This window comes from Paracoccus marinaquae, assembly GCF_018860165.1.
In the GTDB taxonomy this organism is placed as follows: Bacteria; Pseudomonadota; Alphaproteobacteria; order Rhodobacterales; family Rhodobacteraceae; genus Paracoccus; species Paracoccus marinaquae.
This window is the reverse complement of sequence record NZ_JAHKNG010000003.1, coordinates 1-55,730: the sequence shown is the minus strand read 5'-3', so window position 1 is coordinate 55,730 and position 55,730 is coordinate 1. Positions and strand designations below refer to the sequence as shown.

Sequence of the window (55,730 nt, the reverse complement as noted above, 5' to 3'; positions counted from 1 at the left end):
CTTCATGCCCGAGGGGCATGAGATCACCCTGGGCGAGATGGCGCCCGAGCTGAAGAACAGCCTGAGCCATCGGGCACGCGCGGTGGCGCAGATGATCGGTGGTATTTTTGCGTAGGATATCAACAGGTTCTCCCTTCGAAGCCAGCTTGGGATACAGCCGTGCGGTGGTCAAGGGCGACTGGTGCTTTCTGTCGGGCGTGACCGGCTATGACTACGCCTCGATGACCATTCCGGAGGACGCGGCAGAGCAGGCGCGGAACTGTTTCAGGACCATCTTCGCAGTGCTGGAGGAGGCCGGCTTTGCGGCCGCGGATATCGTGCGGGTGCAATATACGCTGATCGATGCCGGGCTGGTCGATGCGGTGGCGCCGGTTCTGGGCGAGGTCCTGGGCGAGATCCGGCCGGCGGCGACGATGGTCATCGCCGGGCTGATCCGGCCCGAGATGAAGATCGAGATCGAAGTTACGGCGATGCGGGAATGAGCGTCTCCGGCGCGGCACAGGATGTGCACAGCCTGTACACAGGCCGTACACCGCCCGGCGACGAGGACTGGCGCGCCGGCGGGTTCGGCCTTTATGTCCACTGGCCGTTCTGCGCGGCCAAATGCCCCTATTGCGACTTCAACAGCCATGTCACGGCCGGGATCGACCAGCGCCGCTGGGCGGCCGCCCTGGCCGCGGAAATCGCACGGCTGGCCGTCGAACTGCCGGGGCGGAACCTCGGCAGCATCTTTCTGGGCGGTGGCACCCCGTCGCTGATGGCGCCCGAGACCGTCGATGCGGTCCTCCGCGCGGCGCGGGCGGGCTGGGGCTTTGCCAATGATATCGAGATCACGCTGGAGGCCAATCCGACCAGCGTCGAAAGCGGCCGCTTTCGCGCCTATGCCGAAGCCGGGGTGAACCGGCTGTCAATGGGCATCCAGGCCCTGAACGACACCGATCTGCGGCGGCTGGGCCGGCTGCATTCCGTGGCCGAGGCCCGCGCCGCCTTCGGGATTGCGCGCGACCATTTCGGCCGGGTCAGCTTTGACCTGATCTATGCCCGTCAGGGCCAGACGGCCGAGGCCTGGCGGGCCGAATTGCGCGAGGCGCTGGCCATGGCGGTCGATCATCTGTCGCTGTATCAGCTTACCATCGAGCCGGGCACCGCCTTCGGGGCGCGGGCAAGTGCCGGCAAGTTGCGCGATCTGCCGGGTGACGATCTGGCCGCCGACATGTATCTGGAGACGCAGGAGATCTGCGCCGGGGCGGGAATGTCGGCTTACGAGGTATCAAATCACGCCGGCCCTAGCATGGAAAGCCGGCATAACCTGGTCTATTGGCGGCAGGGCGACTGGGCCGCTGTCGGCCCGGGCGCGCATGGCCGGATCACCCTGCCCCATGACCGCATGGCGACCGAGGCCCACCGGGCGCCCGATGCCTGGCTGGATGCCGTCGAACGCGACGGCACCGGCGAATCGCTGCGTGCGCCGCTGCCCCGGGACGAACAGGCGATGGAATATCTGCTGATGTCGATGCGGCTGTCCGAGGGGCTGGATCTGGCCCGCTATGCCCGGATTGCGGGTGAGCCGCTGGACGACCGGATCATCGGCGGGCTTGAGGATCTGGGCATGGTGCGGCGCGATGCGGGACGGCTGATGGCGACCCCCGCCGGGCGACCGGTTCTGAACGCCATTCTGCGCGAGCTGGCAGCCTGAGATGCGCAACCTGTGGTTCCTGATCGGCGCAATCTTCCTTGGCCTCGGGGTCATCGGCATCGCCTTTCCGGTGATGCCGACCGTGCCCTTCCTGCTGGTCGCCGCCTGGGCCTTTGCCCGCAGCTCGCCCCGGCTGCGGCAGAAGATCCTGGATCATCCGACCTATGGCCCGCCGGTCCGGGCCTGGCAGGAGCGCGGCGCGATCAGTCCGCTGGCGAAACTGTGGGCGGTGGTGGCCATGGCCTTCGGGGTCGTCCTGACCCTGTGGCTGGGCCTGCCGCATTGGCTGGTGATCGCGCAGGCCGCGGTCTGCGCCGTGATCGGCCTGTTCATCGTCACGCGACCGGCGGCCTGAGTACCTATATATTGATGTTGTAGCCTAGGTTACCACAAGATCAGCGATGGCCGCCCAGAAGCTGGCACAGGGCATCCAGCTGGTCGAGATCGCGATAGCTGATCGTCAGAGTGCCGCCATCCATGCCCGAATGGGCGATCGACACCCCCATCTTCAGATGCGCCGACAGATCCGATTCGAGCGCGCGGGTATCGGCATCCTTTTCCGCCCTGCGCGGCGCCGGCTTCGCGCGCGGCGCATCGGGCTGGGACAGCTTGCGGACCAGATCCTCGGTCTCGCGCACCGACAGCCCCTTCTCGATCACCTTGCGGGCCAGCTGGGCGGCGTCGGGCGCCGTGATCAGTGCCCTGGCATGGCCGGCCGACAGCTTGCCGTCCTTGACCAGATCCTGAACCTGATCGGGCAGGTTCAGCAGCCGCAGCAGGTTGGCGATATGACTGCGACTTTTGTTCAGCGCCTCGGCCAGCTTTTCCTGCGTATGCCCGAAACGATCCATCAATTGCCGGAACGAAGCCGCCTCTTCGATCGCATTCAGATCGGCCCGCTGGATATTCTCGATGATGGCGACTTCCAGCACCTCGGTGTCGCTGAGGTCGCGGATGATGACCGGCATCTCGTGCAGCTGGGCCATCTGCGCCGCGCGCCAGCGGCGTTCACCGGCGACGATCTGGTAGAGCCCTTGGTCGCGCGGATGCGGGCGCACGATCAGCGGTTGCAGGACGCCGCGCGCGCGCAGCGAATCGGCCAGTTCCTGCAGCGCCTCGGGGTCAAAGCTGCGGCGCGGCTGATCCGGGTTGGCGGTCAGCTGCTCGATCGGGATCATGGTGCGGTCGCGCAGGGGCGCGGTCGGCGCCGGGGTGGCGAGGTCCATGTCGGCCATCAGGGCCGACAGGCCGCGGCCCAACCCGCGCTTGGCAAGCTTGCTGTCAGACATCTCAGGCCTCCTCCGGAACGAGCTTGAGCCGCGCCACGAATTCCGACGCGAATTGACGATAGGCGGCGCTGCCCTTGGACAGCGGGTCGTAGTTCAGCACCGGCTGGCCATGCGAGGGCGCCTCGGACACCCGGACATTTCGCGGGATGACCGTGGGATAGACCAGATCGCCAAGGGTCGCGCGGGCATCGGCCTCGACCTGCTGCGACAGGTTGTTGCGATAGTCCGACATGGTCAGCAGGATGCCGTTGATCCTCAGATCCGGATTTGCGGTCTGGCGGACCTGCTTGACCGTGGTCAGCAGCTGCGAAAGGCCCTCGAGGGCGTAGAACTCGGCCTGGAGCGGGACCAGAACGCTGTCGGCGGCGACCATGGCGTTGACCGTCAAGAGGCCAAGCGCCGGCGGGCAGTCGATCAGGACGATGCTTCCCTTGGGCGCCGCCTGCAGCTTGCGCCGCAGCAGCCGCGTGCGGTCCTGGGCCTGCGACAGTTCGACATCGGCAGAGGACAGGTCGGGCGTTGCCGGGACGATGCGCAGATTCTCGATCCTGGTGGCGATGGCGCAGTCCTGCAGGGATTCCGGGCCGGCGAGAAGGTCGTAGACGGTCCTTTCGCGCAGTTCCGGATCGATGCCGAGGCCGGTCGAGGCATTGCCCTGCGGATCGAGGTCGATCAGCACGGTCGGATGGCCCAGATCGGCGATCGCGGCGCCAAGGTTGATCGCGGTGGTGGTCTTGCCAACCCCGCCCTTCTGGTTGGCGATGGCCACGATATTGTGGTCAGACATGCGAAACCTCGCTTATCTTGAGAATTGCGGCGCCGGGCTGCGTGATGCTGTCATGGCTTTCGAGTGCAAAGCGCCATGCCTGTCGAGCCTCATCAAGCTCGGTCTGCCACCGCTCGCCCTTCATCAGCCACGCCTGCCCGTCGTCTGCCAAGTGTTTTCCCAGATATGGCATAAGGCGGGCAAGCGGGGCAAGCGCCCGGGCCGAAATATAGGCAGCTTTCAGCGGATCGGCGGCTTCGATGCGGGACGACAGCACCGATGATCGCGGAAGATCCAGTTCCCGGATCGCGCTGCGCAAAAAAGCGGCCTTGCGCTGATCGCTTTCGACCATCAGAAACCGGGTCGGGCGATCGGCAAAGGCGATGGCCAGAATCAGCCCGGGCAGGCCGCCGCCACTGCCCAGATCGACCCACAGCCCGTCATCCGGGGTGACATGGCGGGCAATCTGCAGGCAATCCTCGATATGGCGCTGGCGGAGATCCGGCAGGGTCGAGGGCGCCACCAGATTGATGCGCGGGTTCCAGCGCCGGATCAGCGCCTCATAGAGCTGCAGCCGCTGCTCTGTTTCACGTGAAACATTGAAGCTCATGCGCGGCTGCGGCGCCCCGCGCGCGCCATGGCCACAAGCAGCGTCAGCGCCGCCGGGGTCATGCCCTCAATTTTAGCGGCGGCCGCCAGCGTCGCAGGGCGTGCGGCCGTCAGTTTCGCGCGCAACTCGGCCGAGAGGCCAGAAATCCGCGCATAGTCGAGGTCCTGCGGCAGATCGATCGCCTCATCCGCGCGCAGGATCTCGGCGTCGCGGGCCTGCCGGTCGGCATATTGGTGATAAAGCGCGTCATTCCGCAGTTGCTGCAGCGTCTCGGGACGCAGATCCAGCAGATCCGGCACCAGGCCGGCAAGCCTGTCCGCGCAGATGTCCGTGCCACCCAGCAACGTGAAGATCGAGCGCTGCTGCCCGTCCAGTCGGGTATGAATGCCGGCGCGCTGAAGCTCGGTTGGCGAAAAGCGCAGCGATTCGGTCATCTTCCGCGCCGCCATGTACCGATCCTGCCGCCGGGCGAAGTGCTGACGACGCTCATCGCCCGCGCAGCCCAGCCGGAGCGCAAGCGGAGTCAGGCGCTGATCCGCATTGTCCGCGCGCAGGGTCAGGCGGAATTCGGCCCGTGACGTGAACATCCGGTAGGGCTCACTGACGCCGCGCGTGGTGAGATCGTCGATCATCACCCCGATATAGCTGTCGGTGCGGCTGAAGGTGATCTGATCACGGCCCTGCGCGGCAAGGGCGGCATTCAGTCCCGCCACGAGGCCCTGTGCGCCCGCCTCTTCATAGCCGGTCGTGCCATTGATCTGGCCCGCAAGATACAGCCCCTGCGCATCCCGCAACCGCAAGCTGTTGTCCAGGGCGCGCGGGTCAACATAGTCATATTCCACCGCATAGCCCGGCTGCGTGATGATCGCCTCTTCCAGCCCGCCGATCGAGCGGACGTAGTCCTGTTGGATATCGGCCGGAAGCGATGTCGAGATGCCGTTGGGATAGACGGTGTGATCGTCCAGCCCCTCGGGTTCCAGAAAGATCTGGTGCGAGCTCTTGTCGGCAAAGCGGACCACCTTGTCCTCGATCGAAGGGCAATAGCGGGGACCCCGCCCCGAAATCTGCCCGCCATACATGGCCGAGCGCGACAGGTTCTCGCGGATGATCCGGTGCGTGGCTTCATTGGTATGGGTGATGCCGCAGGCGATCTGCGCGACCGTGGGCGCCGTGCTGAGATAGGAGAACATCACCGGAGCATCGTCCCCCGGCTGCATCTCAAGGCGCGACCAGTCGATGCTGCGCCCATCCAGTCGCGGCGGCGTTCCGGTCTTCAGCCGGCCAAGGGGCAGATCCAGCCGGCGCAGCGAATCGGCAAGGCCGTTCGACGCCCGGTCACCCCAACGGCCGGCTTCGCGGCGGGTATCGCCGATATGGATGACGCCGTTCAGGAAGGTGCCGGTGGTCAGAACGACCGCGCCGGCCGAAAACGATGTGCCGTCGGCAAGCACAATGCCGTCGATCCACCGACCCTCGCCGGTCAGGGCCGACACCTCGCCATAGACCAGCGTCAGGTTCGGTTGAGACGAGAGTCGGTCAAAGGCGGCGGCGCGATAGAGCGCGCGGTCCATCTGCCCGCGCGGCCCCTGAACCGCCGGTCCCTTGCGGCGGTTCAGCAGCCGGAACTGAATGCCGGCCTGATCTGCCAGCCTGCCCATGACGCCGTCCATGGCGTCGATCTCTCGCACCAGATGGCCCTTCCCCAAGCCGCCGATGGCCGGATTGCACGAGAGCGTGCCCAGATCCTCGGGGCGCATGGTGACAAGGGCGGTGCTGACCCCCATCCGCGCAGCGGCGGCGGCGGCCTCGATCCCGGCATGCCCGCCGCCGATGACGATGACGTCATAATGTTTCACGTGAAACACTCCTCATTTTCCGATGCAGAAGGAGGTGAAGATGACATCCAGATACTCTTCCGCACCGATTCGGCCAACCAGCCGGTCCAGCGACGCGGCGGCCTGACGTATCATTTCGGCAACAAGTTCGGGGGGCAGATCAGACACTCCCGCCAGAGCATCGCGCGCATCGCGCAGGGCTGCCGCCTGCCGCTCGTGGCTGACGATCCCCGCCCCGGCGACACACAGGGCAAGCCGGTCATGAAGCTCTGCAAGAAGACCCTCGATCCCCTCGCCCGAAAGCGCCGACACAGCGAGCCCATCCCCCTGCGCGATCAGGTCCGACTTGCTGCGCACCAGGATATCACCATCGCGCCACAGCGCGGAATCGACATGCCCTTCAGGAGAGATATGAAGCCGCAGGTCGGCCGCTTCCGCGCGTTCGCGCGCGCGCCGGACACCCAGGCCTTCGACATGGTCCTCCGTTGCCCGCAGACCTGCGGTGTCCAGCAACGTCACCGCCAGCCCCCGCAGATCGAGACGCAGTTCGATCACATCCCTCGTCGTCCCGGCGATATCCGAAACCAGCGCCACCTCGCGCCGTGCAATCCGGTTGATCAGGCTTGACTTTCCGGCATTCGGCGCACCGATCACCGCCACCTCGAAACCGGTCCGAAGCCGCTCGGCGGCCCGGAAACCGGATATTTCCTGTTCCAGATCCGTGGTCAGGCGCCGCAGAAGGTCGAAGACCTCATCGGGAACCTCGTCCGGCACCTCCTCATCGGCAAAATCGACGCTGGCCTCGACCAGCGCCCCGGCCCGGATCAGCATCTCACGCCAACCGTCTGCCTTGCGGCCCAGTTCACCGCCGGCGGCGCGCAGGGCAAGCCGGCGCTGCGCGTCGGTCTCGGCCTCCAGAAGATCGCCCAGACCCTCGACCTCGGCCAGATCCATCCGGCCGTTCAGAAAGGCGCGGCGGGTGAACTCTCCGGCCTCGGCAGGTCGCGCGCCCAAGGCCGCCAGCGCCGATCCCACCCGGCGCGCGACCACCGGCGCCCCGTGAAGATGCAGTTCGGCCACCTCTTCGCCGGTGAAGCTTGAACCTGCCTCGAACCACAGTACAAGCGCCTGGTCCAGTTCTTCCCGCCCGTCGCGAAGGGTTCGGAAATAGGCATGGCGCGGCTGCGGCAAGTCCCCCGCCAACCGTTCCGCCGCCCGGCGTGATCCCGGTCCGCTGAGACGAATGACCGAAACGCCACCCCGACCGCTCGGGGTGGCTTCGGCAAAGACAAGATCCATAACTGCCCCGTCAGGCGTTCATCGAATCGAAGAATTCCGAATTCGTCTTGGTCTGCTTCAGCTTCGAGATCAGGAATTCGATTGCATCCGTCGTGCCCATCGGGTTCAGGATACGGCGCAGCAGATAGGTCTTCTGCAGGTCCTTCGCATCGACCAGCAGTTCTTCCTTCCGGGTGCCCGATTTCAGGATATCCATGGCCGGGAAGACCCGCTTGTCGGCCACCTTGCGATCCAGGACGATCTCGCTGTTGCCAGTGCCCTTGAACTCTTCAAAGATGACCTCGTCCATCCGCGAGCCAGTATCGATCAGCGCCGTGGCGATGATGGTCAGACTGCCGCCTTCCTCGATATTCCGCGCCGCGCCGAAAAACCGCTTGGGCCGCTGCAGCGCATTCGCATCGACACCACCGGTCAGGACCTTGCCCGAGCTGGGCACCACGGTATTGAACGCCCTACCAAGTCTTGTGATAGAATCCAAAAGTATCACAACATCTCGTTTATGCTCGACCAGCCGCTTGGCCTTCTCGATCACCATCTCGCTGACCGCGACATGCCGGCTGGCCGGTTCGTCGAAGGTCGAGGAAATCACCTCGCCGCGGACGCTGCGCTGCATGTCCGTGACCTCTTCCGGCCGCTCGTCGATAAGCAGAACGATCAGATAGCATTCGGGATGGTTCTTCTCGATCGAATGGGCGATGTTCTGCAGCAGCACCGTCTTGCCGGTCCGCGGCGGCGCCACGATCAGCGAGCGCTGCCCCTTGCCGACCGGTGCGACCAGATCGATGATCCGGGCGCTGCGGTCCTTGATGGTCGGATCCTCGATCTCCATCTTCAGCCGCTCATTCGGATAAAGCGGGGTCAGGTTGTCGAAGGCGACCTTGTGGCGGGCCTTTTCCGGTTCCTCGAAATTGATCCGCTCGACCCGGGTCAGCGCGAAATACCGCTCGTTCTCGCCCGGCGCGCGGATCACGCCCTCGACCGTGTCACCGGTGCGCAGGCTGTGCTGCCGGATCATGTCGGGGCTGACATAGATATCGTCTGGACCCGGCAGATAGTTCGCCTCGGTCGACCGCAGGAAGCCAAAGCCGTCCTGCACGACCTCGAGGACACCCTCGCCGCCGATATCCCAGCCTTCCTCGGCATGTTCCTTCAGGATCGAGAACATCATCTCGCCCTTGCGCATGGTCGAGGCGTTCTCGATCTCCCATTCCTCGGCCATCGACAGCAGATCGGCCGGGCTCTTGAGCTTCAGATCGGACAGGTTGAGACGTTCTTCATTCATGGATTGTCACCAATGCACCACGTCGCCTGCATGGCTTTCTGTGGATGTTGTCTTTCGGGGATTCCCGCACCGGACGGCCGGGGTTGACCAGCCAGATAAGGACGAACCGCCCGCGAGTCAATCTTTGGCTTCAATACTTGACGATCACCGACAGAACGATGCCGATCATCAGAAGGGTCGGAACCTCGTTCATCAGCCGATAGTGTCGTCCACCGCGCGAGGTACCCGCCGAAAGCCCGCGCCGCTCGGTCGCGCACCAGCCGTGAAACCAGGTCATGCCCAGCACACAGAGAGCCTTTACCCAGGGCCAGAGCATCGACCAGTCCACGACGCCCGGGGTCAGAACCAGGCCGATCCCGCTCAGCCAGGTCGCGATCATCGCCGGCCGCATGATCAGCCGAAGCAGCTTGTCCTCCATGATGACAAGGCTGGCGGCAGGTTCCTGGTCGGTCTTGCCCCGTTCGGCGTGATAGACGAACAGGCGTGGCAGATAGAACAGGCCGGCCATCCACGACATCACCGCCATCACATGGAAGGCCTTCACATAGAGATAGATCGTCGCCAGCAGATCGGTCATCGCATCCTCGTTACGGACTTCAATTAAATAAAAAGAAAAGAAAAAGGAATGATGTTGCAGTAGGGCCTGTGGACATCGGGATCGCGTCGGTTGTCACCCGGAAATCCCCAACGGGGCGGGTTGTGGGCAAAATGGCGGATATCCGCCAAATAAGCCATAACATTGTTTGTTTTCAACAAACTGAATTGTGGATATCTCTGTGGAGAGATGGTGGCTGACCGAACTGTCCACAGATTCCCGGATCCGAGGCGAGGTCTTGTCCCTTTGTGGATGGCCGACCGACGTTCCCGTTTTGTCCAACCCGGAATTCTGACCCTTCCCGGTCATGCCCGTTCTGACCACAGGTGATCCCACGCACTTCCCACCGAATTATCCACAGCTTCTTCCGCGAGGGCCTTTTTTCCCGCCGGCTGCCGGCCTAGTCTGACGCACCGGAAGCCAGCCAAGACCATTTCCATGACCGACGACATGCCCATCGCCCCGAAACACGCGCCGCTTGCCGGGGTCATTGGCATGCCCATCGCCCATTCCCGGTCCCCGCGCCTGCACGGCCACTGGCTGCGGCGCTATGGGCTTGCCGGCCACTATATCCCGATGCCGGTGATGCCGGAGCACCTGGCCGAGGTGCTGCGGGTCCTGCCGCGGGCCGGTTTCGTCGGCATCAATGTCACCATCCCGCACAAGGAGGCGGTTCTGGCGCTGGCCGATACCGTGACCGACCGCGCGGCGCTGATCGGGGCGGCGAACACGCTGATCTTTCGCCCGGACGGCAAGATTCATGCGGACAATACCGATGGCTACGGCTTCATCGCCAATCTTCGGCAGCAGGCGCCGGACTGGCAGCCGGATGCCGGGCCGGCGGTGCTGATCGGCGCGGGTGGCGCAGCCCGGGCGGTCGTGGCCTCGCTTCTCGACAGCGGGGTGAAGGAGTTGCGCATCACCAACCGCACCCGCCTGCGATCCGAGCAGATCAGGGCCGAATTCGGCGCAAGACTGGTCGTCTATGACTGGGCGCAGGCGGGCAACATGCTGGACGGGGCGTCAACGGTCGTGAACGCGACCTCGCTGGGGATGGAGGGCAAGCCGCCGCTGCGGGTGCCGCTGGACGCGCTGTCGCCCGAGGCTCTGGTCACCGATCTGGTCTATACGCCGCTGATGACCCCGCTTCTGACCGAGGCCCGGGCGCGGGGCTGCCGCGTTGTCGACGGGTTGGGCATGCTGCTGCATCAGGCCGCCCCCGGCTTCGAGCGCTGGTTCGGCCAGCGCCCCGAAGTTGACGACGAAACCCGCCGGATCGTGCTGGGATGAGCTATCTTCTTGGCCTGACCGGAAGCATCGGCATGGGAAAATCGACCACCTCGCAGATGTTCCGCGATCTGGGTCATCCGGTCTGGGATGCCGACGAGGCGGTGCATCGTCTCTATGCCGCGGGCGGTGCGGCGGTCGATCCGGTCGCGCACGCCTTCCCCGGGGCCTTGCAGGACGGCGCCATCGATCGCGCTGCCCTGAAGACCGCCCTTGCCGCCGATCCGGCCGCCCTGGGCCGGCTGGAAGCCATCGTGCATCCGCTGGTGGCTGCTGATCGGGTGGATTTCATCCGGCGGCACCGGCAACGGCCGCTGGTCGTGCTGGATATCCCGCTGCTGTTCGAGGGCGGCGGTGAACGGCATCTGGACGGGGTGGCGGTCGTCTCGACCGATGCGGCAACGCAGCGCGCCCGCGTCATGGCCCGGCCGGGCATGACCGAAGAGACCCTGCAGATGATCCTGTCGCGGCAGATGCCCGATGCCGAAAAGCGCGCCCGCGCCGACTGGATCATTCCGACCGACACGCTGGAAGGCGCGCGGCAGGCCGTCGAGGGGATCGTCAGGGAGATTGCCGAAGATGCGTGAGATCGTTCTGGACACCGAAACCACCGGCTTTGACGCCGAGAAGGACGACCGCATCGTCGAGATCGGCGCGTTGGAACTGGTCAATCATCTGCCGACGGGGCGGACCTTCCATGTCTATATCAACCCCGAACGGCCGATGCCGCAGGAGGCGTTCGAGGTGCATGGCCTTGGCGATGACTTCCTGCGCGACAAGCCGAAATTCGCCGAAATCGTGCAGCAATTCATGGATTTCATCGCGGATGACGCACGGCTGGTGATCCATAATGCCAGCTTCGACATGAAGTTCCTGAATGCCGAACTGAAACGGACCGGACGCCCGCATCTGCCCTGGTCGCGCGCGCTGGACACGCTGGCGCTGGCGCGCGGCAAGTTTCCCGGCGCGCCGGTATCGCTGGATGCGCTCTGCCGCCGCTTTGGCGTCGACAATTCCGGCCGCGAACTGCACGGCGCCCTGCTCGATTCCGAGCTTCTGGCCGAGGTCTATCTGGAACTGATCGGCGGCCGCCAGCCCGATCTGGTTCTTGATCAGCCCGGCCGCTCGGCGGGCGGCGGCGCGGGCGGTCAGGCCGGGCCACGCGCGACCCGCCCGGCACCATTGCCGCCGCGCCTGACCGAAGCCGAGGCGCAGGCCCATGCCGAATTCGTGGCAAGGCTGGGCGCCGAGGCGATCTGGGCGCGTTACGGCCAGTGACGTAAGCGGGCTTGCGCCCCGGCGGCGCGCGGCACATGCTGCGGGCGAAGGTGAACGGGGGCGCATGCTGGGACTGTTCCGCGAATTCCTGAGTTTCTGGGCCGCGATTTTCGAGCGGATGGACAAGATACACATGGGCCTGATCGCCGCCGGCGTGGCCTTCTACGCCATGTTTGCGGTCTTTCCCGGCCTTGCCGCGATCATCGCCCTGTGGAGCCTGTGGTTCGATCCCGATGCGATCATGGCCTATGTGCATGTGGCGAACGAGTTTCTGCCCGAGGGCGCGGCCGAGATCGTCGATTCCCAGATCCGATCGCTGACGGCGGGGGGCCGCACCTCGATCGGATGGACCTCGTTTCTGTCCTTCATGGTCGCGACCATATCCGCCCGCGCCGGCGTCAACGCCCTGGTGCGCGGGCTGAACGCGGCTTACGGGGTGCGCTCGCATTCGACGGTCTTCGCCTTCATCCTGGCCTATGGGCTGACACTGGCCATCGTCGGCATCTCGCTGGCCGGGCTGGCCACCATCGTCATCGTTCCGCTGGTCCTGAACCTCATGGTCATCGCGCCGGTCAGGGCCTGGCTGGTCACGGCCCTGCCCTGGGGCGCGATGTTCGTTCTGGTGATCCTCGGGATCGGCATCCTCTATCGCTATGGTCCCAACGTGAAGACGCCGCGCACCCCGATCTTCACCTGGGGCGCGTTCTTCGCCACGGTCCTCTGGGGCGCTGCTTCCGTGGGCTTTTCCGCCTATCTGGGCAGTTTCAACAGCTATAACCGCATCTATGGCTCGATCGGCACCGTCGTCGCGCTGCTGATGTGGTTCTATCTCGCCGGCTTCTCGGTCATGCTGGGCGCGCTGATGAATGTCGAACTGGCCCGCCGCCGCCGGGTCCGCGCCGCGCGGGCGGCGCGGCAGGCGATCCGGGCATGACGGGCGGGTTCCTCGGCGCTCAGGCCTCCATGCCCTCGGTCGAGGCGAAGAACATTGCCTGGCTGACGGCGGAACGCACCTGTTCCTCGCCGTAAGGCTTGGAGATCAGGAAGGCCGGCTCGGGCCGGTCGCCGGTCAGCAGGCGTTCGGGGAAGGCGGTGATGAAGATCACCGGAATATCGCCCAGATCGGACAGCAACTCGTTCACCGCGTCGATCCCGGACGAGCCATCGGCCAGCCGGATATCGGCCAGGATCAGATCGGGCCGCTGCTGCCCGGCAAGGTCCAGCGCCTGCGCATGGGTCCGGGCGATCCCGGTCACCTGATGGTCCATCGCCTGCACGATCCCCTTTAGGTCCATGGCGATGATCACCTCGTCCTCGATGATCAGGATCCTGCCGCGCAGCGACTGGCCCATCTCGTCCAGCGCCACCCGCACCAGATCCCGGGCTGAGGCCGGTTCGATCTGCATGACCTCGGCGATCTGGTCATGGCGCAGCCCTTCGATCGTGTGCAGCAGCAGCGCCTCGCGCGAATTCGGGGTCAGGCGCCGCAGAAGGTCCTGTGCCCGCCGCTCGCGCGGGGCCTCGCCCGGCTCGACCGGCTGACCGGAACTCTGCCAGATCGCGTGAAAGGCGCGGAACAGCCCGATGCGGGCGTTCCCGGCCCCCTCCATCACCGAACGGTCGCAGAGGATCGCCTCTAGCGTCGCGGCGGCATAGTTGTCTCCGGCGCGCTGGCTTCCGGTCAGCGCCCGGGCATAGCGGCGCAGATAGGGAAGTTCGCGCCCGATCGATTCGGACAGGTCGGCAGATGCCATTGTCGGTTCCTCGGTTTTCCCAGTCACAGGGGAACTTTCCTTCGGCCGGAAAGGTTGCATGGCAGGCGCGAGGTTCGGTCGGGATTGGCGGGAAGATGATTTCGAAGCAGGATGACAGCCGCCGGAATGCGGTGGAAAGGCAGATCGATGAGAATCTGCGGCGGGTGTATGAACAGGATGTCACCGAGCAGATTCCCGAGCGCTTTCTCGAACTGCTGAAACAACTGCGCGAGAAGGAATGACACAAAACCCTTGCCGGAAGGCGCTAGGCTAGCTTCATGACCAGAACCCCGACGACAGATCCGCGTGACCAGCTTGTCGATCATCTGCCGGCGCTGCGCGCCTTTGCCCTGTCGCTGACCCGCGAGGGGGCCTCGGCCGACGATCTGGTTCAGGACACCATCGTCAAGGCCTGGACCAACATGGACAAGTTCCAGCCCGGGACGAACCTGCGGGCCTGGCTGTTCACGATCCTGCGCAACACCTTCTATTCGGCCCGCCGCAAGACCCGCCGCGAGGTCAGCGACAGCGACGGCATCCATGCCGGGCGTCAGGCCACCCGGCCCGAACATGACGGCCGGCTGGCGCTGCGCGATTTCCGGGTGGCCTTCCGGCAGTTGCCGGATGAACAGCGCGAGGCGCTGATCCTGGTCGGCGCCTCGGGCTTTTCCTACGAGGAAGCCGCCGAGATGACCGGGGTTGCCGTCGGCACCGTGAAATCGCGCGCCAATCGCGGCCGGCGCCGGCTGGCCGAGTTGCTGCAACTGGAAAGCGCGGACGAGTTGGACATGACCGACAGCGCGACATTGGCGGTCATGGCCTCGCCGCATACGATCGCGCGCTAGGCGGCGGGTTTCGTGCTTCGGCGGCTGCGCGACAGGCTGGATTTCACCCGGCGCCTGGGCTTTCGCCTGGGTGCGTTGCTGTCGGTCGCGATCCTGCCGATCGGGCTGATCTCGCTGGTTCAGAACCTGCATCTGTCGCGCGAGGCCGAGCGCAGCGCCGAGATCGCCCTGCTGGGCCGCACCGCCTCGGCTGCCGCCGGCGAACGCGCCCTGCTGCTGAGCGCGCTGGGATCCGCCGACGCGCTGGGGCCGACGGTGCTGGAAACGCTCGACCGGCCCAGGGTCTGCGCCGATCTGATGCGCAATTTCATCGAACGCAGCGCCACCTATACCCATGCCGGCTTCGTGCCCATGGATGGTCTCAGCCAGTGCTCGTCCGGTGCGGATGAGGGCCGGGGCACCGACATGCGGCATACGCCCGCCTATCGGGACTTCATCGCCAATCCGGCGATGCTGTTTACTCGGCTGGATCGCGGCGTGGTCGGCACGAGGCCGGTCGTTCAGGTCATGCTGCCGCTTTACCGCGACCGCGAATTGCTGGGCTATGTCGCCGTCTCGCTGACCCGCGAGTTGCTGCGCTCGACCCATGCCGTCCAGTTCGGCACCGAAGGCGCCCGCATCGTCACCTTCAACAATCGCGGCGAGATCCTGACCACGGACAGCACCGACGAGGATGCCGCCCCGGATATCCTGCCGGCCGGAACCACGCTGCTCAGCCTGCTGTCGCGCAACGAGACCACCTTCCGGGCGCGTGCGAACAGCGGCGAGATGCGGGTCTTTACCGTCGTCCCGGTGGTGCCGGGGCTGGTCTATGCGCTGGGCAGCTGGAGCCCGCAGATCGCCGGCGTCAACCTGCTGCAACTGTCGCGGTTCGGGGCGGTGCTGTTTCCCGCAGCACTTTGGCTGGTATCGCTGGCCGTGGCCTATTTCGCGGTGTTCCGGCTGGTCCTGCGCCATATCACGGTTCTGCGTGGGCAGATGCGCCGTTTCGCCATCGGCAACCGCAGCGAGCCGCCGCCGGTGCTGACCGATGCGCCGACCGAGATCCTCGATGTCAGCCAGACCTTCCACAACATGGCCCGGATCCTGATCCGCGACGAGGAGGCGATGGAAGCGGCGGTGAACGAAAAGACGGTGCTGCTGAAGGAGGTCCATCACCGGGTGAAGAACAATCTTCAGCTGATCGCCTCGATCATCAACATGCAGGTGCGGATGATCGACGATCCCGATGCCAGGCGGGTGCTGCGCTCGGTCCAGGACCGGGTCGCGGCGCTGGCGACGATCTATCGCAATCTCTATCAGGCCGAGCATCTGGACGCGGTCGAGGCCGACCGGCTGATCGGCGATATCATCAACCAGATGGTGAACGCCTCGGTCGGTCCGAGCAGCGATCTTCGGGTCGAGACGCAGATCGAGCCGATGATCCTGCTGCCCGATCAGGCGGTGCCGCTGTCACTGCTGGCGACCGAAGCCTTTACCAATGCGCTGAAATATGCGGGCGCCCCATCCGGCAGCCGGCCCTGGGTGCGCGTCTCGCTGACCTCGCCCGCGCCCGGTCAGGGTGCGCTCGAGATCGCCAATTCTGTCGGAGACACGGCCCCCCATCACGAGGGCACGGGCCTTGGCGGTCAGTTGACCGAGGCCTTCTCGACCCAGCTGGAGGGCCGGGCCGACAGCGGGATCGAGGACGGCGCCTTCGTTCTGCGGCTGCGGTTCCGCATCCAGCCCGCCAGCCTGATGGCCGATGCTGCGGCGCGCAATGTCGTGCTGACCTCGGCCGCGCGCGGTGGTGCCAGCGACTGAGATGGTGCTTGCGCCGCCGCCCCTGCGGCTTATCTTGACGCCATGCAGCATCAGCCAATCCATGACATTGAGACCGGCAAGGGCCTGATCGCCTGCCCTCGTTGTGATGCGTTGCATGTCGAGGAGGATCTGAAGGGCGGCGAAACCGCAAGCTGCGTCCGCTGCGGCTCGGTTCTGGCCAAGCCGCGCGGCGGTGCCTTCACCCAGCTGATCGCGCTCAGCTTCACCTCGGTCGTGCTGCTGATGGGCGCGGTCTTCTTTCCGTTCCTCGAAATCTCGCGGCTGAGCTTTGGCAACCAGACCTCGCTGTTCGGCGTCGCGCTGGCCTTCGCCGAGGGCATGCTGCTGCCGCTGGTGGTGGCGGTGCTGCTGGTGATCGTCGGCCTGCCGGTGCTGCGGGCCTTTCTGCTGGTCTATACGCTGGTCCCGCTGGTCAAGGGCCGCCCGCCCCATCGCCATGCCCCGGCGGCCTTTCGCTGGTACGAAATCCTGGGACCGTGGTCGATGGCCGAGATTTTCCTGATCGGCACATCGGTCGCGCTGGTCAAGATCGTGGGCATGGTGACGGTGCATCTGGGGCCGGCCTTCTGGGCCTTCGGGGCGCTGATCCTGGTCAACCTCGCCTCGCGCAGCTTCATGTGCCACACGACGATCTGGGATGCGATGGAGGATGCCGGCCTGCCGACGGATACGCACCGCATGATCGGGGCGCCCGAGGCATGAGCGAGCATTCCCATGGCGGCCCCGTCCTGACCGCGCATCGTGCCGGCCTGATGGGCTGTCGTCGCTGCGGCCGCGTCTGGCCGAAGGGGCAAAGGCAATGCGCCCGCTGCGGCTCGCGGCTGGTGCAGCCCGACCGCAGCGGATTGCAGGCGGTCTGGGCGTGGTGGCTTGCCGGCCTGATCGCCTATATTCCCGCGAACCTCATGCCGATGATGCGGACCCAGGCCTTCGGCGGGCTGAAGGGCAGCAGCGAATCGACGATTGTCGGTGGTGTGCTGGAACTGATCCATTACGGCAGCTACGACATCGCCGCCGTGGTGTTCTTCGCCTCGGTGGTCGTTCCCGTCGCCAAGTTCATCTCGATCGCCTGGCTGGCCATCGTCGCCGGCAGGCCCGCCACCGTCGAGCAGGCGCATACGCGGCTGAAGATCTACGAGGTGGTCGAATTCATCGGTCGCTGGTCGATGATCGACGTGTTCGTGGTGGCGATCCTGTCGGCACTGGTGCAACTGGGCTTCGTCGTCTCGATCCATCCCGGCCCGGCGGCGGCGGCTTTCGCGATCTCGGTTGCCTTCACCATGCTTTCTGCGCAAAGTTTCGATCCGAGGCTGATCTGGCGTGGCTTGCCGCTGCGAAGCCGGACCGAGGACTGACGAGCAGGGTAACAGACGAACAATGACCGAGACGCCGCCGCCGCTGAAACCGGCAAGCCCCGCGCGCAAGACGGCCGCCCGCGCCGCTCTGGCCGGGATAAGCCTGATCTGGCTGGTTCCCATCGTTGCCCTGGTGGTGACGCTGGCGATCGCGTGGAACACCTATTCCGGGCGCGGCAAGCTGATCGAGATCGAATTCGCCGACGCGACCGGGATCACCCCGGGCGAGACCAAGCTGCGCTTTCGCGACATCACCGTCGGACAGGCGGAATCGGCGCGCTTCACCTCGGATCTGTCGAGGGTCGTGGTCGAGGTCCGCGTCGATCAGAGCGTGGCCCAGTATATCGACGATCAGGCCGCCTTCTGGATCGTGCGGCCGCAGGTCTCGGCGCAGGGTGTGACCCGGCTGGACACGGTACTGACCGGCTCGTTCATCGAGGGCTTCTGGGACGACCAGATCGGCGCGCCGCAGACCGAATTCGTCGGCCTCGACCGTCCACCGCTGGTCAGCGAGGATACCAAGGGAACCCGGTTCCAGCTGTCCTTCGAGAAGGGCGGTGGGTTGCAGGAAGGCGCCCCGGTGCTGTTCCGGGGCATCCAGGTCGGCCGGATGGAGAATCTGCGGCTGTCCGAAAGCGGCGATTCCGTGGTTGCCGATGCCTTTGTCGAGGCGCCGCATGACCAGCGCCTGACCAGCGCCACGGTCTTCTGGGACATTTCGGGCTTTTCGCTGTCCTTGGGCGCGCGCGGCGTTTCGTTCAACGTGAACTCGCTGGCCTCGCTGCTGCAGGGCGGGGTGGCGTTCGACACGCTGGTCAGCGGCGGCAGGCCGATCGAGCGCGGGCAGGTCTTTGCCGTCCAGCCGAACGAGGATACCGCCCGCAACAGCCTGTTCACCAGCGATCAGGCCGGACAGTTGCGCCTGACCATGCTGGTCGCCGACAGCGTGCGTGGTCTGGAAAAGGGCGCCGATGTCCAGTTTCAGGGCCTCAGCGTCGGCAAGGTGACCGATCTGGCCGTCTGGCTTGACGAGGACAACGAAAGCTCGGAGATCCTGCAGGAGGTGACGATCGCGCTGTCGCCGACCCGGCTGGGCCTTGCGTCCGATGCCACGCCCGAACAGGCATTGGCATTTCTGGTCGAGGCGGTGAACAGCGGATTGCGCGCGCGCGTTGCCAGCGCGGGCTTTCTTGGCAGTTCGCTGATCGTCGAGCTGGTCAGCATCGACGATGCCCCCGAGGCGCAGATCGACCTAGCCGCCACCCCCTATCCGATCATTCCGGCGATCGATGGCGATCTTTCGGATGTCAGCCAGACCGCCGAGAGCTTTCTTGACCGGATCGGCAACCTGCCCATCGAAGAGGCGCTGCAATCCGCCACCGACATGATGAACAGCATCACCGCGCTGACCAGTTCGCAGGAAACCCGGGCCATCCCCGAAAGCCTGCGCGGCACCATCGACGAGGCACGGACCGCCATGGCCGACCTGAGCCAGTTGATGCAGAAATTCCGCGAGGCGGATGCGGCCGGCAACGCCGGGACGGCGCTGGCATCGGCCAGCGAACTGGCCGGCAAGCTGAACGAGGTCGCGGACCGGCTGCCGGGCATCTTCGAGGCGCTGGAGACCACCTCGGCCTCGGTCGAGCAGGTCGATTTTGCCGCCATCGGCACGCAGGCCGAGGGGATTCTGGCCGATCTGCGCGCCATGCTGGGCAGCGAGGATGCCGAACAACTGCCGCGCAACCTGTCCGAGACGCTGAAGGCGGCCTCGGGCCTGTTGAACGATCTGCGCGACGGCAATGCCGCGGGCAGTCTGAACCGGGCGCTGGATTCGGCCAGCGTCGCCGCCGACGAGATCGCCAGATCCGTGCAGCAACTGCCCGATCTGCTCCAGCGGCTGCAGGCGACTGCGACCCGCGCCGATGCGGTCCTTGCCGCCTATGGCTCGCGCTCGGCCTTCAATGACGAAGCCATCAATGTGCTGCGCGAGATGCGCCGGGCGACCGCCTCCTTCGGCTCGCTGGCGCGGATGATCGAACGTAACCCGCGCGCCTTCATTCTGGGACGGTAAGATGATGACGATCCGTGTTCCTGCCGCAGTGATCCTTGGCGCACTGACGCTGGCGGCCTGCTCGAACCCCGAAAAGACCGGGCGGTTCCTGATCGACCCGCCGGCGGTCGCGGCGCGGGTGCCGGACCGGCTGGGAACCGTGGAACTGCGGGACGTGTCGCTGCCGGAATATGCCGCGGATCAGGAGGTGATGTGGCAAACGGCGGACGGGGCAGTGCGGTCGACCCCAGACAATCTCTGGGCCGATGGTCCGCAGCGGGCCTTCACGCTGGCCCTCGCCCGGGCGATCTCCGAGGTTTCGGGCGCGACGGTGATCGGTGAGCCCTGGCCCCTGGCCGAGCCGCCGCAGCGGGTGCTGGAAGTGCGGGTCGAAAAGGCGCTGGCCCAGGCCGACGGGACCTATCGGCTGACCGGGCGCTATTTCGTCGCGGACGAAGGCAGCGGCGGCGCCAACCACGCCCGCAGCTTCGACATTTCGGTGCCGCTGGCCAGCGACCAGCCCTCGGCCATCGCCGCGGCGCTGTCACAGGCGATCGCGCAGCTGGCGCAGCAGATCGCCACCCTGTCCGGGCCTGGCCGGGCCATCACGACCCGGCGTTCCGCGGTCAGCGACCCTTTCGCGCTGGATCCGATGTTCTGACGCCGTGACGCGCCCGTTCATCTGACCCGGCGCCAGAAGGTCCGGTGGTCAGTTGCCCCGCGGGACTCCGCAGGGATTGGCCGGACGGACCAGACCATGACCGAAGACCTCGTCCGGTCCCGCCTTGCCCAGATCGCGGGCCGAGCGGTGCAGGCGGTCGCGCAGTTCCGACGGGCTCAGATCGGGCTCGGCCTGCAGCAGCAGTGCCGCGGCCGCGGTCACGAAGGGCGCGGCGAAGGAGGTGCCGGTCTTGGTCCGGCCGCCGCTGATCGAGGCCGCCGTCCAGACCTCGACCCCGGGTGCCGCAAGATCGATATGGGTGCCCCGCCCGGCGCGGCGATAGACGCGCGATTGCCGGTCGACCGCGGTGACCGCGATGACCTGCGGATAGGCTGCCGGAAACGCGGGCTTCGCGGCCGGGCCGCCATTGCCCGCCGCCGCGACCATGACGATGCCGCGGCCGTTCAGGCGGCGGATCTGTTGCGCCAGCGCCTGATTATGCGGCCCGGCCAGCGACAGGTTGATGATGTCGACGCCCTGCCCGGCAAGATAGTCCAGCGCCTCGATCAGGGCGAAGGCATCGGCCCTTTCGTCGCCACCGCGCTTGTAGAACGCATCCACCGCGATCAGTTCGGCCTCGGGCATCAGGCCCGGCGTGCGGCTGTCCGCCTTGCCGACCAGCAGCGCGGCAACCGCCGTGCCATGCAGCAGATCCGAGCTTGCCACCCCCTTGTCCGGCGCGATGCGGTGAACCTTGACCCGGGCATCCTTCAGCACCGCGTGGTCCGCGTTCAGCCCGGTATCGACCATGCCGAGACGCGGTGCCGCGCCGCAGCCCGAGGTATTGCCGGGCCAGGCGATCATCTGCCGTGCCGGACAGAACCCGCCCGTACAGGCCTCAGCATTTCCGGGGCGATAGTAATGGTTGAAATCCGCGCCGCCGGGGGCACCAAGGCCGCGCACAAGATCGCGTGCCGCCGGCAATGTCATGTCGCGCGGCTTGCGTATCCGCAGGATCGCGCCGCCCGTGGTCAGCGCGCGCTGGCCGAGGATCTGGAACCCCTCGGCCAGAAGGAAGGCGCGATCCTCGGGCGACAGGCCGCGTGCGATGATCTCGTCCGGGGCGCGCTGCGGCAGGGGTGCGGCTTGTCGCCGGGGCGGGGCGCGCCGATCATCATCATCATCATCATCATCATCATCATCATCGTCGTCGCCGTCGTCATGATCGTCGGCCCATGCCGCCGATCCGGTCCCGATCCGCGCATCCGGGCGGAAATCTGCCGACAGGACCGCCAGCATGACGGCCAGAAACAGAAGAATGCGGTGTGGCATGGTGACCTCGGCTCCGGGGGTTTCTGGACATTCTACGTCAGACAACCTCTATTATTCCGCGCCGAGGTCAATTCTGCAGGTTCGGAGGTGTCATGGATGCGGCGTTCAGCGAGGCGCTTATCGCGCTGCTGCCGAATCTGCGCCGGTTCGCCCTGTCGCTGACGCGGCGGCCGGATCAGGCCGACGATCTGGTGCAGATCACGGTCGAGCGTGCCATCGCCGGGGCCGGCAGCTATGACCCGGACCAGCGGTTCGAGCCATGGCTGTTCCGCATCATGCGCAATGCCTTCATCGACCAGACCCGCCGCCGCAAGACGGCCGGAACGCAGGTCGATATTCACGAGATGCCCGAAGCCCTGCCCACCGATCCCGGGCCGGGGCTCGAGGCCCGGCTGATGCTGGATTCGGTCAGGGTCGCGATGGCGGAACTGCCCGAGGGCCAGCGCGAGATCCTGCACCTCGTCTGCGTCGAGGAGATGAGCTATGCCGAAACCGCCCGGGTGCTGGAGATCCCGGTCGGAACGGTCATGAGCCGCCTGTCGCGGGCAAGGCTCGCGCTTTCAGAAAAATTGGGAATAGAATGACAGACGGCGCGTAGTCCGGAGATGAACAGGGCAGCGGGGATGGGCCCATGCAGATCGATGACGAAACCCTGATGGCACTTGCCGATGGCGAACTTGACCCGGCGCGGGCGGACGAGTTGCGCCGGCTGGTCGCGCGGGATCCCGCGCTGCAGGCCCGGCTCCATCGTTTCGAGGAAACCCGCCGCCTGCTTGCCGGGCTGCGCCTGGCACCCGAGGGCGAGGATCCGCTGGCCGCGATGATCCGCGGGGCGGTCACGCCCGAGGCGCCCGCCCTGCCCCCGCCGGCCAATCTCAACCGGCCGCCCTGGGTCGCGCTTGCGGCCTCGCTTGCGGTGGCGGTCCTGGGCCTTGGCTGGTGGCAATGGTCGGGCCGTGCCCCGGACGGGTTTGCGCCGGCGGAACTGGCCGCACTGGACGGCCTGCCCTCGGGTGAGGTCCGACGGCTCGAGTCGGGGGAAGAACTGGCGATGATCGCCTCGTTCCGCGACGGGGATGGCGCGCTCTGCCGCGAATACGAGACATCGGGCGGTGACCTGGTGCGGGTTGTCCTTGCCTGCCGCGATGACGGCGCGTGGCAGCAGCGCTTTGCCGCCGTGACCAAGGCGGATGGCGGCGAATACCGGCCGGCATCGGGGGAAGGGTCCATTGACGAGGCGCTGGCGGCGATCGGCGCCCAGGGGCCCCTGTCCCTTGAGGAAGAGGAAGCCGTGCTTCGGAAATAGCCCCGCGCGGGCGAAGATACTGTCCTTCACGTCCAAACCCTTGCGCAGCACGACCAGCCGGTCGGGCTGCGCTTTGCCATTGGCTGCCCGCCGCAGGAACCGGCAAGAAAATTTGGTCGTCGTCGAATTTTTTCAGGACCGGGCGGAATAGATGCGCGCCGTCATGCGTAAGCCATGCAGACGACGCAAGAAGGAACACTGAAACGACGCTGACCGCCCCGATCATGCAGCGGGGCCCCGGACAGGCACTCGGCTTCCGAGGCATGTCGGTCGGCTTGCATCTGGCGGGAAGACCTGTGTCTGGCCCGCACCGGATTCCGCTTCGGCCTTACCGGCAGCCGGAGCGTGGCGGACGGCATCGCCGTCACGGGACCATGCCGGCGAAACAGACCTGACGGAGAAAGACAATGGCCAATATCTATGGCAACGACGACGACAACCGCCTGAACGGCACCCAGTTCATCGACAAGATCTGGGGCCGCTCGGGCGACGATATCATCCGCAGCTATGGCGGCAACGACACCGTGGACGGCGGCGAGGGCAACGACCGCATCTATGCCGGTCCGGGCAACAACCTCGTCTTCGGCGGCTCGGGCAACGACTTCATCGAAACCCTGGGCGGCCATGACCGGATCCGCGCCGGCGAGGGCAACGATGTCGTCCGGGCGGGGCATGGCAATAACGACATCATCCTGGGCTCGGGCAACGACCACTCGATCAGCGGCGCAGGCCGCGACCGGATCGACGCCGGGGATGGCAACGATGTCGTGTATGCGGGGGGCGCCAACGACGTGATCCTGGGCGGCGAGGGCGACGACCGCATGTTCGGTCAGGCCGGCCACGACCGGCTGGTCGGCGGCGAGGGCAACGACACCCTGAACGGCGGCGCGGGTGCCGACACGATGACCGGCGGCGAGGGCGCGGATGTGTTCGTCTTCAATGGCGGCGTCGATCGGATCACCGATTTCGACCAGGATGACGATGTGATCAACTTGTCGCACTATGCGCGTTTCGATAGCTGGGCGGATGTCCGTGGCGCCGCCCGCCAGTCGGGCAGCGATGTGGTCATCCATGCCGGCAACGACCGGCTGGTGATCGAGGACACGCGACTGGGCCAGCTGGATGCCGACGATTTCAACTGGTAACGAACGGCCGTGACACCAAACGGGGCCCCGCCTGCTGCGGGGCCCCGATACTGTTGTCCCTCTATGCGGTCACGTCAAGTTCGGTCATCATGCCGGTTTCGAGATGCCCCATATGGTGGCAATGCAGCATCCAGGGTGCGACCTCGCCCGCGTCGAAGGCGATGGTGACCATGCTCATCGACGGCACATGAACGGTGTCGCGCAGGGCGCCGGCGATCCGCTCCATTCCCAGACCCACCACCTGGAACACATGTCCGTGCAGATGCATCGGATGCGCCATCATCGACATGTTGTGGAGGGTCATTTCGACCCGCTCGCCACTGCGGACTTGGATCGGCAGCTGATCCCCCCAGACCCGGCCATCGATCGTCCAGACATAGGGCGACATCGACCCGCCAAGCATCACCTGATGCAGCCGGTCCGCCCTGCGTTCGGGCAGCGGAGTTGCTGCCCGCAGCGCCGCCTCCTGCGACAGATCGGCCGAGAAGGCCGGATGCTCGGTTTCGGACATACCCGGGATGCGCGGCACCGATGCGCCCGGTGGGGCCAGGATGATGCCGGTCCGCTCGCGCGCACCCTCGCGCAGCGCCAGCACCGGCAGCGCGCTGCCGTCTGCCGGCATGTCGATCTCGATATCCAGCCGCTGGCCCGGGGCAAAGCCGAAGCGGGTGCCGGCAAGGGGCTGGCACGGGTCGCCGTCCACGGCCACAAGCCGCCCGCGCTGGCCGCCCAGATCGATCAGGTAGGCGGTCATGGCCGAGCCGTTGATGGCGCGCAGCAGCACACGGCCATTGCGCTCGACCGTCACGACCTCAGGATCGTCGAGGGTGCGGTCATTGGCCAGATAGGCGTCGAAATCGAAATCGTTCAGATCCATCGCCATGGCGCCCATGCCGCCCATAGGCTGCATGCCGCCTGCCCCGGCCATGGCGCCGTGGTCCATTCCGGCCATGGCATCGCCGCCGCCGCTCATGGCGGCATGCTCCTCGCCGCCGATCGTTTCTGTCAGCACCTCCTCGGGCGTCTTGAACGAGAAATCGTGCAGGAACAGAACCACTTCCTGCCGGTCGGCGGCAAGATCGGCCTCGCTGCGCACGATCAGCGGTGCGGCCAGAAGCCCGACCTCCTGCACCGGGATGTGGCTGTGCATCCAGAACGTGCCCGGCCGGGTGGCGAAATCATAGCTTCGGGTTTCGCCCGGGGTCAGCATCGGGTTGGTGTTGGGCACCCCGTCCTGTGAATTGGGCGGGATCTGGCCGTGCCAGTGGATGATGGTGTCGCGGTCCAGCGCATTGGTCAGATCGACCTGCATGCGCTGCCCCGGATCAAGCGTCAGCCCGTTGCCGCCCCGGGCATTGACCAGCCCCATGATCGTGGCGGCGCGGCCCTGCACCTCGATCGTGCGGGTCGTGGCGCTGAGCGTGAGGGCCGGGGACTGGGCGCGGACGCGGGCGGGAAGCATCAGCGAGGCGGATGCGGCGGCAGAGGCGGCCAGAAAGCCGCGGCGAGAGAAAGTCATCATCTGTTCACTCCGGAAGGTCAGGTCTGAGGACGGTGTCCCGCGTCAGGCGGGACGGGGCTCAGACCTGGGCCCGCGGAGGGCGACGCGCCGGCAATCCGGCGCGCGAGGGCGGATCAAGCAGATTGCCCGGGCGCGGCAGCCGCGCCGGGCGCAGACCCGTGCCCGCGACGATGGCGGGCGTCTGCACGACCGGCGGATCGATGCAATGCATCTTGCATAAGGTGAGGTCGAGCCTGTCCGGAGCCGCCAGACCGGACTTGGCGGGCATCATGTCCGAGGGGCCGGCATGCCCGGCCATTGCCATCGCCATCACCGTCTGCATGGCGGGGTCGTCGTCGCCGCGGTGTCCGGTCATCTGCGGCCAGAGCGAGGCGAGCAGTGCCAGAACCAGAACGACTGGCAGGGCCGCCCTGAGGATCAGCGCACTGCCGCCGGGGCGCGGATGCCGGGGCCGCGGGGTCACACGGCCACCCTTCCGGCGCGGCCGGCGCCGATGACAGCAGGTGTGATCCGGGGTCGGCGGAAATGCAATGCGGGGACCGTTTGTTCGATTCGCGGCGGATGATACCGATCTGTGGTCCGGGGTGGCCAGCGGCAACCGTGCCCGGTTCACATTCTCTTGCAGCGTCGGGCGGCGGCACCGAGGGCCGCGCCCGGCAATCGCCGGTGCGACCACCCTGCCCTTGTCAGCCCATCACGCGCCCCAACGCGGCGTCGATGGCGCCGATGATCCGGTCGATATCCTCGGCCGTGGCGATCAGCGCCGGCGACAGATACAGCGTGTTGTTCTGTCCCGGCATCGAGCGGTTGGTGGCGCCGATGATGACGCCCTGCGCCAGACAGTCCGCGACGATCGCCTGCACCCGCTTTTCGTCCAGCGGCTCCTTGCTGGTGCGATCCGCGACCAGTTCCGCCCCGCAGAACAGCCCCTTGCCGCGCACATCGCCAATCACCGCGTGCTTCTCCATCAGGCCGCGGAGGCCCGCCATGCAACGCTCGCCCATCAGCCGGGTGTTTTCCAGCAGGCCCTCGTCCTCGATGATGCGCATGTTCTCCAGCGCGGCGACCGGGCCGGCGGTGCAGCCGCCGAAGGTCGAGATATCGCGGAAATAGCTCATGCCGTCCTCGGGCGCGTCCTTGAACATCTCGAAGACGCGCTCGGTGGTGACGGTGCAGGAAATCGCCGCATAGCCCGAGGCCACGCCCTTGGCCATGGTGACGAAATCCGGCTCGATCCCGTATTGCTGATAGCCGAACCAGGTGCCGGTGCGCCCCAGACCGCAGACCACCTCGTCGATATGCAAGAGGATGTTATATTTTCGGCAGATCTCCTGCACGCGCGGCCAATACCCCTCGGGGGGCGTGATGACGCCGCCGCCGGCGGTCACCGGCTCCAGCACGATGGCGCCCACCGTGTCGGGGCCTTCGCGCAGGATCACCTCTTCGATGGCATCGGCGGCGCGCTGGCCATAATTCTCGACATCCCATTGCTTGCGGTATTCAAGGCAATGCGGCACGCGGACGAAACCGTCGGGATAGGGGCCGTATTGCATCGCCCGCTGATCCTGGCCCGAGGATGCCAGCGTGCCAAGGGTGGTGCCGTGATAATCGCGGTCACGATAGAGGATCTTCCACTTGCGGCCGCCGTGATGGCGCGCGGCGATCTGGCGGACCATCTTGTAGGCCTTCTCGTTCGCCTCGGACCCGGAATTCGAGTAATAGACCCGGCTCATCCCCGGCATCTTCTCGATCAGCCGCTGCGCGAAGACCGCGCCCGGAACGGTGCCGGCCGCGCCGGCATAGTAGTTCAGCCGCACCAGCTGGTCGCGCACGGCATCGGCGATGCTTTCGCGCCCGTAGCCGACATTCACCGTCCAGACCCCGCCCGAGACGGCGTCAAGGTATTCCTTGCCGGTGGCGTCCCACAGCCGCATGCCCTTGCCCTCGACGAAGACCCGCGGATCCACGGTCTCGTATTGCTTGTGCTGGCTCAGATGGTGCCAGACATGCTCACGGTCGGCGGCGACCACCCTTGAGATATCGTTCTGCGTCAGATCAAGCGTCATGCTGGCCTCCTTCGGTCGTCGCGGGTTTGCTGTGCCCGTCGGGCGGGCGGGTTTGCATCGATCTTAGGCCGCCCGAAATCCCGGGCAAGGGCCGAATGCGAAACCCGCGCTTCGCGCGCGAAAATGGGCATATCCGGGCGTGTTCAGCGCGGGAAAGGGTCACTCAGGCGCAACAGAACCGTGTCATGGAAGGGGTCAGACGGCTGAATTGCTGGATTCAACGGCGGGTCCTGCTCATACTGCCGGCAATCAAGAATGACAGGGCAGGAAGGATGAACAGATATCTGCGGGCGGGATTGCTTCTGTCCACGGCCCTTGGCTTTGCTGGCATGGCGCTGGGGCAGTCTTCATCGCCCTTCTCGGGCTGGTTTGGCAGTCGCGAGACCGAAGGCCCGGTTGCGCTGGACCTGCGCGTCACCGGCGATGAGGACGATCTTGAGCGCATGGTCCGCAATACCTCGCAGGTCGTGGCGGCGCTGGCCGAAGGGCGGGTGACCGGACAGGACATCCTTGCCGCAGCCCGCGCAGATTATGCGCGCATCCTTGGCGCGCTTTACGATCAGGGACATTATTCGGCGCTGATCTACATCACGCTGGACGGGGTCGAGGCGGCCGAGATCGCCCCCCTTGATGCACCGGCGACGGTTGCCAGGGTTGTGATCGCGGTCGATCCGGGGCCGACGTTCCAGTTTTCGCGCGCGGCCATCGGTCCGCTGGCGCCCGACAGCGAGATGCCGCGCGAATACGCGGTCGGAGAGACCGCCGGCACCGGGACCATCAAGGCCGCGGCCGTCGCGGCCGTCGAAGGCTGGCGCGATGCCAGCCATGCCAAGGCCGATGTCAGCGGGCAGGAAATCGTCGCCGATCACAATCAGAACAGCGTCGACAGCCAGATCGTGCTTGCCCCCGGCCCGGCGGTGACCTTCGGCAAGCTGAACATGACGGGTTACGAGCGGATGAAGCCGCGCCGGCTGCACAAGATCGCGGGCCTGCCCGAGGGCGAGCCTTTCGATCCCGAAGAGATCGAGGATGTGCGCAAGCGCCTGCGCCGCAGCGGCGTGTTCTCGGCCATCACGCTGGAAGAGGCCGACCAGCTTGGGCCGGACAACAGCATGGATGTCAACCTGACCGTGGTCGAGCAGAAGCAGCGCAGCATCGGCGGCGGCTTCGAGCTGTCGAACAATGACGGCCTGACCATCTCGGCCTACTGGATGCATCGCAACCTCTTGGGCGGCGGCGAAAGGCTGCGGATCGAGGGCGAGGCCACCGATATCGGCTCGGACACCAGCGACCGCGACGAGGAACTGACCTTCCGCCTTGATCGCCCGGCGACGATCACCGCGGATACCACCGCCTATCTCGAGGCCAAGCTGGGCAGGCTGCGCGAGGAGGATTACGATTCCGACAGCGCCAGCCTTGCCCTCGGCTTCAATCACATCGTCGGGGACGAGCTGACCGTCGATATCGCGATGCAGTATCAGGTCTCGCGCGTCAACGATCAGGACGAGTACACGGATTTCCGCGTTCTGGCCTTCCCGGCCGAGGTCACCTGGGACAAGCGCGACGAGCCGACGGATGCCAAGCGGGGCTTCTATCTGCAAGGGGAAGCCATGCCCTACAAGGGCTTCAACGGCACCGATTCCGGCACAAGGCTGCTGGGCGAGGGGCGCGCCTATTATTCCCTGGGCGAGGAGGACAGGTTCACCCTGGCGGGCCGGGCGCGTCTGGGAACCATCCTCGGCGCCGAAATCCAGAACACTCCGCGCGAATACCTGTTCTATTCGGGTGGCGGCGGCAGCGTGCGCGGCCAAGCCTATCAGTCGCTTGGCGTCAATGCGATCATGGGGCGCGACGGTCCCATCGAGACCGGCGGCATGAGTCTGGTGAATGCCAGCGCCGAATTGCGTTACCAGCTGCGCGAGAAGATCGGCGTGGTGGCATTCGCGGATTACGGCAGGGTCTGGGCCGGCGACGCCTGGTCGGGCAGCGATGGCTGGCAGGCAGGCGCAGGGGCAGGGGTCAGGTACAAGACCCCGATCGGGCCGCTGCGCTTCGACATTGCGGCGCCGGTGGGTGGCGGTGCCACCGATGACGGTATTCAGGTCTATCTGGGACTGGGGCAGGCATTCTGATGCGCAAGACATGGCTGATCCTCGCCGCGATCCTGTTTCCGCTCATCGTTCTGGCGCAAAGCGCGGCCGAACTGTCCGAGGAGGTCGAGGATGATCGCGGCTTTCTGACCCGGCTCTTGGAGCGCAACCTTTCCGGCGATGGCCGTCAGGTCAGCATTCAGGGCTTCGACGGCGCGCTGTCCTCGCGCGCGACCTTCCGCCAGATCACCATAGCCGATGCCGACGGCACCTGGCTGACGCTGGAGGATGGCGCCATCCAGTGGCATCGCGCGGCGCTGCTGCGCGGGCGCGTCGATATCGATGAACTGTCGGCGGCGCGCGTCCTTCTTCCCCGTCTGTCGGGCGGCGGCGAAGACGCACCAAAGGCGGAAGCCACCGAATTCGCGCTGCCGGATCTGCCGGTCTCGCTGGAGATCGAGAAGATCGATGTGCAGCGGGTCGAGATCGGCGAGCCGGTGATCGGCATGGCCGCCGCGATCTCGATGCAGGGCAGCATGAGCCTTGCCGATGGCGAGGGTGCGGCGCAGCTGACCATCGACCGTCTCGACGGACCCCGCGGAGAGTTTGTTCTGGACGCGGGCTATTCAAATGAAACCAAGGCGTTGCGGATCAACCTCGGCCTTGACGAGGCCGCCGATGGCCTGCTGGTCAATATGGTCGATCTCTATGGCCGGCCTTCGGTCAACGCCCAGATCAGCGGCGAGGGCGTGATCACCGAGTTCACCGCCGATATCCGGCTGGCGACCGACGGCCAGCCCCGCGTGACCGGTCAGGTCGGCGCCAATGGGGCGCCGGGGCCGGACGGCTCGGCGGGGACGGCCTTCCGGGTCGATCTTGGCGGCGATGTCGCGGCGCTGCTGCCGCCCGAGAACCGCGCCTTTTTCGGCACGGAAACCCGGCTGGCGGCCAATGGCTGGCGCGGCGAGGACGGACGGCTGGACATTCCCGAACTGGACCTTGACACCGAGGCGCTGTCGGTGACCGGGGCGCTGGCGCTGAACGCGCAGAACGCCCCGGAAAGCGCCGAGTTGCGGATCGCACTGGGCCGCGATGCCGGCGCGACACAGCTTCCGGTCACCTTGCCCTTCGGCGCGGGCAGCACCACCGTCGAGGCCGGCCTGCTGGATCTGCAATATGATGCGGCGCAGGGGCAGGGCTGGACGCTGACCGGGCGCATCGGCCAACTGGATCAGGGCGATCTGCTGATCGGTGCGCTGACGCTGGACGGCGCGGGCGAGGTGGTGCTGAATGGCAGCGCGCTGTCCACGGTGACCGGCGGGATCGATTTCGGCGGCCGGCAACTGGCTTTCGACGATCCGGGCGTGGCGCAGGCCGTGGGCGAGGAGGTCACGGGCCGGGCGCAGTTCCAGTTCTCGCCCGGTCAGGCCGTCGAGATCTCGGACCTGACGGTGAACGGCGCCGATTACGGCCTGTCGGGCTATTTCCTTGTCACCGGCCTGTCGGGCGGTTTCCTCGTCTCGGCCGATATCGACGCGCAATATCAGGATCTGGCCCGCGTCTCGACTTTGGCGGGGCGTCCGGTCTCGGGTCGCGCGGACGCGGCGATGACCGGCTATTACCGTGTCCTCAATCGCAGCTTCGATCTTGATGCGCAGATACGCGGCACCGATATCTCGCTGGATCAGGACCAGCTTGACCGGATGCTGAGCGGCGAGTCCCGCATCGCGCTGCGGGCGCGGCGCGACGAAACCGGCATCGAGCTGGAAGAACTGACGGTGAATGCGCAGGGCCTGACGGCTGAGGCGCAGGGCTATCTGAACAGCCTGTCCAGCGATGTGACCGCGCAGATCTCGATGCCGTCGCTGCAGGCGGCGGACCCGGATTTCTCGGGCGGGCTTGAGGCCGAGGCCAAGCTGAGCGGCGCCACGGGTCAGCGCCGCCTGTCGGTCAGCGGCGAGGCCAGCGATCTGCGGATCGGCATCGAGGCGCTGGACGGCGCCTTGCAGGGGCGCACCAGTCTGGCGCTGGTCGCGGGCGAGGCGGAGGGCGGCTATCAGGTCGAGACCTTCCAGTTGTCGAACCCGCAATTGCGGGCCGAGGCCGAGGGCAGCTTCGCCCCGGGGGCGCTGGACGCGGTGGCGGATTTCGAGATCACCGACCTGAGCGCGCTGAAGGCGGGCTGGTCGGGCGATCTCGCGGCCCGGGCCAGACTCAGCGAGGAGGACGGCACCCGCTTCATCGATCTGGACGGCACCGGCCAGGATCTGAGCCTGGGCCAGCAGAATGTCGATGGCGCCCTGACCGGCAGCACCACGCTGAAGGTTCTGGCCGAGGAAAAGGGCGGCGTGGTGACGCTGCGCGATGTCCGGCTGGTGAATGAACAGATCAGCGCGACGGCCGCCGGTGTCTATGGCGAGGGCGTCACCGATGTGACGGCACAGATCGATGCGCGGTCGCTGGCATCGCTGGGCGCTGGCTGGCGCGGATCCCTGGATATCGACGGCAGCTTCCGCGAGGCCGGTGACGGCGTGCGCCGCCTGGATCTGACGGGAACCGGGCATGACCTTGCCTTCGGGCAGGCCCAGGTCGATGGCGCGCTGGCCGGCGAAACCCGGCTGGCCGTGTCGGGGACCGAACGCGAGGGCGTGTTCCAGATCGAACAGGCGCAGGTCGAGAATGCGCGCCTGAACGCGGCGGCCACCGGCAGGGTCGGCGGCGGGCAGACCGATCTCAGCGCCCGTCTGAACGCGGGCGACCTGCGCTTTCTGGGCAATGGCATCAGCGGTTCGCTGACCAGCGATGCCCGGGTGACCGAGGAAGGCAGCCGTCGCCGGATCACCGCGACCGGCAGCGCCAGCGGCCTGTCGCTGGGACAGCCCCGCGTCGATCCGCTGTTGCGGGGCCAGACCAGCTTTGACATTGCCGCGACGCAATCGCCTGACGGAATATCCCTGCAACGTCTTGATCTGCGCAACCCGCAGCTTCAGGTCGATGCCAGCGGCGACAGCGCGGCGGGGTTGAACGTGGATGCCCGGCTTGTCGATCTGGCCCTGATCCAGCCGCAGCTGCCGGGCCCGGTAGAGGTCCGCGGCACCATCCGTGAAAGCGGGTCCAGCATCATCGTCGATCTGGGTGCGACCGCGCCGGGCACGACCGATGTCCGGATTTCCGGCTCGGCGGCACGGGATTTTTCCACGACCGACCTGTCGATCACCGGCACCAGCAATGCCTCGCTGGCCAATGGGTTCATCCGCACCCGCAATATCGAGGGGCCGCTGCGTCTGGATCTGCGCCTCTCCGGGGCTCCGTCGCTGCAGGCGCTTGGCGGTAGCCTGGTCCTCGAGGGCGGGGAACTGGCCGAGCCCGGGCTGGGGTTGCGACTGGAACAGATGAACGTGACGGCCGGGTTCCAGAACGGCCGGATCGCGATCGACGGCGCCGCCAATGTCGGGGCGGGCGGGCGCATCCTGATCGTCGGGCCGGTCGATCTGGGCGCCGGCAGTGCCGATCTGGACGTGCAACTGGACGGTGTCGTGGCGCGCGACCCGAACCTTTATCAGACGGTCATCAATGCCGATGTGCGTTTCTCGGGCAGCTTTGCGGATGGTCCGCTGATCGCCGGCCGCGTCGATCTGGGTGAGACCGAACTTCGCATCCCCTCGACCGGGCTGGGCGGTGCCAAGGCGATTCCCGACATCAAGCATGTCGGGGATACCCGCCCGGTGCGCGCGACCCGCGCCAAGGCGGGGCTTGAGGAATATCTCAGCGCCGCCTCGCGCGATGCCGGCATGGCCGGGCCGGCGGCAACCCCGCCCGCCAATCCGCCACGGCTGGATCTGGTCATCAACGCCCCAAACCAGGTGTTCATCCGCGGCCGCGGCGTCGATGCCGAGATGGGCGGCAGCCTGCAGGTTCGCGGCACGACCCGGGATGCCGTCCCGATCGGCCATCTGCAGCTGATCCGGGGCCGGGTCGATCTGCTGGGCAAGCGGTTCGAACTGTCCGAGGGTCTGGTCGAACTGCAGGGCAGCATGATCCCGGTGATCCGCCTCGTGGCGGCGACCTCGCAGGATGGCATCACCACGCGGATCATCGTCGATGGCGAGGCGCGCGATCCCGATATCAGCTTTGAATCCTCGCCGGAACTGCCCGAGGAAGAGGTTCTGTCGCAGCTTCTGTTCGGACGCGGCCTCGACAATATCAGCCCGCTTCAGGCGGCGCAGCTGGCCAATGCCCTGGCCGTTCTGGCCGGTCGTGGCGGCGAAGGCATCGTGAGCCGGCTGCGAAATCAGGTCGGGCTGGACGATCTGGACCTGCAGACGGACGATGAGGGAAATGTCGAGGTGCGGGCCGGGAAATACCTGACCGACAACATCTATACCGACATTTCGGTCGGCGACAGCGGCAAGACCGAACTGAACCTGAACCTCGATATCTCGGAAACGCTGCGGGCGCGGGGATCGGTCGACAGCGAAGGGGAAAGCACGCTGGGGATCTATTTCGAGCGCGACTACTGAGCCTGCCCACAGGCAGGCGCGGCCCTGTCGGCGGTGTCGGTCATTTCGCGCCGACGGCGCCGGCGAGGTCGATGCGGTCGGCGTCGGCGGGTTCCGCATCCTTCGTCAACTGGCCCAGTTCCGACGCCCGGAACCGCAGCATCTGCCGACCACCGGCAAGGCCGGTCACGCTCCAGCCCAGAAGCTGGCCTGACGGACCCGCCATGACGCCGTTGTCGCCCCGGCCCTCGTGTTTTTCGGTCAGCCTCGCGCGCAGCGCCGCAAGGCCCGGGCCGGCCTCGACGCGATCCTCCCAGGCTGCCAGGGCGTCGGCAAGCGTCTCGCCCTCGTCGCCCCACAACTGGCCGTAGGAGCGGTTTCGGACCAGCAGCTTGCCGTTCGGGGCAAAGACGACAAGCGCGTCCTCGATCCCGTCGAGGACATGCGAGCCCAGCAGCAGGTCGGCCCGGAACTTGCGGGTCAACGAAATCTCCGAGGTGATGTCCTCGAAGAGGAAGGCCACCGCGCCGTCGGGATGGGGCCGGCCGGTGACGCGGTAGGTCTGGCCGCCGGGCAGGGACCAGGTCTCGACGTGATGTCCGGTCGCGGCGGCGCTTTCCAGATTGTTCATCTGCTGGCGCCAGCTGCGGAAGTCCTTCGGCTCGGGCACCATCCGCAATTCGCGCAGCTTGTCCAGCAGGTCGAACAGCGTCGGCCGCGCGGTCAGAAAGCCCGTTGGCAGGCCGGTCAGGTCGATCAGAGCCGGGTTGAACAGTTGCAGGTTGCGCTGCCGGTCGAAGATCGCCAGCCCGATCGGCAGGTCGGCGAATGTCTTGGTCAGTGTCTGCACGAATTCGCGCAGGCTGCGTTCGGCGCGCACGGCGGCATCGGCAGGGACGGCGAACATCATCTCCTGGTCGCCCATGCCGTGGCTGTGGCAGTCGTACCACGAGATGACGCCCTGGCTGTCCAGCCGCGCCCGCCGGGTCGTCGTGCCCGCGCCGGGCACGGGCTTGGGCGAATCCAGCAGCCGGGGCAGGGGCCAGCCCAGCGGGCCGTCCGACAGCGCCTCGGCGCGGCGCAGATAGGCGGCGTTGGCCCAGGTCACGCGGTCCTCGGCATCCTGCCGCCAGACCAGCATCGGGGTCTGGTCCAGCGCCCGGCGCAGCAGGTCCAGTTCATCCTCCATCGCCTGTTGCGACATCGAATCGACGACAAGCCCGGCCTGTTCGGCCTCGGGATCGGTGATGGTGAGGCGCAGGATGCCGCCGCCCAGATCCTCGGCCAGCAGGCGCAGCGTGGCGCTGCCGGTTCCCTGATTGCCCAGCAGTTCGATCCGGCCCAGCCGGGATATCTGATCCAGCCGGGCCGGCGCGTCATGGAAGCGCGGTCCGATCCACTGCAGCAGCCGGTCCCATTCGTCCGTGGGCGCCGGGATCCGTCCCAGCAGCGTTCGTGCGGGCTGGGTGGCGTCGACAAGCCTGCGATCCCGAAACAGGAACACCATCGGCTGCAGCCGCGGCTCCAGCAGGTCGCCGCGCCCCGGGCGCGCGGAACCCGTCGGCCGGCGATCAAGCAGGCGCAGCACCGCCACGGCCAGCAGCACCGATACCGTTCCGGCCAGAACGGACAACACAGCGACTTCCACACCCTCGAACGCCACAGGTTTCTGCCTCCAGAATTTTGCCCGATCCTAGGGCGGAAGACCTTAACGACAGGTTAAGGTTTCAGGTTTCCTGATGCGGATTGCTGCCAAGTGCGGCGCGCCCGTCCGCGGCGATGCGATCCAGAGGCCAGCGCACGGTGACGATCGCCCCCGGCCCGCCATTGGTGAAGGAAAGACGCGCGCCCGAGCGTTCGAGCAGCGTCTTGGCGATGAAGAGGCCCAGTCCCATGCCCTCGTAACCCTCGCGCTGGGCGCCGCCCTTGCGCCCGGTCAGATAAGGGTCGCCGATACGCGCCAGCAGGGCGGCGGGATAGCCGGGTCCGTCATCGCGGATTGTCACGATCAGCTGGCCCGCGGTCCTGCGGCCCTCGATCACCACGCGAGAATGGGCGAAATCGACGGCATTCTGGATCAGGTTGCGCAGCGCGTGGATGACGCCCGGATCGCGGCGGATGCTGGGCCCTTCGGCCAGGATCTCGACCTGCGGGCCGCGATCGGCATGGGGGCTGGCCGCATCCTCAAGCACGGCGTGCAAGGGGGCCGCGCGCAGGTGCAGGTCATCCTTGCCGGCCCGACCCATGCTGCGCAGGATCGTGGCGCAGCGATCCGCCGACTGGCGCAGGCTGACGGCATCCTCGCGCAGGTCGGGCCGGTCGGCCAGTTCGTCCGCGAGTTCGGCGGCGATCAGCTTGATGGTGGCAAGCGGCGTGCCCATCTCATGCGCCGCTGCGGCGATGACCCCGCCCAGATGCTGCAGGCGCTGTTCGCGCGCCAGCGCCATCTGGGTGGCGAACAGCGCGTTCGAGGTTGCGGCCAGTTCGGCGGTCACGCGATGGGCATAGCCGGCAAAGAAGGCGACACCGATCACCAGCGCCAGCCAGTGCCCGCGCGCCAGGACCGGGGCCAGCCGCAGCAGGTTGCCCTGCGAATCGTAAAGCGGAACCGCCAGCAGCCCCGCAAACGAGATCATTGCCACCGTAACCAGCCCCAGCATCACCGTCTGCCGCGCATTCAGCGCCGTTGCGGCGACGGTCACGGGCGCCAGGATCAGCAGGGCGAAGGGATTGGAAAGGCCGCCGGTCAGCGCGACCAGCGCCGAGATCTGGATCAGGTCGAAGGTCAGCTGGCCCACGGCGCCGCGCGGCGAGGTGCGCCGGCGCGGGTTCAGATACAGCCAGACGTTCATCGCCAGCGCCGCGGCGATCAGCAGCAGGACCGGCCCCTTGGCAAAGCCGATCCCCATCGTCCAGGCGACGATCACGGTTGCCATCTGGCCGCCGATGGCGATCCAGCGCAGTTGCACCAGGGTCCGCGTCCGGATCGGCTCGGCCTGCGGTGCCTCGGCGAGGATGAAATGCGGGGCCTGCCCGTTCTGCGTGTTCATCCATGCCCCCCGGGCTGCGACATCGCATGACTTGATACCCGCGACCGGATCGGCGATCAATGTGCGCGCTTTCCAGCGAAAGGACGTGCCGTGACCAATCATAAACTGCTGATCGTCGGAACCGTTGCCGCGCTTGCGATCCTTGTTGCCGGCGGGGCCTACCTGTCGGGCAGATCGGAGGCCGACCGTTTCGCGCAATGCCGGACCGGCAATGTCGCGGGCGGGATGGAGGCCTTCGGTACCGATTTCACGCTGACCCGGCAGGACGGTGCCCGCGTGACCGCCGCCGAGGTGTTCACACGGCCGTCGCTGCTCTATTTCGGTTACACCTTCTGCCCGGATGTCTGTCCGATGGACACCGCCCGCAACGCCGAGGCGCAGGCGCTTCTGGCCGGGCAGGGCAGCGAGGTCCAGCTGGTCTTCGTCACCGTGGATCCGCGCCGTGACACGCCCGAGGTCCTGACGACCTTTGGCGAACAGTTCTCCGAGGATATTGTCGGCCTGACCGGCAGCGACGAGGAGATTGCCGCCGTCAACAAGGGCTGGCGGAACTATTACAAGGCCAATGACGCCGAGGACGATCAGTATTATCTGGTCGATCACATGACCAACACCTTTCTGGTGATGGCCGGAGGCGCCACCGCCGAGTTCTTCCCGCGCGACACGCCGGCAGAGGACATGGCGCGAAAGGTCGGCTGCTTCCTCGATGCCGCAAGCTGACCGCTTGGGATTGCGCCGATTGTATTGGCGCTGCAACATGGTTAGACCCTCGGCAACAAAGGGCGAGCCATGGACGAGATACGAGAGCAGATCGGACCGGACGCATCCCTGCTGCTGGTGGATGACGACGAGACATTTGTCGCCCGGCTGGCACGGGCGATGGAAAAGCGCGGCTTCCAGCTGCGCACGGCGCTCAGCGTCGCCGAGGCCAAGCGGCTGATCGCCGAACAGGCGCCCGCCTATGCGGTGATCGACCTGCGGCTGGAGGACGGCAACGGGCTGGACGTGGTCGAGACGCTGCGCGAGGCCCGTGAGGACGCCAAGATCATCGTCCTGACCGGCTATGGCGCGATCGCCACCGCCGTCGCGGCGGTGAAGATGGGCGCCACCGATTATCTGGCCAAGCCCGCCGATGCAAATGACGTGACGTCAGCCTTGCTTGCCGGTGGCGAATTATTGCCGCCGCCGCCGGAAAACCCGATGTCGGCCGATCGCGTCCGCTGGGAACATATTCAGCGCGTTTACGAACAATGCGACCGAAATGTCAGCGAAACCGCGCGCCGTCTGCATATGCATCGCCGGACGCTTCAGCGAATACTGGCCAAACGCGGTCCAAAATAGAGTTCGCTTAATCTGGTTGAAACTTTCTGCGGTTGATATAATATTGTTATATCAATGCAGACGGATTCAAAACCAATGAACATCGATTTTGATAAGATGACGCTTAAGGAAATGCGGGATCTGCGCGCCAGGTTGGAACGCGCGATCAACTCCTATGAGGACCGCAAGCGTCGCGAGGCGTTGGCCGCCATCGAGGAGGCTGCGCGTGAACATGGCTTCAATCTGGCCGAACTTACGGGCGGCAAACCTCGTCGGGCCGGGACCGTTCCGCCCAAATATGCCAATCCCGAGGATCCGACGATGACCTGGACGGGGCGCGGGCGCAAACCGCGCTGGGTTCAGGAAAGCCTCGAAAGTGGCAGGCAGATGGAAGATCTGCTGATCTGAGACGGCCGGCCAGAAAGGCCGGCTCGAATCGTCTGTCGAGTAATTTCAAGTTTAGTAATTTTTTTTATCGATCAGACGGATCAATGCCTGGAACCGATCCAGATATCTTTCACGGACCTCTGCGGGCGGGCACAAGGTTATTCCGACCGCAGATAAAATATGCTCGTTTTGTACGGGAAACAGGCGTCTCGCTTCGGTTTCGGTAAAACCGGCGATCTGAACCGCCTCCAGCCTTGCCGAAATCCGGTCGGCCTGCTTGATTTTCCGCTTGATCTGAATTGGCAGGGCGGCGGGCAGGCCGAAACGGCGGTGGATTGCCGCCGTCAGTCTTTCGTCCATGGCGCCATATTCCCGCCCCAGGGCCGCCTTGACCGGCGAGATCATGTCGCCGATCACATATTCCGGTGCGTCATGCAGCAGGGCCGCCAGCCGCCAGCGCTGTTCCACCGTCGGGTTCAGGCGCGCGAAGATGTCTTCGACCAGCAGTGAATGTTCGGCCACCGAATAGGGCCAGTCGCCATGCGTCTGGCCGTTCCAGCGCGCGACGAAGGCCAGACCGTGGGCGATATCCTCGATCTCGATGTCGAAGGGGGTCGGGTCCAGCAGATCCAGACGCCGGCCCGACAGCATCCGCTGCCAGGCTCGCTGCGGCCGGGGTGGCATGGATCAGGACAGCCGCTGATCCGCGGGCGCGCCGGCCTGCGCCTGGGCGCGACGGGCCAGTTCCTGCCGATAGAGCGCGACGAAATCGACCGGATCCATGTTGAAGGGCGGGAAGCCGCCGTCGCGGGTCAGGTCCGAGATGATGCGGCGCACGAAGGGGAACAGCATCCGCGGACATTCGATCATCAGGAACGGGTGCAGCTGCTCGTCCGGCACGCCCTCGATATGGAAGACCCCGCCATAGTCCAGCTCGGCCAGGAACATGGTCTGTCCGTCGGCCTTGTTGGTCGAGGTGATGCGGTATTTCGAGATCACCTCATATTGATGCTCGGTGCCGCGCTTGCGGGCGTCCAGACTGACCTGCACGGTCATCTCGGGCTGGACCTCGCCCTGCGGCGCGCCCTTGGTCGCCACGGCGTTCTCGAAGGACAGGTCACGGATATACTGCGCCAGGATCTGCATCCGCACCTGCGGCTGCGCGGCGGCTTCGCCGTTCGGGGTGGTTTCGTCGGCCATTCTCTCTACCTCGCAAGTACGGACTTGCGGGTGCTTCTAGCAGCCGGTGGGCGCGGCCTCAATGCCGCGTCCAGCCCGATCCGCCACGCGGGCGCGGCCCGTCATCGGAAAGATCCGCCGGCAGGTCGGGCGGCGTCCGCGGGCGCGTGGCATAGCCGTCGTCCTCGACCACGTAATCGCCATCGATCACGCCCTCGCCATAGGGCGGCCGGTGCGCTTCGCGGTGCATCGTGGCCCCGCCCATCTGCACTTGCGTCACCTGAACCCGGCTGGCCAGATAGCGCATGACCGCATCACGGACCGGCGGCACAAGCAGCAGCAGCCCCAGTGTGTCGGTGAAGAAACCCGGTGTCAGCAGCAGCATCCCGGCGATCAGGATCATCACCCCATGCGCCAGCGGCCGCGTCGGGTCGCGCATCTCGTTGAAGCTGCCCTGAACCTCGCGCCAGGCATGCGCGCCCTGGCTGCGCATCAGCGATGTGCCAAGCATCGCGGTCAGCAGGACGATGGCCAGCGTCGGCCACAGGCCGATCAGTCCTCCGACCTGGATGAACAGCGCGATCTCGATCAACGGCACGGCCACGAACAGCACTACAAGCCACATGCGAATTCCCCTTCCTGCCGGTGCCCTAGCTGGACTTGCACCGGTCCGCTCCCTACATAGGGACCAGAACGCGTGATACCAACAGATCTGTCGCAAACCGAGGCTGACCAGATGTCCAACCCGCTGATCCAGTTGCTAGTGCTGGCCGCAATCGCGATCTTCCTGATCCTGCGGCTGCGCAACGTGCTGGGAACGCGCGACGGGTTCGAACAACCCAAGATAGACGCGCCCGAGCCGCAGCGCCGCCGCTTCGAGGTGATCGAGGGCACGGCCGACGAGGTCGATCAGGACATCGCCGATCTGGTCGAGCCGGGCAGCCCCGCGGCCTCTGCGCTGGCGGCGATGAAGCGGGTCGAGCCGTCCTTCGGCGTTCACGATTTCCTGACCGGGGCCAAGGCCGCCTATGAGATGATCCTGATGGCCTTCGAGCGGGGCGATCTGTCCGAGGTACGCCCCTTCCTTGCCGAACCCGTGGCCGAGGCGTTCCAGTCGGTGATCGATGCCCGCGCCGCGCAGGGCCAGACGGTCGAGGCGCAATTCCTGGGCACCCGGGAAACCTCGCTTGCCGGGGCCGAGTTCGATGCCCAGACCGGCATGGCCGAGATCTCGGTCCGTTTCGTGGGTGAATTGATCGCCGCCACGCGGGATGTGCAGGGCAATGTCGTGGAGGGCGATCCCAAATCCTCGCGCAAGCAGCGCGATGTCTGGACCTTCGCCCGGCGCATGGGTGAAAACGATCCCAACTGGCAACTGGTCGCGACCGGCTGATGGCCCGGCGCCGCCGGGGACTGACGGCCGAGGAGCGCGATCTGTGGTCCCGCATCGCCCGCAGCGCCACGCCGCTGGTGCCCGGGAGGGCGTTGCCGGTGGCCGATTCCCCGCCTGAACCGTCACCCGCGCCGAATCGGCCGTCTTTCGCTGCGGCTCCGCCTCCGCCGGTGCCGCGCTTTCGCATCGGCCAGTCGGCGGCGCTGCCGGCGGGTGGCTATCATCCGGCGCCCAGTCCCGCGGAGCGTCTGGCGAACGGCCCGTTGCGCATGGATCAGAAGACCCATCGCCGGATGTCCCAGGGCAAGCTGCGGCCCGAAGCCCGGCTGGACCTGCATGGGATGACGCTGGCCGAGGCGCAGCCCGAACTGACGCGCTTTATCCTGTCCTGCCATGCGAACGACCGCCGGCTGGTTCTGGTGATCACCGGCAAGGGCAGGGGGGATCATGGCCCGCTGCCCACCCGTCCCGGCGCGCTGCGCCATCAGGTGCCGCACTGGCTGCACGGCGCGCCGCTGGCGCAGGTGGTCCAGCAGGTCACCTCCGCGCATGACCGGCACGGCGGCGAGGGCGCCTATTACGTCTATCTGCGGCGTCCGCGGAGCTTCGCCCCGGGCGATTGAGGGCCGTAGGGCGATTTTTCCCCGAATAATCCGCGATCTGACCGATTCTGGCGCAGAATTCACGCAACCATGCCATCGCGATTCACGCTCCATTCACGGCGGGGGTGCAAAACAGTTCCATCAGCGGCGGGTGAGCAAGCGTGACCTTGACCATCCGCGGCCAAGAGAGGGGATGTCGACCATGTGTGCCCAGTCAGTATCAAGTATCGACAGTATGATTGCCGCTTTTCGGAATCTGGGAACCGTGCCGGGGGGTGAAGAGAATGAGCCGGCCGGTAACCTTCTGCAAAGCCTGGGAACGACATCACCGGGACGGCCGGATCCGGAGGTTCCTCTAGCCGGATCCGACCATCCCACCTGGGCGGCCTTCCGCCGGCTGGAACGCGAGAACCGGCTGCTGGTGGGTCACGCTGAAATGCTGGCACGCGCTCTTGGCGCCTGCCCGAACTGTTGGGGCACGATCCTCGATTGCGAAGATTGCGGCGGTGTTGGCAGACCCGGCGCCTTCGCACCGGATCGTGCGCGTTTCGATCTCTTCGTCCTTCCGGTCATTGCCCGTGTGATGGGTAACGAAGTAACAGCCGGAGACGTCGGGAACCGGCCTGCCTAAAAGCCAGGCCGGGGCCACTCTGCGGGCTCTTCCGTTCAAGAGTTCCTCCCTGCTCAGTCCTGCTCGCGGGTGGCATGGCGGACAGCCCAAAGGCTGTCCGCCATTTCTCTTGTTCGAGTGGGCGGCCGGTGCCGGCCGAGAGGTCAGGTGGGCACGTTCCAGGGGCGCAGGTCCGCCTCCATCCAGGTGCCATGGGCGGCGTTCGGAAAGACGATCCAGTCCTCGCCGAAACGCCCGGCATGATCCTCGGTCAGGCGGTGCTGGTCCTCCAGCGTGACGCCTGCGAAGGCACCGTGGAAATCATGCAGCGTGTCGCCCAGTTGCAGGACGATGCGATGATTGCGTTCGATGGCCGCGCGGCGTTCGGCCTTGGGCGGGCCGAACAACTGCACGTGATCGGCGCTGACCTGCGGCAGGCCGAGGCGGGAAAGCGTGGCGATGGTGGCCAGCTTGTTCTCGTTGAAGCGGTCCGAGACATAGAAGATCGTCACCCCCAGCCGGTCGGCCAGCGCGAAGAAATCGGCCGCGCCCGGGATCAGATGCGGATCGCCCTCGCGTTCCCACAGCTTCCACGTCTCGACATTGTCGCGCCTGCCCTGAACCATCGCATGGGCCATGACGGCACTGTTGTCGAGGATCGTCTCGTCGATATCGGACACCACCGCCAGCCCGGCGCCCGATCCGCCATTGGCGGCTACCGCATCGCGCAGCCGCAGCGTCGCCAGCGCATAGGATTGCCGTTGCAGCGCCCGCACCTCGGCCGAGCGCTGCTGATATCGGATGGCCACCGCATGTTCATGCGGGTGGCGCTTGACGGGCTTGGTCATCGGCGTCCCTTCCTTTGCGGCGCGGACGCTAGGCCCGCCGCCGGGAAAGGTCAAACCGCCCCTACCATTCCTCGATGACGGTTTCGGCGTCCCAGGCGGTCAACTGGGCCTCGGACCATGTGCCATAGCCGGCATTGGGAAAGACGATCCATTCGGCGCCCCATTTCGCGGCCTCCTGATCGACCGTCGCCTTCTGCTCGTCCAGCGGGGTCTTGCGGAAGCGCCCGTCGAAATCATGCAGCGTATCGCCCAGCAGCAGCACGATCTGGTGGTCCTGCGAGACGATATCGCGCCGCTCGACCTTGGGCGGCCCCAACAGCAGCACCGACTCGGCGCTGACCTGCGGCAGGCCAAGCTCGGTCAGGGTCGCCAGCGTATGCTCTTTCTGCTCATCCGCGCGGTCCGAGATATAGCGGATCGTGACACCCAGCCCGTTCGCATGATCCAGGAACTCCTTGGCGCCGGGGATCAGGGTCGGGTTGCCGTCGCGCTCCCACGGCAGCCAGGTGTCCCAGGCGTCATAGGTGTGGCAGTTCGCCAGGTCGCGGGCCAGCAGCGCGGAATTGTCGATCACCGTCTCATCCAGATCGGTCACGACGGCCAGTTTCGACGGATCTGCCGCGCCCTGAACCGCCGCGTCCAGCCGCATGGTGGCGATGTTGTAGGCCTGGCGCTGCAATGCCCGTACTTCGGCCGATTGCTGCTGGAACCGAAGACCCATGGCGAATTCGGTGACCGGGCAGTCGGTCGCGGATGCCGTCTCCTGCGCGGCCAGCGGGCCGGCCAGCAGCAGGGCTGCGGCACAGGCGCCCAGAGCGGCGATCGGTCTTGTCTTGGTCATGGTCATCCCTCCGGTTTGGCCCGGCTCCCTGACCGGGCCGGAAGGACAACGATAGGCAGCAGCCGCCACCCCGGCAATAGTCAGGCCGCGGCCGTCGCCGGCGGAAGGCGCGAGGGGGCCTCGCGCACGGGCAGGTGGATCAGCGCGCTGAAGGCGCCGACACCGACGCCGACCCACCAGACCAGCGTGTAATCGCCATAGATGTCATACATGGTTCCGCCCAGCCAGACGCCGAGGAAAGAGCCCAGCTGATGGCTGAGGAAGACAAAGCCGTAAAGCGTGCCCATGTAGCGCAGCCCGTAGATATAGGCCACCAGACCCGAGGTCAGCGGCACGGTCGCAAGCCACAGCCCGCCCATCACCAGCGAGAAGACGATGACGCTGGTCGGCGTGATCGGCATCAGGATGAAGGCCGCCGAGGCGATGGTGCGCAGGGTATAGATCCCGGCCAGCAGGTATTTGCGGCTATAGCGCTGGCCCAGCCAGCCCGCGAAGATCGCGCCCGCGATATTGGCCAGCCCGATCAGGCTGATCGCCGCCGCGCCCAGTGCCGAGGTGGTGGCGATGCCGATGCTGGACAATGTGCCCATGGGCGAGATCGGGCCGCACATCTCGGTCACCATCGCCGGGAAATGCGCGGTGATGAAGGCCAGCTGGTAGCCGCAGGAGAAGAAACCCGCGAAGATCATCAAATACGAGGGGTCGCGGAAGGCGCGCTTCAGCACGCTGCCGAGGCTTTCCTCCAGTTCCGAGCGGGTGGCCGGCTTGCCGTCCCCCAGCATCGGCAGGAAGAACAGGCAGGTCAGCACGATCGCGCCGAAGATCATGAACACCGCCTGCCAACTGTAGAAGGCCAGCAGGATCTCGGCCAGCGGCGCGCCGAAGACCTGCCCGGCCGACCCGGCGGCGGTGGCGATGCCAAGGGCGAGGCTGCGGTTCTGGTCGCTGGCGGCGCGGCCGACCACGGCGAGGATGACCCCGAAGCCGGTGCCGGCGATGCCGAAGCCGACCATCACCTCCAGAAGCTGCACGGCCGCCGGGCTGGTCGCGAAGGCGGTCAGGACCAGGCCGGCCGAATACAGGATTGCCCCCAGAATGATGGCCCAGCGGTCGCCCCAGCGTTCCGCGAAGGCCCCGAAGATCGGCTGGCCGATGCCCCAGGCAAGGTTCTGGATGGCGATGGCCAGCGAGAATTCGGCCCGCGGCCAGCCGAATTCCTCGCCGATGGGGATCTGGAACACCCCGAAGCTGGCGCGCAGGGCGAAGTTGATCAACAGGATCAGCGATCCGCCGATCAGGACGGGTGTGAACAGCCGGGCATGAGTCGTCATGGGAAACCTGCGACAGGATATCGCAGATTCGGATGCGGCCTTACGCCCGGAAGGTCAAGCGCGCTTTGGTGATATGATTCATCATCGGTATTGATGAATGCCGCGGATTGGCGGTCGGAAACCGATCAGTTGCGCCGCGCGAGTTCGGCCCCGATCGAGAATTTCGAGGCCGGAATCGCGCCGCCCTTGCGCATTTCGCCCAGAATGACCGTGGTCTTCTGGCCGCTGTCATCGGTGATGACCCATTGCCGCAACTCGGTCGGGCTGGTGAAGACCATCCGGATATTGCCGTATTCGGGATGTGCCGGATCCTGCGCCGTCACCACGGTCGAATTCTTCGATTCGGCATGGCCGGTGACCATGTTGGCGCGCCCGAGGTTCACATTGGCGTCGAGGATGATCGACAGCGGCGTCTTCGACAGCGGGTATTGCTGCGGCTCGCCCGAGGATTTCGGATCGAACACCGCCACCGTGCCGGCCGAGGCCAGCACCAGCGTATTGTCGTTGTTGTATTCAAAGCGCACGCGCCCCGGGCGCTGGATGAAGACCGTCCCGGTCGAGATCGTGCCGTCCGGGTTCACCTGGGTGAACTCGGATGTCGCGGTCTTCAGGCTGTTGAGATAGCGCGAGATCTCGTTCAGCGGGATCTTCTCGGCCAGGGCCGGAACGACCAGGGCGAGGATGAGGGCGGGTGCGAGGGCGAGTGATCTGATGTTCATGGCGCCGATCTTATCCTTTTCCGTGCCGGGTGCACATCACGTCTGGCGGATGGCACGGGGCGCGAACGCTCGCGCTATCGTGACGGTTCCCGCGGCGTGCCGCAATCTGCCCCGAAGGCAGGGTCCCGCCTGTCGCAGGGCCGTCACGGAAGATCAACCCGGACGACACGCACCCGTCATTTGGCCGGATTACCCCTGAATGCGCATCCCGCCAACAGGAGCCAGACGCATGAGCCTCATCCGCCCCCGCACGACCCGCCGCAAGCTGCTGATGACGGGGCTTGTCTCGACCTCGATCCTTGCCATGCCCTCGATCAGCCGCGCGCAAAGCCGCCCGGTCTTCAGCCACGGGGTGCAGTCGGGCGATATCTCGGCCCAGGGCGGCATGGTCTGGACCCGTGCCGACCGCCCGGCCCGGATCGCGCTGGAGGTTGCCACCACCGAAGGCTTCGACAATGCCCGCCATGTCGCCACCCTGAACGCGCTGCCCGACAGCGATTTCGCCGTGAAGGCGCTGGTGGATGGATTTGCGCCCGACCAGACCGTGTTCTACCGCATGACCGCCGCCGATCTGAGCGATCTCAACGCCGTCAGTGAGCCGGTGATCGGCCGATTCCGCACCGCCCCGACCGAACGCCGCGACATCCGCTTTGTCTGGTCGGGCGACACCGCCGGCCAGGGCTGGGGCATCGACGACGAGGGCATGCGTACCTATGCCACCATGGCGCTGCACGAGCCTGACTTCTTCATCCATTCCGGCGATACCATCTATGCCGACGGCCCGATGACCGACGAGGTTCAGATCGAGGGCGGGGTCTGGAAGAACGCGACCCTGACCGACGAGGTCCGCAAGGTCGCCGAGACGCTGGACGAATTCCGCGGTCGCTGGAAATACAACCAGATGGATACCCATGTGCAGGCGCTGTCGGCGATCTGCCCGACGCTGTTCCAGTGGGATGACCACGAGGTTGTCAACAACTGGTCGCCCGGCAAGGATCTGACCGGCGACGATCGCTATTCCGAGAAATCGGTGGCGCTGCTGCAGGCCCGCGCCGCCCGCGCCTTCCACGAGATGACGCCGATCAGCTTTACCCCGTCCGAGCCGGGCCGCGTCTATCGCAAGGTCGCCTATGGCCCGCTGCTGGATATCTTCTTCCTCGACCTGCGCAGCTATCGCGGTGCCAATTCGACCGGCATGGAGGATGAGGTCACGATCACTTCGCAGATTCTGGGCAAGGCGCAACTGGACTGGCTGAAGGCGGCGCTGACCCGATCGACCGCGACCTGGAAGGTCATCGCCTGCGACATGCCGATCGGCCTCTGCGTCTGGGATTCGGTGTCCGAGGACCAGAAGTTCGTCGAGGCGGTGGCCAATGGCGCTGCCGGCGCGCCGAAGGGGCGCGAGCTGGAATTCGCGCAATTGCTGCGCTTCATCCGCGGCGAAAGTATCCTCAACACCGTCTGGCTGACCGCCGACGTCCATTATGCGGCGGCGCATGAATACCATCCCGACCGCGCCGCCTTCCAGGACTTCGCGCCGTTCTGGGAATTCGTCTCGGGCCCCCTGCATGCCGGCACCTTCGGTCCGAACGATCTGGACATGACCTTCGGCCCCGAGGTGAAATTCGTGAAGGCGCCGCCCGCCGGTCAGGTCAACCTGCCACCCTCGGCCGGGATGCAGTTCTTCGGCATCGTCGATATCGCCGGGGACAGCGGCCAGATGACCGTCCGGCTGATGGACCGCGCCGATACCGAACTCTGGTCGATCACGCTGGATCCGCAACAATCCAGCTGAACCCCTGCCCATCGGCACCGGGGGCAGGGGGGGGTTCCGCTGGTCAAACCCCCTGCACCGGCCCATAGTCCTGCCGCATGGACGAGATAGAACTTTTCCGGCGTCTGGGCCTTGCCCTTGCCATCGGGCTGCTCTTCGGACTCGAACGCGGCTGGCATGCGCGCGACGAGGCCGAGGGTGCCCGCGCCGCGGGCCTGCGCACCTTCGCGCTGGCCGGGCTTTTCGGCGGCGTCTGCGGCTGGCTGGCCCCGATCGCCGGGCCGATCTTCCTCGGCTTTGCCCTGCTGGCCCTGACCGCGCTGGTCGCGCTGAGTTACTGGGCGCAGATCCGCGGGCAGGATGATCTGGGCATGACCACCGAGGTTGCGCTGCTGCTGACCTTCGCCCTTGGGGCGGCGGCGCTTTTGGGTGACATGGCGGCTGCCGCCGCCGCGGCGGTGGCGGGAACAGCGTTGCTGTCCTTGAAACATGTGCTGCATGACCGGATCGCACGCATCCAGCGGTTCGAACTGGACGCCCTGGTGCGCCTTGCCGTGATTTCGGTCGTCATCCTGCCGCTGCTGCCCCGCCGGGGCTTCGGACCGGGCGAGACCCTGAACCCCTATGAACTCTGGTGGGCCGTGGTGCTGGTCGCCGGCCTCTCGTTTCTGGGCTATGTCGCGATGCGGCTGGCGGGCGCGCGGGTCGGGGCGGTCATTACCGGAGTCCTTGGCGGCCTCGCCTCCTCGACCTCGACCACGCTGGCACTGTCGCAACTGGTCCGCAATGACCAGAAGCTTGGGCCCCTGCTGGCCGTGGGCACGGTGCTTGCCGGGTCCGTGACCTTCCTGCGCGTGCTGGCGGTGGGCACGGTCTTTTCGCCCCAGCTTTTCGACAGCCTGGCGCCGCCGCTTGTCGCCATGGCCGTGACCGGCTTCGCGGGCGCCGGGCTGCTGGCGCTGTCGGCGGGAAGGCAGCCCAGGACCGAAACCGATCTCGAACGGCTGTCGAACCCGTTGGCGCTTGGTGCAGCACTGTCCTTCGGGGCGGTACTGGTGGTGGTGGTGCTTGGCACCTATTACCTGCAACTCTGGTTCGGCGAGGGTGGCGTCTATGCGGCGGCGGCGGTGTCGGGGCTGACCGATGTTGACGCGCTGACGATCTCGGTCGCCAAGCTGAGCCGCGGCGATCTTGCGCTGTCAAGCGCGGCCATGGCGATCGTCCTTGCCGTCTCGGTCAATACCGTGGTCAAGGGCGCGATTGCGCTGGTCATCGGCGGCACCGGTTTCGGGCTGCGGGTTCTGGCGGTCTATGCCGCGGTGCTTGCGGCAGGTGCGACCGCGATCGGGTTGGGGTTCTGACCGGCCGGTTCCGTGCTTTTGCGCGCGCCACCCTATAGCGGGCTTCCGGTCAGCAGTCGCGGCATCGGATCGACCGACAGCCCCGCCGCCTGCCGCATGAAGCCCCGCCGCAGGGCCGGCACCGCGCTGACCACACCCATGCCCAACCCGCGCGCCGCATGAAGAAGCGGGTTATCGTTTCCGAACAGATGATTGACCGCATCCATGCCGAGGGCCATGCTGGTCGCGTCAAAGCGCCGCCAGCCCTGATAGCGTTCCAGCACCAGAGCGGCGCCGATATCCTCGCCCCGCCGGGCTGCCTCGACGACGATCTCGGCCAGCGCAGCCACGTCGCGCAGCCCCAGATTGAGGCCCTGCCCTGCGATCGGATGCACCCCATGCGCGGCATCGCCCACCAGCGCGATCCGCGGCGCGACATAGCTGTCGGCCAGCGACAGGCTCAGCGGATAGGAGAACCGCTTGCCGGTCAGCGAGATGGCGCCAAGGAAATCGCCGAAGCGCGGGCGCAGGACATCGAGGAAATCCGCATCCGGCAGCGCCGCGATGGTGTCTGCATGGGCGCGGGTCTCGGACCAGACGACGCTGCTGCGATGGCCGGGCAGCGGCAGGATCGCCAGCGGTCCGGTCGGCATGAAATACTGATGCGCGACGCCGTGATGGGGCATGTCGTGATCGATGGCCGCGACCAGCGCCGTCTGGCCATAGTCCCAGCCGCGCCGCGCGATTCCGGCCCGGGCCGCCACGCCCGAGCCGCGCCCGTCGGCCCCGACCAGTAGCCGGGCGGTCATCTGACGACCATCGGACAGGCCGACGGTGACGGCGGCGGGGCCGGGATCCTGCGCGGTGACCGAAAGACCTGGCAGATGCGTGACCTTGCCCGCCATGGCCGTCAGCAGCGCGCGATAGAGGAAACGGTCCTCCAGCATATGGCCGACCGGGCCTTCCTCGATCTCGGCGCTGTCGAAATGCAGGAAGAACCGCCCCGCACCCTCGCCCGGCTGGCCCTGCGAGGCCTTGACCTGCAGGATCGGCTGGCTTTTCTCGGCCAGCCCCTGCCACAGTCCCAGGGCCTTCAGCAGCCGCTGCGAAGCCACGGCCAGCGCATAGGCGCGGCCGTCGAATTCATCGCCCGCCCGCGCCTCGGCGGGGCGCGGATCGGCCACGGCCACGCGCAGCCCGGCATCGGCCAGGGTCAGCGCGAGGGCCGGACCGTTCAGCCCGCCGCCGGCGATCAGCACATCGACATCAGTGTTCATGGCCCGCGATCATGCATGCCGCGGTGGCAAAGTCCATGCGGCGCGAGGCCCCTCAGGCCTGCTCGGCCTTCATGATCGCGGCCAGCGCGCTGCGGTAATCGGGATAAAGCAGTTCAATGCCCAGATCGCGCTTCATCCTGTCGTTCCGCACCCGCTTGCTGTCGGCATAGAAGGACCGCGCCATCGGGCCGAGATCGGCCTTGTCGAAGTCGACCGCCGGGGGCACGGGCATGCCCAGCATCTCGGCCGCGCAGGCGATGATGTCCTGCGGCGGGGCGGGATTGTCGTCGCAGAGATTGTAGATCGCGCCGGGCGCGGGCGTCGCGATCGAGGCCAGCAGGATCCGGGCGATATCCTCGACATGGATGCGCGAGAAGATCTGCCCGGGCTTGATCACCCGCTGCGCGGTGCCGCCCCGCAGCTTGGCGAAGGGACCGCGGCCGGGTCCATAGATGCCCGCCAGCCGGAAGATATGCAGCGGCAGGCCGTGCCGGGCGGCCAGGGCCTGCCAGGCCGCCTCGGCCTCGACCCGTTCGCGTCCGCGCGCGGATGAGGGGGTCAGGGCGCTGTCCTCATCGACCCAGCCACCATCGCGGTTGCCATAGACGCCGGTGGTCGAGAGATAGCCCAGCCAGCGCGGCCGGGCCTGCGCCAGATCGGCCGCGAAAGCCGTCAGGACCGGATCGCCGTCGCTGTCGGGTGCGGCCGAGACCAGGATCGCATCGGACCGCGCGATGGCCGTGCGGACATCGGCCTCCTGCCCCGGCCAGATCAGCGGCGTGGCGCCGGCAGCCGCGACGCGGCCCGGATCGTTGCGGGTGGTGCCGGTGACGCGCCAGCCTTGCGCCGTCAGCAGCGGGGTAAGATAGCCGGCCGAATAGCCGTGACCGAAAACAAGCATGTCCATGACGGCAAGGTAACGGCGGCGGCGCGGCTGCGCCAGATGCTTGCCTGCGGGGCGGCGGGCTGGCAGGCTCAGACACAATCAGAAGGACAAGACCGCATGGACACGGATTCCCGCTTTTTGCCGATCGAGACGCCCGATAGTGCCGGGCGTATGCAGTTCACCGATCCCCGCGCCGCCGTCCAGCGGCTGCAACAGCTTTACGCCGAGGCGACGGGCTTTCTGCTGTCCCATTTCTCCCGGCTGATCGAGGGCGGGACGCCCGATGCCCGGTATCGCGCCTTCTATCCCGAATTGCGGCTGACCGTGACCAGCCATCCCAATGTCGATTCGCGCCTGTCCTTCGGCCATGTCGGCGCGCCCGGCATCTATGCCGCGACGATCACCCGCCCCGACCTGTTCGAGGATTATCTGGCCGAGCAGATCGGCCTGCTGATGCGCAATCACGGTGTGCCAGTGACGGTGGGTTTCAGCGACACGCCGATGCCGGTGCATTTCGCCGTCGCCGCCCAGAGCGTTCTGGCGGTGCCGCAGGAGGGGGTGCTGGACTTCAGCCTGCGCGATGTGTTCGACGTGCCGGATCTGAACACGATGAACGACGATATCGTCAACGGCGTGGCCCTGCCGCAGCCCGATGGCGCGCAGGAACTGGCCACATTCACCGCGCAGCGCGTGGATTATTCGCTGGCCCGGCTGCAGCATTACACCGCGACCGCGGCCGAGCATTTCCAGAACTTCGTGCTGTTCACCAACTACCAGTTCTATGTTGACGAGTTCGAGGCCTTCGCCCGCCGGGCGCTGGCCGATCCGGCCCTAGGCTATACCGGCTTTGTCGGCCCCGGCAATCAGGAGATCAGCGACCCGGACGCGCCGCTGAAACCACTGGCGAAATTGCCGCAGATGCCAACCTATCACCTGAAACGCGAGAGCGCGCAGGGGATCACGCTGGTCAATATCGGGGTCGGGCCGTCGAACGCCAAGACCGCGACCGACCATATCGCCGTGCTCAGGCCGCATGTCTGGCTGATGGTCGGGCATTGCGCCGGGCTGCGCAACAGCCAGCGGCTGGGCGATTTCGTCCTGGCCCATGCATATCTGCGCGAGGATCACGTCCTTGACGACGATCTGCCGGCCTGGGTGCCGATCCCGGCCCTGGCCGAGGTGCAGGTGGCGCTGCAGGAGGCGGTGGCCGAGGTGACGCGCCTGGACGGCTATGAGCTGAAGCGGATCATGCGCACGGGCACCGTCGCCACCATCGACAACCGCAACTGGGAGTTGCGCGACCAGTCCGGCCCGGTTCACCGCCTGTCGCTGTCGCGTGCCGTCGCGCTGGACATGGAAAGCGCCACCATCGCCGCCAATGGTTTCCGGTTCAGGGTGCCCTATGGCACGCTTCTCTGTGTCAGCGACAAGCCGCTGCATGGCGAACTGAAGCTGCCCGGCATGGCGACCGACTTCTATCGCACGCAGGTCGCCAATCACCTGCTGATCGGAATCCGCGCCATGGAAAAGCTGCGCGAGATGCCGCTTGAGCGCATTCATTCGCGCAAATTGCGATCATTCAGCGAGACGGCGTTCCTCTGAGGCCGGGCAATCGGGCGTTGAAATGCGGCTTTTCGCCTTTCCTGCGAAAAAGGCTTGATCTGCCCGCAAAAACCGTGTGTAGCAGGCGATATGCCGAAAAAGGCGCTAAAATGTTGGCCCGCACAGGATCGGGCAAGAGGAGACAGGATTATGGCTACGCCTTCCGCAAAACCGATGACCAAGACTCAGCTGGTTGCCACCGTCGCCGAGGAAATGGGCTCGGACAAGAAATCGGCCACGGCCGCCCTGGATGCGATTGCGGCCGTAGTCACCCGCGAAGTCGCCAATGGCGGCGCCGTGACCCTGCCGGGTATCGGCAAGATCGCCTGCCGCGCCCGCCCCGAGCGTCAGGTCCGCAACCCGCAGACCCAGGAAATGATGACCAAGCCGGCCGACAAGCAGGTCAAGGTCACGGTGGCCAAGGCCCTGAAGGACAGCGTCAACAGCTGATCCCTTTCCCGTACCGGGACCGATGATCGGGCCGCACCGAAGGGTGCGGCCCTTGTCTTTGCATCCTTCCCGTCTTGGCCAGGGTCTGCTAGCCATTCTGCATCATCTGCAACGGGGCGGGGCATGGACATTCGCGCGATCCTGATGGGGCTGGCCTTTGCGGTCATGTGGGCCTCGGCCTTCACCACCACGCGGATGATCGTGACCGAGGCGCCGCCGCTTCTGTCGCTGGCGCTGCGTTTCGCCCTGTCGGGCAGCATCGGCGTGCTGATCGCGCTGGCCATGGGCGAGACATGGCGCGGGCTGAGCCGGCTGCAATGGCGCGCGGTGGTGGTGCTGGGGCTGTGCCAGAACGCGCTTTATCTGGGGCTGAACTGGGTGGCGATGCAGTGGATCGAGGCCGGACTTGCCTCGATCATTGCGGCGACGATGCCGCTGATGGTCGCCTTTCTGGGCTGGGTGTTCATGGGCGAAAGGCTGCGCCCGATGGGGATCGCGGGGCTGGCGCTGGGTCTGATCGGGGTGGCGATCATCATGGGCGCGCGGCTGCAGGGCGGCAGCGATCCGATCGGCATCGCCATGTGTTTTGCCGCCGCACTGGCGCTGGCCATTGCCACGCTGACGGTGCGCGGCGCCAGTTCGGGTGGCAATGTGATGATGATCGTCGGCCTGCAGATGCTGGTCGGGTCGCTGACCCTGACGATCATCGGCCCGGTTTTCGAGGACTGGCAGGTCACGCTGACGCCGCGTCTGGTCTGGGCCTTCGCCTATACCGTCATCGTGCCGGGGCTGGTGGCGACCTGGGTCTGGTTCCTGCTGGTCCATCGTATCGGCGCGGTACGCGCGGCGACCTTTCATTTCCTGACCCCGTTCTTCGGTGTCTCGGTCGCCGCATTGCTGCTGGATGAGACGCTGGCGATCAGCGACATGATCGGCGTTGGCATTATCATGGCCGGGATTCTGGCCGTGCAACTGTCGAAGGCGCCGGCGGCGGTCTTGCCGCCGGTCAGGCGACCACCACCGGCCTGAGCGTTCAGGCGGCTTCGGCCTCCTGCACCTTGCGCACCGCCTCGCGATCCTGGCAGCGCGCCACCCAGTCCCGGATCGCCGGGGTAGCGGGCAACTGGTTCCCGAACCAGGCGAATGGCCCGGCGCAAAGCAGATCGGCGGCGCTGAACTCGTCACCCAGCAGATAGGGCTGGCGCGACAGCACCTCGTCCAGCCGGTGGATCGCGGTATCGTAGTCGCGCAGCGAGGCCGTGACCGCCGGGTGATCGATCTTTGCCCAGCCGAGGATGGTCACCGGCTCAAACACGCCCTGATACCATGTCAGCCATGACAGGTATCGCCCGCGCTGCGGATCGCCGATGGGCCGCCCCAGCCCGGAGTCGGGGAAACGGTCGGTCAGGTAGAGGATGATCGCGGCACGCTCGCGCACGAAATCCTCGCCATCGGTCAGATAGGGCACCTTGCCCTCGGGGTGCGGGTTCTTCGGGTCGCGCCCGCCCGACCCATCCTGGCGCGGGATCGTGACCTCGACGATCTCGATCCGGTCGTCGATCCCCATTTCCCTGACCAGCTGGGCGACACTGGTCGAGCGGCTGGCGGGGTCGTGTCTCGGAAGTGGTGGAAATTGGCTGGCGGCGTAATCTCCGGGTGAACTGACACCCACCCAAACAGCGGCTGCAACCGCCAGGGAGACCACGCCATGACCGAGAATAACGACGCTGCGAGC

At 66.4% G+C, this 55,730-nt stretch carries 55 protein-coding genes (1 of these 55 running past the window's edge); 31 read left to right on the top strand and 24 right to left on the bottom strand.

Annotated features, from left to right (window positions below):
• The 4 genes in view from rdgB to KNW02_RS02930 are tightly spaced (at most 1 nt apart) and all read left to right on the top strand, a layout consistent with a single transcriptional unit that may run on beyond the window.
• A protein-coding gene (gene rdgB / locus KNW02_RS02945) for an RdgB/HAM1 family non-canonical purine NTP pyrophosphatase (protein ID WP_216031771.1) crosses the window boundary here: on the top strand, positions 1–115 show its end. 494 nt of this gene lie to the left of the window's left edge; the window shows 115 of its 609 coding nt (coding positions 495–609); its start codon lies beyond the left edge, outside the window; the stop codon is at positions 113–115.
• A complete protein-coding gene (locus KNW02_RS02940; protein WP_216031770.1) occupies positions 108–482 on the top strand; it encodes a RidA family protein in 375 nt (124 codons plus the stop codon). Before rdgB ends, KNW02_RS02940 begins: the two co-directional genes overlap by 8 nt.
• Positions 479–1,696 carry a radical SAM family heme chaperone HemW gene (hemW, locus tag KNW02_RS02935; RefSeq protein ID WP_216031769.1) on the top strand — a complete coding sequence of 406 codons (1,218 nt, stop codon included), beginning with the start codon at positions 479–481 and terminating at the stop codon, positions 1,694–1,696. Before KNW02_RS02940 ends, hemW begins: the two co-directional genes overlap by 4 nt.
• 1 nt (position 1,697) lies before the next feature.
• Positions 1,698–2,051: a YbaN family protein gene (locus tag KNW02_RS02930; protein ID WP_216031768.1), complete on the top strand. Its 354-nt coding sequence runs from the start codon at positions 1,698–1,700 to the stop codon at positions 2,049–2,051.
• A gap of 40 nt (positions 2,052–2,091) precedes the next feature.
• Here the strand turns inward: KNW02_RS02930 and KNW02_RS02925 are convergent, their stop codons facing one another.
• From KNW02_RS02925 to KNW02_RS02895, 7 genes are all read right to left on the bottom strand, one after another.
• Positions 2,092–2,985, bottom strand: a complete 894-nt coding sequence (locus tag KNW02_RS02925) for a ParB/RepB/Spo0J family partition protein (protein WP_216031767.1) — start codon at positions 2,983–2,985, stop codon at positions 2,092–2,094.
• Position 2,986: 1 nt separating this feature from the next.
• Positions 2,987–3,772, bottom strand: a complete 786-nt coding sequence (locus tag KNW02_RS02920) for a ParA family protein (protein WP_216031766.1) — start codon at positions 3,770–3,772, stop codon at positions 2,987–2,989.
• Positions 3,765–4,361 (bottom strand): 16S rRNA (guanine(527)-N(7))-methyltransferase RsmG, encoded by a 597-nt coding sequence (rsmG, locus tag KNW02_RS02915; protein ID WP_216031765.1) that lies wholly within the window; start codon positions 4,359–4,361, stop codon positions 3,765–3,767. The genes KNW02_RS02920 and rsmG overlap by 8 nt, the downstream gene beginning before the upstream one ends.
• Positions 4,358–6,217, bottom strand: coding sequence for a tRNA uridine-5-carboxymethylaminomethyl(34) synthesis enzyme MnmG (gene mnmG, locus KNW02_RS02910; RefSeq protein ID WP_216031764.1), 1,860 nt, complete (start codon positions 6,215–6,217; stop codon positions 4,358–4,360). The genes rsmG and mnmG overlap by 4 nt, the downstream gene beginning before the upstream one ends.
• A 12-nt stretch (positions 6,218–6,229) precedes the next feature.
• The gene (mnmE, locus tag KNW02_RS02905) at positions 6,230–7,495 is read right to left on the bottom strand and encodes a tRNA uridine-5-carboxymethylaminomethyl(34) synthesis GTPase MnmE (protein WP_216031763.1); all 1,266 of its coding nucleotides are present in this window, start codon (positions 7,493–7,495) and stop codon (positions 6,230–6,232) included.
• Positions 7,496–7,505: 10 nt separating this feature from the next.
• Positions 7,506–8,777, bottom strand: a complete 1,272-nt coding sequence (rho, locus tag KNW02_RS02900) for a transcription termination factor Rho (protein WP_216031762.1) — start codon at positions 8,775–8,777, stop codon at positions 7,506–7,508.
• A 130-nt stretch (positions 8,778–8,907) separates the two neighbouring features.
• On the bottom strand, positions 8,908–9,354 hold the full coding sequence (locus KNW02_RS02895; protein ID WP_216031761.1) for a CopD family protein: 447 nt from the start codon (positions 9,352–9,354) through the stop codon (positions 8,908–8,910).
• Between the two features lie 468 nt (positions 9,355–9,822).
• Between KNW02_RS02895 and KNW02_RS02890 the strand changes: the two genes are divergently transcribed.
• From KNW02_RS02890 to KNW02_RS02875, 4 genes are all read left to right on the top strand, one after another.
• Entirely contained in the window at positions 9,823–10,662 is an 840-nt protein-coding gene (locus KNW02_RS02890; RefSeq protein WP_431356736.1) for a shikimate dehydrogenase, read from the top strand.
• A complete protein-coding gene (coaE, locus tag KNW02_RS02885; protein ID WP_216031759.1) occupies positions 10,659–11,246 on the top strand; it encodes a dephospho-CoA kinase in 588 nt (195 codons plus the stop codon). The genes KNW02_RS02890 and coaE overlap by 4 nt, the downstream gene beginning before the upstream one ends.
• Complete coding sequence (dnaQ, locus tag KNW02_RS02880; RefSeq protein WP_216031758.1) at positions 11,239–11,937, top strand: DNA polymerase III subunit epsilon; 699 nt, start codon at positions 11,239–11,241, stop codon at positions 11,935–11,937. Before coaE ends, dnaQ begins: the two co-directional genes overlap by 8 nt.
• A gap of 64 nt (positions 11,938–12,001) precedes the next feature.
• Positions 12,002–12,871: a YihY/virulence factor BrkB family protein gene (locus KNW02_RS02875; protein WP_216031757.1), complete on the top strand. Its 870-nt coding sequence runs from the start codon at positions 12,002–12,004 to the stop codon at positions 12,869–12,871.
• A gap of 19 nt (positions 12,872–12,890) precedes the next feature.
• On the opposite strand, the gene KNW02_RS02870 is transcribed toward KNW02_RS02875, so the two are convergent.
• Positions 12,891–13,691, bottom strand: coding sequence for a response regulator (locus tag KNW02_RS02870; RefSeq protein WP_216031756.1), 801 nt, complete (start codon positions 13,689–13,691; stop codon positions 12,891–12,893).
• Between KNW02_RS02870 and KNW02_RS20815 the strand changes: the two genes are divergently transcribed.
• The 7 genes from KNW02_RS20815 to KNW02_RS02835 are packed head-to-tail and all read left to right on the top strand — an operon-like array spanning position 13,685 to position 20,426.
• Positions 13,685–13,933 carry a NepR family anti-sigma factor gene (locus KNW02_RS20815; RefSeq protein ID WP_252733401.1) on the top strand — a complete coding sequence of 83 codons (249 nt, stop codon included), beginning with the start codon at positions 13,685–13,687 and terminating at the stop codon, positions 13,931–13,933. The genes KNW02_RS02870 and KNW02_RS20815 overlap by 7 nt on opposite strands.
• A gap of 36 nt (positions 13,934–13,969) precedes the next feature.
• Positions 13,970–14,536 carry an RNA polymerase sigma factor gene (locus KNW02_RS02860; RefSeq protein ID WP_216031755.1) on the top strand — a complete coding sequence of 189 codons (567 nt, stop codon included), beginning with the start codon at positions 13,970–13,972 and terminating at the stop codon, positions 14,534–14,536.
• A gap of 12 nt (positions 14,537–14,548) precedes the next feature.
• Positions 14,549–16,339: a histidine kinase dimerization/phosphoacceptor domain -containing protein gene (locus KNW02_RS02855; RefSeq protein WP_216031754.1), complete on the top strand. Its 1,791-nt coding sequence runs from the start codon at positions 14,549–14,551 to the stop codon at positions 16,337–16,339.
• A 42-nt stretch (positions 16,340–16,381) separates the two neighbouring features.
• Positions 16,382–17,062: a paraquat-inducible protein A gene (locus KNW02_RS02850; RefSeq protein ID WP_216031753.1), complete on the top strand. Its 681-nt coding sequence runs from the start codon at positions 16,382–16,384 to the stop codon at positions 17,060–17,062.
• Positions 17,059–17,715, top strand: coding sequence for a paraquat-inducible protein A (locus KNW02_RS02845; protein WP_216031752.1), 657 nt, complete (start codon positions 17,059–17,061; stop codon positions 17,713–17,715). Before KNW02_RS02850 ends, KNW02_RS02845 begins: the two co-directional genes overlap by 4 nt.
• 22 nt (positions 17,716–17,737) lie before the next feature.
• Entirely contained in the window at positions 17,738–19,786 is a 2,049-nt protein-coding gene (locus KNW02_RS02840; RefSeq protein WP_216031751.1) for a PqiB family protein, read from the top strand.
• Position 19,787: 1 nt separating this feature from the next.
• The gene (locus tag KNW02_RS02835) at positions 19,788–20,426 is read left to right on the top strand and encodes a PqiC family protein (RefSeq protein WP_252733399.1); all 639 of its coding nucleotides are present in this window, start codon (positions 19,788–19,790) and stop codon (positions 20,424–20,426) included.
• 48 nt (positions 20,427–20,474) lie between these two features.
• On the opposite strand, the gene KNW02_RS02830 is transcribed toward KNW02_RS02835, so the two are convergent.
• Complete coding sequence (locus tag KNW02_RS02830; RefSeq protein ID WP_216031750.1) at positions 20,475–21,758, bottom strand: S8 family serine peptidase; 1,284 nt, start codon at positions 21,756–21,758, stop codon at positions 20,475–20,477.
• 92 nt (positions 21,759–21,850) lie between these two features.
• Between KNW02_RS02830 and KNW02_RS02825 the strand changes: the two genes are divergently transcribed.
• The 3 genes from KNW02_RS02825 to KNW02_RS02815 all read left to right on the top strand — a co-directional run bounded on the left by KNW02_RS02825 (position 21,851) and on the right by KNW02_RS02815 (position 24,209).
• Positions 21,851–22,342, top strand: coding sequence for an RNA polymerase sigma factor (locus KNW02_RS02825; protein ID WP_216031749.1), 492 nt, complete (start codon positions 21,851–21,853; stop codon positions 22,340–22,342).
• A 47-nt stretch (positions 22,343–22,389) separates the two neighbouring features.
• Positions 22,390–23,064: an anti-sigma factor family protein gene (locus tag KNW02_RS02820; RefSeq protein WP_216031748.1), complete on the top strand. Its 675-nt coding sequence runs from the start codon at positions 22,390–22,392 to the stop codon at positions 23,062–23,064.
• Positions 23,065–23,471: 407 nt separating this feature from the next.
• Positions 23,472–24,209: a calcium-binding protein gene (locus KNW02_RS02815; protein WP_216031747.1), complete on the top strand. Its 738-nt coding sequence runs from the start codon at positions 23,472–23,474 to the stop codon at positions 24,207–24,209.
• A gap of 61 nt (positions 24,210–24,270) precedes the next feature.
• On the opposite strand, the gene KNW02_RS02810 is transcribed toward KNW02_RS02815, so the two are convergent.
• The 3 genes from KNW02_RS02810 to tpa form a co-directional block, all read right to left on the bottom strand.
• Positions 24,271–25,731: a multicopper oxidase family protein gene (locus KNW02_RS02810; RefSeq protein WP_216031746.1), complete on the bottom strand. Its 1,461-nt coding sequence runs from the start codon at positions 25,729–25,731 to the stop codon at positions 24,271–24,273.
• A 58-nt stretch (positions 25,732–25,789) separates the two neighbouring features.
• Positions 25,790–26,194 (bottom strand): hypothetical protein, encoded by a 405-nt coding sequence (locus KNW02_RS02805; protein WP_216031745.1) that lies wholly within the window; start codon positions 26,192–26,194, stop codon positions 25,790–25,792.
• A gap of 223 nt (positions 26,195–26,417) precedes the next feature.
• Positions 26,418–27,797, bottom strand: a complete 1,380-nt coding sequence (tpa, locus tag KNW02_RS02800) for a hypotaurine--pyruvate aminotransferase Tpa (RefSeq protein ID WP_216031744.1) — start codon at positions 27,795–27,797, stop codon at positions 26,418–26,420.
• Between the two features lie 272 nt (positions 27,798–28,069).
• Between tpa and KNW02_RS02795 the strand changes: the two genes are divergently transcribed.
• Together KNW02_RS02795 and KNW02_RS02790 are read left to right on the top strand one after the other, a co-directional pair.
• The gene (locus KNW02_RS02795; RefSeq protein ID WP_216031743.1) at positions 28,070–29,929 is read left to right on the top strand and encodes an autotransporter assembly complex protein TamA; all 1,860 of its coding nucleotides are present in this window, start codon (positions 28,070–28,072) and stop codon (positions 29,927–29,929) included.
• Positions 29,929–34,407, top strand: coding sequence for a translocation/assembly module TamB domain-containing protein (locus KNW02_RS02790; protein ID WP_216031742.1), 4,479 nt, complete (start codon positions 29,929–29,931; stop codon positions 34,405–34,407). Before KNW02_RS02795 ends, KNW02_RS02790 begins: the two co-directional genes overlap by 1 nt.
• Before the next feature lie 40 nt (positions 34,408–34,447).
• On the opposite strand, the gene KNW02_RS02785 is transcribed toward KNW02_RS02790, so the two are convergent.
• Both KNW02_RS02785 and KNW02_RS02780 read right to left on the bottom strand, forming a co-directional pair.
• Positions 34,448–36,022 (bottom strand): PAS domain-containing protein, encoded by a 1,575-nt coding sequence (locus KNW02_RS02785; protein ID WP_348524673.1) that lies wholly within the window; start codon positions 36,020–36,022, stop codon positions 34,448–34,450.
• 91 nt (positions 36,023–36,113) lie between these two features.
• Positions 36,114–37,436, bottom strand: coding sequence for an ActS/PrrB/RegB family redox-sensitive histidine kinase (locus KNW02_RS02780; RefSeq protein ID WP_216031741.1), 1,323 nt, complete (start codon positions 37,434–37,436; stop codon positions 36,114–36,116).
• 90 nt (positions 37,437–37,526) lie between these two features.
• Here KNW02_RS02780 and KNW02_RS02775 point away from each other — a divergent pair, with 90 nt between their 5' ends.
• The 3 genes from KNW02_RS02775 to KNW02_RS02765 all read left to right on the top strand — a co-directional run bounded on the left by KNW02_RS02775 (position 37,527) and on the right by KNW02_RS02765 (position 39,164).
• Complete coding sequence (locus tag KNW02_RS02775) at positions 37,527–38,156, top strand: SCO family protein (protein ID WP_216031740.1); 630 nt, start codon at positions 37,527–37,529, stop codon at positions 38,154–38,156.
• 69 nt (positions 38,157–38,225) lie between these two features.
• Positions 38,226–38,777 (top strand): ActR/PrrA/RegA family redox response regulator transcription factor, encoded by a 552-nt coding sequence (locus KNW02_RS02770; RefSeq protein ID WP_216031739.1) that lies wholly within the window; start codon positions 38,226–38,228, stop codon positions 38,775–38,777.
• Between the two features lie 75 nt (positions 38,778–38,852).
• Complete coding sequence (locus tag KNW02_RS02765) at positions 38,853–39,164, top strand: H-NS histone family protein (RefSeq protein WP_216031738.1); 312 nt, start codon at positions 38,853–38,855, stop codon at positions 39,162–39,164.
• A 51-nt stretch (positions 39,165–39,215) separates the two neighbouring features.
• On the opposite strand, the gene KNW02_RS02760 is transcribed toward KNW02_RS02765, so the two are convergent.
• From KNW02_RS02760 to KNW02_RS02750, 3 genes are read right to left on the bottom strand one after another with little or no spacing between them, the layout of a single operon-like run.
• A complete protein-coding gene (locus KNW02_RS02760; RefSeq protein ID WP_216031737.1) occupies positions 39,216–39,827 on the bottom strand; it encodes an HD domain-containing protein in 612 nt (203 codons plus the stop codon).
• A 3-nt stretch (positions 39,828–39,830) separates the two neighbouring features.
• Positions 39,831–40,343 carry a protein-export chaperone SecB gene (gene secB / locus KNW02_RS02755; protein WP_216031736.1) on the bottom strand — a complete coding sequence of 171 codons (513 nt, stop codon included), beginning with the start codon at positions 40,341–40,343 and terminating at the stop codon, positions 39,831–39,833.
• Between the two features lie 58 nt (positions 40,344–40,401).
• The gene (locus KNW02_RS02750; RefSeq protein ID WP_216031735.1) at positions 40,402–40,947 is read right to left on the bottom strand and encodes an FxsA family protein; all 546 of its coding nucleotides are present in this window, start codon (positions 40,945–40,947) and stop codon (positions 40,402–40,404) included.
• Between the two features lie 111 nt (positions 40,948–41,058).
• On the opposite strand from KNW02_RS02750, the gene KNW02_RS02745 reads away from it, so the two are divergent.
• The 3 genes from KNW02_RS02745 to KNW02_RS02735 all read left to right on the top strand — a co-directional run bounded on the left by KNW02_RS02745 (position 41,059) and on the right by KNW02_RS02735 (position 42,948).
• Positions 41,059–41,715 carry a Tim44/TimA family putative adaptor protein gene (locus KNW02_RS02745; protein WP_216031734.1) on the top strand — a complete coding sequence of 219 codons (657 nt, stop codon included), beginning with the start codon at positions 41,059–41,061 and terminating at the stop codon, positions 41,713–41,715.
• A 269-nt stretch (positions 41,716–41,984) separates the two neighbouring features.
• Positions 41,985–42,338, top strand: a complete 354-nt coding sequence (locus KNW02_RS21265; RefSeq protein WP_431356732.1) for a Smr/MutS family protein — start codon at positions 41,985–41,987, stop codon at positions 42,336–42,338.
• A gap of 214 nt (positions 42,339–42,552) precedes the next feature.
• On the top strand, positions 42,553–42,948 hold the full coding sequence (locus KNW02_RS02735; protein ID WP_216031732.1) for a hypothetical protein: 396 nt from the start codon (positions 42,553–42,555) through the stop codon (positions 42,946–42,948).
• Positions 42,949–43,091: 143 nt separating this feature from the next.
• Here KNW02_RS02735 and KNW02_RS02730 read toward each other — a convergent pair whose 3' ends face one another.
• From KNW02_RS02730 to KNW02_RS02715, 4 genes are all read right to left on the bottom strand, one after another.
• Positions 43,092–43,775: a 5'-nucleotidase, lipoprotein e(P4) family gene (locus tag KNW02_RS02730; RefSeq protein WP_216031731.1), complete on the bottom strand. Its 684-nt coding sequence runs from the start codon at positions 43,773–43,775 to the stop codon at positions 43,092–43,094.
• Positions 43,776–43,836: 61 nt separating this feature from the next.
• The gene (locus tag KNW02_RS02725) at positions 43,837–44,616 is read right to left on the bottom strand and encodes a 5'-nucleotidase, lipoprotein e(P4) family (protein ID WP_252733395.1); all 780 of its coding nucleotides are present in this window, start codon (positions 44,614–44,616) and stop codon (positions 43,837–43,839) included.
• Between the two features lie 80 nt (positions 44,617–44,696).
• Complete coding sequence (locus KNW02_RS02720) at positions 44,697–45,947, bottom strand: MFS transporter (RefSeq protein WP_216031729.1); 1,251 nt, start codon at positions 45,945–45,947, stop codon at positions 44,697–44,699.
• A gap of 125 nt (positions 45,948–46,072) precedes the next feature.
• On the bottom strand, positions 46,073–46,666 hold the full coding sequence (locus KNW02_RS02715; protein ID WP_216031728.1) for a LolA family protein: 594 nt from the start codon (positions 46,664–46,666) through the stop codon (positions 46,073–46,075).
• A 229-nt stretch (positions 46,667–46,895) separates the two neighbouring features.
• On the opposite strand from KNW02_RS02715, the gene KNW02_RS02710 reads away from it, so the two are divergent.
• The gene (locus KNW02_RS02710) at positions 46,896–48,461 is read left to right on the top strand and encodes an alkaline phosphatase D family protein (protein WP_216031727.1); all 1,566 of its coding nucleotides are present in this window, start codon (positions 46,896–46,898) and stop codon (positions 48,459–48,461) included.
• 77 nt (positions 48,462–48,538) lie between these two features.
• Positions 48,539–49,801, top strand: a complete 1,263-nt coding sequence (locus KNW02_RS02705; protein ID WP_216031726.1) for an MgtC/SapB family protein — start codon at positions 48,539–48,541, stop codon at positions 49,799–49,801.
• A gap of 32 nt (positions 49,802–49,833) precedes the next feature.
• On the opposite strand, the gene KNW02_RS02700 is transcribed toward KNW02_RS02705, so the two are convergent.
• Positions 49,834–51,057, bottom strand: coding sequence for a UbiH/UbiF/VisC/COQ6 family ubiquinone biosynthesis hydroxylase (locus KNW02_RS02700; protein WP_216031725.1), 1,224 nt, complete (start codon positions 51,055–51,057; stop codon positions 49,834–49,836).
• Between the two features lie 52 nt (positions 51,058–51,109).
• Positions 51,110–51,964 (bottom strand): SDR family oxidoreductase, encoded by an 855-nt coding sequence (locus KNW02_RS02695; protein ID WP_216031724.1) that lies wholly within the window; start codon positions 51,962–51,964, stop codon positions 51,110–51,112.
• A gap of 96 nt (positions 51,965–52,060) precedes the next feature.
• Between KNW02_RS02695 and KNW02_RS02690 the strand changes: the two genes are divergently transcribed.
• The 3 genes from KNW02_RS02690 to KNW02_RS02680 all read left to right on the top strand — a co-directional run bounded on the left by KNW02_RS02690 (position 52,061) and on the right by KNW02_RS02680 (position 55,024).
• Positions 52,061–53,545 (top strand): AMP nucleosidase, encoded by a 1,485-nt coding sequence (locus tag KNW02_RS02690; protein WP_216031723.1) that lies wholly within the window; start codon positions 52,061–52,063, stop codon positions 53,543–53,545.
• Positions 53,546–53,695: 150 nt separating this feature from the next.
• Entirely contained in the window at positions 53,696–53,995 is a 300-nt protein-coding gene (locus tag KNW02_RS02685) for an HU family DNA-binding protein (protein ID WP_216031722.1), read from the top strand.
• A 123-nt stretch (positions 53,996–54,118) separates the two neighbouring features.
• Positions 54,119–55,024: a DMT family transporter gene (locus tag KNW02_RS02680; RefSeq protein WP_216031721.1), complete on the top strand. Its 906-nt coding sequence runs from the start codon at positions 54,119–54,121 to the stop codon at positions 55,022–55,024.
• 4 nt (positions 55,025–55,028) lie between these two features.
• On the opposite strand, the gene KNW02_RS02675 is transcribed toward KNW02_RS02680, so the two are convergent.
• Positions 55,029–55,730, bottom strand: a 702-nt coding sequence (locus tag KNW02_RS02675; protein ID WP_348524669.1) for a glutathione S-transferase family protein, incomplete at its 5' end; no start/stop codon positions are given.

Bases quoted from the DNA above. Each gene is read 5' to 3' on its own strand.
- hemW (WP_216031769.1), top strand. From the start codon at position 479: ATGAGCGTCTCCGGCGCGGCACAGGATGTGCACAGCCTGTACACAGGC.
- KNW02_RS02930 (WP_216031768.1), top strand. From the start codon at position 1,698: ATGCGCAACCTGTGGTTCCTGATCGGCGCAATCTTCCTTGGCCTCGGG.
- KNW02_RS02925 (WP_216031767.1), bottom strand. From the start codon at position 2,985: ATGTCTGACAGCAAGCTTGCCAAGCGCGGGTTGGGCCGCGGCCTGTCG.
- KNW02_RS02920 (WP_216031766.1), bottom strand. From the start codon at position 3,772: ATGTCTGACCACAATATCGTGGCCATCGCCAACCAGAAGGGCGGGGTT.
- rsmG (WP_216031765.1), bottom strand. From the start codon at position 4,361: ATGAGCTTCAATGTTTCACGTGAAACAGAGCAGCGGCTGCAGCTCTAT.
- mnmE (WP_216031763.1), bottom strand. From the start codon at position 7,495: ATGGATCTTGTCTTTGCCGAAGCCACCCCGAGCGGTCGGGGTGGCGTT.
- rho (WP_216031762.1), bottom strand. From the start codon at position 8,777: ATGAATGAAGAACGTCTCAACCTGTCCGATCTGAAGCTCAAGAGCCCG.
- KNW02_RS02895 (WP_216031761.1), bottom strand. From the start codon at position 9,354: ATGACCGATCTGCTGGCGACGATCTATCTCTATGTGAAGGCCTTCCAT.
- KNW02_RS02890 (WP_431356736.1), top strand. From the start codon at position 9,823: ATGCCCATCGCCCCGAAACACGCGCCGCTTGCCGGGGTCATTGGCATG.
- coaE (WP_216031759.1), top strand. From the start codon at position 10,659: ATGAGCTATCTTCTTGGCCTGACCGGAAGCATCGGCATGGGAAAATCG.
- dnaQ (WP_216031758.1), top strand. From the start codon at position 11,239: ATGCGTGAGATCGTTCTGGACACCGAAACCACCGGCTTTGACGCCGAG.
- KNW02_RS02875 (WP_216031757.1), top strand. From the start codon at position 12,002: ATGCTGGGACTGTTCCGCGAATTCCTGAGTTTCTGGGCCGCGATTTTC.
- KNW02_RS20815 (WP_252733401.1), top strand. From the start codon at position 13,685: ATGCCATTGTCGGTTCCTCGGTTTTCCCAGTCACAGGGGAACTTTCCT.
- KNW02_RS02870 (WP_216031756.1), bottom strand. From the start codon at position 13,691: ATGGCATCTGCCGACCTGTCCGAATCGATCGGGCGCGAACTTCCCTAT.
- KNW02_RS02860 (WP_216031755.1), top strand. From the start codon at position 13,970: ATGACCAGAACCCCGACGACAGATCCGCGTGACCAGCTTGTCGATCAT.
- KNW02_RS02850 (WP_216031753.1), top strand. From the start codon at position 16,382: ATGCAGCATCAGCCAATCCATGACATTGAGACCGGCAAGGGCCTGATC.
- KNW02_RS02845 (WP_216031752.1), top strand. From the start codon at position 17,059: ATGAGCGAGCATTCCCATGGCGGCCCCGTCCTGACCGCGCATCGTGCC.
- KNW02_RS02840 (WP_216031751.1), top strand. From the start codon at position 17,738: ATGACCGAGACGCCGCCGCCGCTGAAACCGGCAAGCCCCGCGCGCAAG.
- KNW02_RS02835 (WP_252733399.1), top strand. From the start codon at position 19,788: ATGATGACGATCCGTGTTCCTGCCGCAGTGATCCTTGGCGCACTGACG.
- KNW02_RS02830 (WP_216031750.1), bottom strand. From the start codon at position 21,758: ATGCCACACCGCATTCTTCTGTTTCTGGCCGTCATGCTGGCGGTCCTG.
- KNW02_RS02825 (WP_216031749.1), top strand. From the start codon at position 21,851: ATGGATGCGGCGTTCAGCGAGGCGCTTATCGCGCTGCTGCCGAATCTG.
- KNW02_RS02820 (WP_216031748.1), top strand. From the start codon at position 22,390: ATGCAGATCGATGACGAAACCCTGATGGCACTTGCCGATGGCGAACTT.
- KNW02_RS02815 (WP_216031747.1), top strand. From the start codon at position 23,472: ATGGCCAATATCTATGGCAACGACGACGACAACCGCCTGAACGGCACC.
- KNW02_RS02810 (WP_216031746.1), bottom strand. From the start codon at position 25,731: ATGATGACTTTCTCTCGCCGCGGCTTTCTGGCCGCCTCTGCCGCCGCA.
- tpa (WP_216031744.1), bottom strand. From the start codon at position 27,797: ATGACGCTTGATCTGACGCAGAACGATATCTCAAGGGTGGTCGCCGCC.
- KNW02_RS02795 (WP_216031743.1), top strand. From the start codon at position 28,070: ATGAACAGATATCTGCGGGCGGGATTGCTTCTGTCCACGGCCCTTGGC.
- KNW02_RS02790 (WP_216031742.1), top strand. From the start codon at position 29,929: ATGCGCAAGACATGGCTGATCCTCGCCGCGATCCTGTTTCCGCTCATC.
- KNW02_RS02780 (WP_216031741.1), bottom strand. From the start codon at position 37,436: ATGAACACGCAGAACGGGCAGGCCCCGCATTTCATCCTCGCCGAGGCA.
- KNW02_RS02770 (WP_216031739.1), top strand. From the start codon at position 38,226: ATGGACGAGATACGAGAGCAGATCGGACCGGACGCATCCCTGCTGCTG.
- KNW02_RS02765 (WP_216031738.1), top strand. From the start codon at position 38,853: ATGAACATCGATTTTGATAAGATGACGCTTAAGGAAATGCGGGATCTG.
- KNW02_RS02760 (WP_216031737.1), bottom strand. From the start codon at position 39,827: ATGCCACCCCGGCCGCAGCGAGCCTGGCAGCGGATGCTGTCGGGCCGG.
- secB (WP_216031736.1), bottom strand. From the start codon at position 40,343: ATGGCCGACGAAACCACCCCGAACGGCGAAGCCGCCGCGCAGCCGCAG.
- KNW02_RS02750 (WP_216031735.1), bottom strand. From the start codon at position 40,947: ATGTGGCTTGTAGTGCTGTTCGTGGCCGTGCCGTTGATCGAGATCGCG.
- KNW02_RS02745 (WP_216031734.1), top strand. From the start codon at position 41,059: ATGTCCAACCCGCTGATCCAGTTGCTAGTGCTGGCCGCAATCGCGATC.
- KNW02_RS21265 (WP_431356732.1), top strand. From the start codon at position 41,985: ATGGATCAGAAGACCCATCGCCGGATGTCCCAGGGCAAGCTGCGGCCC.
- KNW02_RS02735 (WP_216031732.1), top strand. From the start codon at position 42,553: ATGATTGCCGCTTTTCGGAATCTGGGAACCGTGCCGGGGGGTGAAGAG.
- KNW02_RS02730 (WP_216031731.1), bottom strand. From the start codon at position 43,775: ATGACCAAGCCCGTCAAGCGCCACCCGCATGAACATGCGGTGGCCATC.
- KNW02_RS02725 (WP_252733395.1), bottom strand. From the start codon at position 44,616: ATGACCAAGACAAGACCGATCGCCGCTCTGGGCGCCTGTGCCGCAGCC.
- KNW02_RS02720 (WP_216031729.1), bottom strand. From the start codon at position 45,947: ATGACGACTCATGCCCGGCTGTTCACACCCGTCCTGATCGGCGGATCG.
- KNW02_RS02715 (WP_216031728.1), bottom strand. From the start codon at position 46,666: ATGAACATCAGATCACTCGCCCTCGCACCCGCCCTCATCCTCGCCCTG.
- KNW02_RS02710 (WP_216031727.1), top strand. From the start codon at position 46,896: ATGAGCCTCATCCGCCCCCGCACGACCCGCCGCAAGCTGCTGATGACG.
- KNW02_RS02705 (WP_216031726.1), top strand. From the start codon at position 48,539: ATGGACGAGATAGAACTTTTCCGGCGTCTGGGCCTTGCCCTTGCCATC.
- KNW02_RS02700 (WP_216031725.1), bottom strand. From the start codon at position 51,057: ATGAACACTGATGTCGATGTGCTGATCGCCGGCGGCGGGCTGAACGGT.
- KNW02_RS02695 (WP_216031724.1), bottom strand. From the start codon at position 51,964: ATGGACATGCTTGTTTTCGGTCACGGCTATTCGGCCGGCTATCTTACC.
- KNW02_RS02690 (WP_216031723.1), top strand. From the start codon at position 52,061: ATGGACACGGATTCCCGCTTTTTGCCGATCGAGACGCCCGATAGTGCC.
- KNW02_RS02685 (WP_216031722.1), top strand. From the start codon at position 53,696: ATGGCTACGCCTTCCGCAAAACCGATGACCAAGACTCAGCTGGTTGCC.
- KNW02_RS02680 (WP_216031721.1), top strand. From the start codon at position 54,119: ATGGACATTCGCGCGATCCTGATGGGGCTGGCCTTTGCGGTCATGTGG.